The 57,671-nt window shown below is 38.0% G+C and carries 56 protein-coding genes and 1 pseudogene (1 of these 57 cut by a window edge); 10 read left to right on the forward strand and 47 right to left on the reverse strand.

All coding sequences use genetic code 11. From position 1 onward, the window contains the following. Positions 1-186: 186 nt before the first annotated feature. The 4 genes from V7097_RS02310 to V7097_RS02325 all read right to left on the reverse strand — a co-directional run bounded on the left by V7097_RS02310 (position 187) and on the right by V7097_RS02325 (position 5,275). A complete protein-coding gene (locus tag V7097_RS02310) occupies positions 187-831 on the reverse strand; it encodes an SDR family oxidoreductase (RefSeq protein WP_335701966.1) in 645 nt (214 codons plus the stop codon). Between the two features lie 117 nt (positions 832-948). Further along, positions 949-2,685, reverse strand: coding sequence for an ABC transporter ATP-binding protein (locus V7097_RS02315; protein ID WP_335701967.1), 1,737 nt, complete (start codon positions 2,683-2,685; stop codon positions 949-951). Beyond that, entirely contained in the window at positions 2,682-4,424 is a 1,743-nt protein-coding gene (locus V7097_RS02320) for an ABC transporter ATP-binding protein (protein ID WP_335701968.1), read from the reverse strand. The genes V7097_RS02315 and V7097_RS02320 overlap by 4 nt, the downstream gene beginning before the upstream one ends. A 440-nt stretch (positions 4,425-4,864) precedes the next feature. Next, entirely contained in the window at positions 4,865-5,275 is a 411-nt protein-coding gene (locus V7097_RS02325) for an RrF2 family transcriptional regulator (protein ID WP_335701969.1), read from the reverse strand. Between the two features lie 170 nt (positions 5,276-5,445). On the opposite strand from V7097_RS02325, the gene V7097_RS02330 reads away from it, so the two are divergent. Continuing rightward, positions 5,446-6,333: a sulfite exporter TauE/SafE family protein gene (locus V7097_RS02330; RefSeq protein WP_335701970.1), complete on the forward strand. Its 888-nt coding sequence runs from the start codon at positions 5,446-5,448 to the stop codon at positions 6,331-6,333. A gap of 85 nt (positions 6,334-6,418) precedes the next feature. On the opposite strand, the gene V7097_RS02335 is transcribed toward V7097_RS02330, so the two are convergent. After that, positions 6,419-7,936, reverse strand: a complete 1,518-nt coding sequence (locus V7097_RS02335; RefSeq protein ID WP_335701971.1) for a PH domain-containing protein — start codon at positions 7,934-7,936, stop codon at positions 6,419-6,421. Continuing rightward, positions 7,936-8,424, reverse strand: coding sequence for a PH domain-containing protein (locus V7097_RS02340; protein ID WP_335701972.1), 489 nt, complete (start codon positions 8,422-8,424; stop codon positions 7,936-7,938). The genes V7097_RS02335 and V7097_RS02340 overlap by 1 nt, the downstream gene beginning before the upstream one ends. Before the next feature lie 219 nt (positions 8,425-8,643). Between V7097_RS02340 and V7097_RS02345 the strand changes: the two genes are divergently transcribed. Beyond that, a complete protein-coding gene (locus V7097_RS02345; RefSeq protein WP_335701973.1) occupies positions 8,644-9,084 on the forward strand; it encodes a cell wall hydrolase in 441 nt (146 codons plus the stop codon). A 129-nt stretch (positions 9,085-9,213) separates the two neighbouring features. Here the strand turns inward: V7097_RS02345 and V7097_RS02350 are convergent, their stop codons facing one another. From V7097_RS02350 to V7097_RS02365, 4 genes are all read right to left on the reverse strand, one after another. Then, entirely contained in the window at positions 9,214-9,423 is a 210-nt protein-coding gene (locus V7097_RS02350) for a glycerate kinase (protein ID WP_335701974.1), read from the reverse strand. Between the two features lie 119 nt (positions 9,424-9,542). Next, entirely contained in the window at positions 9,543-11,003 is a 1,461-nt protein-coding gene (panF, locus tag V7097_RS02355; protein WP_335701975.1) for a sodium/pantothenate symporter, read from the reverse strand. Continuing rightward, entirely contained in the window at positions 11,000-11,287 is a 288-nt protein-coding gene (locus V7097_RS02360; protein WP_335701976.1) for a YhdT family protein, read from the reverse strand. The genes panF and V7097_RS02360 overlap by 4 nt, the downstream gene beginning before the upstream one ends. A 124-nt stretch (positions 11,288-11,411) precedes the next feature. After that, positions 11,412-13,370: an LTA synthase family protein gene (locus V7097_RS02365; protein WP_335701977.1), complete on the reverse strand. Its 1,959-nt coding sequence runs from the start codon at positions 13,368-13,370 to the stop codon at positions 11,412-11,414. A 353-nt stretch (positions 13,371-13,723) separates the two neighbouring features. On the opposite strand from V7097_RS02365, the gene V7097_RS02370 reads away from it, so the two are divergent. Beyond that, complete coding sequence (locus V7097_RS02370; RefSeq protein WP_335701978.1) at positions 13,724-14,821, forward strand: metallophosphoesterase; 1,098 nt, start codon at positions 13,724-13,726, stop codon at positions 14,819-14,821. Positions 14,822-14,859: 38 nt separating this feature from the next. Here the strand turns inward: V7097_RS02370 and V7097_RS02375 are convergent, their stop codons facing one another. Both V7097_RS02375 and V7097_RS02380 read right to left on the reverse strand, forming a co-directional pair. Next, on the reverse strand, positions 14,860-15,267 hold the full coding sequence (locus V7097_RS02375) for a DoxX family protein (protein WP_335701979.1): 408 nt from the start codon (positions 15,265-15,267) through the stop codon (positions 14,860-14,862). Beyond that, complete coding sequence (locus V7097_RS02380) at positions 15,257-15,922, reverse strand: alpha/beta hydrolase (RefSeq protein ID WP_335701980.1); 666 nt, start codon at positions 15,920-15,922, stop codon at positions 15,257-15,259. The genes V7097_RS02375 and V7097_RS02380 overlap by 11 nt, the downstream gene beginning before the upstream one ends. Before the next feature lie 429 nt (positions 15,923-16,351). Between V7097_RS02380 and V7097_RS02385 the strand changes: the two genes are divergently transcribed. Both V7097_RS02385 and guaC read left to right on the forward strand, forming a co-directional pair. Then, entirely contained in the window at positions 16,352-16,891 is a 540-nt protein-coding gene (locus V7097_RS02385; RefSeq protein WP_335701981.1) for a helix-turn-helix domain-containing protein, read from the forward strand. 155 nt (positions 16,892-17,046) lie between these two features. Continuing rightward, a complete protein-coding gene (guaC, locus tag V7097_RS02390) occupies positions 17,047-18,030 on the forward strand; it encodes a GMP reductase (protein WP_335701982.1) in 984 nt (327 codons plus the stop codon). 140 nt (positions 18,031-18,170) lie between these two features. On the opposite strand, the gene V7097_RS02395 is transcribed toward guaC, so the two are convergent. Then, positions 18,171-18,590: a hypothetical protein gene (locus V7097_RS02395; protein ID WP_335701983.1), complete on the reverse strand. Its 420-nt coding sequence runs from the start codon at positions 18,588-18,590 to the stop codon at positions 18,171-18,173. A 38-nt stretch (positions 18,591-18,628) separates the two neighbouring features. Here V7097_RS02395 and V7097_RS02400 point away from each other — a divergent pair, with 38 nt between their 5' ends. Together V7097_RS02400 and V7097_RS02405 are read left to right on the forward strand one after the other, a co-directional pair. Next, the gene (locus tag V7097_RS02400; RefSeq protein WP_335701984.1) at positions 18,629-18,874 is read left to right on the forward strand and encodes a DUF2164 domain-containing protein; all 246 of its coding nucleotides are present in this window, start codon (positions 18,629-18,631) and stop codon (positions 18,872-18,874) included. Between the two features lie 50 nt (positions 18,875-18,924). Continuing rightward, a complete protein-coding gene (locus V7097_RS02405) occupies positions 18,925-19,089 on the forward strand; it encodes a hypothetical protein (protein ID WP_335701985.1) in 165 nt (54 codons plus the stop codon). A gap of 381 nt (positions 19,090-19,470) precedes the next feature. Here V7097_RS02405 and V7097_RS02410 read toward each other — a convergent pair whose 3' ends face one another. Further along, positions 19,471-20,826: an MFS transporter gene (locus V7097_RS02410; protein WP_335701986.1), complete on the reverse strand. Its 1,356-nt coding sequence runs from the start codon at positions 20,824-20,826 to the stop codon at positions 19,471-19,473. 144 nt (positions 20,827-20,970) lie between these two features. On the opposite strand from V7097_RS02410, the gene V7097_RS02415 reads away from it, so the two are divergent. Further along, positions 20,971-21,150: a hypothetical protein gene (locus tag V7097_RS02415; protein ID WP_335701987.1), complete on the forward strand. Its 180-nt coding sequence runs from the start codon at positions 20,971-20,973 to the stop codon at positions 21,148-21,150. A gap of 15 nt (positions 21,151-21,165) precedes the next feature. Here V7097_RS02415 and V7097_RS02420 read toward each other — a convergent pair whose 3' ends face one another. From V7097_RS02420 to V7097_RS02465, 10 genes and pseudogenes are all read right to left on the reverse strand, one after another. Continuing rightward, positions 21,166-21,363, reverse strand: a complete 198-nt coding sequence (locus tag V7097_RS02420; RefSeq protein ID WP_335701988.1) for a DNA-directed RNA polymerase subunit alpha C-terminal domain-containing protein — start codon at positions 21,361-21,363, stop codon at positions 21,166-21,168. A 16-nt stretch (positions 21,364-21,379) separates the two neighbouring features. Further along, positions 21,380-22,987, reverse strand: a complete 1,608-nt coding sequence (locus V7097_RS02425) for an ABC1 kinase family protein (RefSeq protein ID WP_335701989.1) — start codon at positions 22,985-22,987, stop codon at positions 21,380-21,382. Between the two features lie 93 nt (positions 22,988-23,080). After that, positions 23,081-24,289, reverse strand: coding sequence for a 4-hydroxybenzoate 3-monooxygenase (gene pobA, locus V7097_RS02430; protein ID WP_335701990.1), 1,209 nt, complete (start codon positions 24,287-24,289; stop codon positions 23,081-23,083). Positions 24,290-24,310: 21 nt separating this feature from the next. Further along, complete coding sequence (locus tag V7097_RS02435) at positions 24,311-25,159, reverse strand: extradiol ring-cleavage dioxygenase (protein WP_335701991.1); 849 nt, start codon at positions 25,157-25,159, stop codon at positions 24,311-24,313. Between the two features lie 251 nt (positions 25,160-25,410). After that, a pseudogene (locus V7097_RS02440) lies at positions 25,411-25,596 on the reverse strand (4-oxalocrotonate tautomerase); the annotation flags it as partial. A gap of 12 nt (positions 25,597-25,608) precedes the next feature. Continuing rightward, positions 25,609-26,391, reverse strand: a complete 783-nt coding sequence (locus V7097_RS02445) for a 2-keto-4-pentenoate hydratase (RefSeq protein WP_335701993.1) — start codon at positions 26,389-26,391, stop codon at positions 25,609-25,611. Between the two features lie 12 nt (positions 26,392-26,403). Then, a complete protein-coding gene (gene dmpG, locus V7097_RS02450; RefSeq protein ID WP_335701994.1) occupies positions 26,404-27,429 on the reverse strand; it encodes a 4-hydroxy-2-oxovalerate aldolase in 1,026 nt (341 codons plus the stop codon). A 180-nt stretch (positions 27,430-27,609) separates the two neighbouring features. Beyond that, positions 27,610-28,494 (reverse strand): acetaldehyde dehydrogenase (acetylating), encoded by an 885-nt coding sequence (locus V7097_RS02455; protein WP_335701995.1) that lies wholly within the window; start codon positions 28,492-28,494, stop codon positions 27,610-27,612. Between the two features lie 20 nt (positions 28,495-28,514). Beyond that, positions 28,515-29,291, reverse strand: a complete 777-nt coding sequence (locus tag V7097_RS02460) for a 2-keto-4-pentenoate hydratase (RefSeq protein ID WP_335701996.1) — start codon at positions 29,289-29,291, stop codon at positions 28,515-28,517. A gap of 18 nt (positions 29,292-29,309) precedes the next feature. Next, entirely contained in the window at positions 29,310-30,773 is a 1,464-nt protein-coding gene (locus V7097_RS02465) for an aldehyde dehydrogenase (RefSeq protein ID WP_335701997.1), read from the reverse strand. A 268-nt stretch (positions 30,774-31,041) separates the two neighbouring features. Here V7097_RS02465 and V7097_RS02470 point away from each other — a divergent pair, with 268 nt between their 5' ends. Beyond that, the gene (locus V7097_RS02470) at positions 31,042-31,977 is read left to right on the forward strand and encodes an amidohydrolase family protein (protein WP_335701998.1); all 936 of its coding nucleotides are present in this window, start codon (positions 31,042-31,044) and stop codon (positions 31,975-31,977) included. Between the two features lie 166 nt (positions 31,978-32,143). Here V7097_RS02470 and V7097_RS02475 read toward each other — a convergent pair whose 3' ends face one another. The 7 genes from V7097_RS02475 to V7097_RS02505 form a co-directional block, all read right to left on the reverse strand. Then, entirely contained in the window at positions 32,144-33,202 is a 1,059-nt protein-coding gene (locus V7097_RS02475; RefSeq protein ID WP_335701999.1) for an ABC transporter permease, read from the reverse strand. 1 nt (position 33,203) lies between these two features. Then, a complete protein-coding gene (locus V7097_RS02480; protein ID WP_335702000.1) occupies positions 33,204-34,706 on the reverse strand; it encodes a sugar ABC transporter ATP-binding protein in 1,503 nt (500 codons plus the stop codon). A gap of 106 nt (positions 34,707-34,812) precedes the next feature. Beyond that, a complete protein-coding gene (locus V7097_RS02485; RefSeq protein WP_335702001.1) occupies positions 34,813-35,796 on the reverse strand; it encodes an ABC transporter substrate-binding protein in 984 nt (327 codons plus the stop codon). A gap of 239 nt (positions 35,797-36,035) precedes the next feature. Next, positions 36,036-37,043: a Gfo/Idh/MocA family protein gene (locus V7097_RS02490; RefSeq protein ID WP_335702002.1), complete on the reverse strand. Its 1,008-nt coding sequence runs from the start codon at positions 37,041-37,043 to the stop codon at positions 36,036-36,038. Positions 37,044-37,093: 50 nt separating this feature from the next. Continuing rightward, complete coding sequence (locus V7097_RS02495) at positions 37,094-38,083, reverse strand: LacI family DNA-binding transcriptional regulator (RefSeq protein WP_335702003.1); 990 nt, start codon at positions 38,081-38,083, stop codon at positions 37,094-37,096. 314 nt (positions 38,084-38,397) lie between these two features. Then, positions 38,398-38,922 carry a CBO0543 family protein gene (locus V7097_RS02500; RefSeq protein WP_335702004.1) on the reverse strand — a complete coding sequence of 175 codons (525 nt, stop codon included), beginning with the start codon at positions 38,920-38,922 and terminating at the stop codon, positions 38,398-38,400. 131 nt (positions 38,923-39,053) lie between these two features. Beyond that, on the reverse strand, positions 39,054-40,220 hold the full coding sequence (locus V7097_RS02505) for an LL-diaminopimelate aminotransferase (RefSeq protein ID WP_335702005.1): 1,167 nt from the start codon (positions 40,218-40,220) through the stop codon (positions 39,054-39,056). Positions 40,221-40,414: 194 nt separating this feature from the next. On the opposite strand from V7097_RS02505, the gene V7097_RS02510 reads away from it, so the two are divergent. Further along, on the forward strand, positions 40,415-41,653 hold the full coding sequence (locus V7097_RS02510; protein WP_335702006.1) for an MFS transporter: 1,239 nt from the start codon (positions 40,415-40,417) through the stop codon (positions 41,651-41,653). A 39-nt stretch (positions 41,654-41,692) separates the two neighbouring features. Here the strand turns inward: V7097_RS02510 and V7097_RS02515 are convergent, their stop codons facing one another. The 16 genes from V7097_RS02515 to V7097_RS02590 form a co-directional block, all read right to left on the reverse strand. Next, positions 41,693-42,301, reverse strand: a complete 609-nt coding sequence (locus tag V7097_RS02515) for a class I SAM-dependent methyltransferase (protein WP_335702007.1) — start codon at positions 42,299-42,301, stop codon at positions 41,693-41,695. A 128-nt stretch (positions 42,302-42,429) separates the two neighbouring features. Beyond that, the gene (locus V7097_RS02520) at positions 42,430-42,678 is read right to left on the reverse strand and encodes a M15 family metallopeptidase (RefSeq protein ID WP_335702008.1); all 249 of its coding nucleotides are present in this window, start codon (positions 42,676-42,678) and stop codon (positions 42,430-42,432) included. A gap of 549 nt (positions 42,679-43,227) precedes the next feature. Then, entirely contained in the window at positions 43,228-44,778 is a 1,551-nt protein-coding gene (locus V7097_RS02525) for a long-chain-fatty-acid--CoA ligase (protein WP_335702009.1), read from the reverse strand. A 117-nt stretch (positions 44,779-44,895) separates the two neighbouring features. Then, on the reverse strand, positions 44,896-46,185 hold the full coding sequence (locus V7097_RS02530) for an MFS transporter (protein WP_335702010.1): 1,290 nt from the start codon (positions 46,183-46,185) through the stop codon (positions 44,896-44,898). Positions 46,186-46,203: 18 nt separating this feature from the next. Then, complete coding sequence (locus V7097_RS02535) at positions 46,204-47,898, reverse strand: thiamine pyrophosphate-binding protein (protein WP_335702011.1); 1,695 nt, start codon at positions 47,896-47,898, stop codon at positions 46,204-46,206. Between the two features lie 394 nt (positions 47,899-48,292). After that, complete coding sequence (locus tag V7097_RS02540) at positions 48,293-48,994, reverse strand: LrgB family protein (protein WP_335702012.1); 702 nt, start codon at positions 48,992-48,994, stop codon at positions 48,293-48,295. A 9-nt stretch (positions 48,995-49,003) separates the two neighbouring features. Then, the gene (locus V7097_RS02545) at positions 49,004-49,399 is read right to left on the reverse strand and encodes a CidA/LrgA family protein (RefSeq protein ID WP_335702013.1); all 396 of its coding nucleotides are present in this window, start codon (positions 49,397-49,399) and stop codon (positions 49,004-49,006) included. A gap of 164 nt (positions 49,400-49,563) precedes the next feature. Beyond that, positions 49,564-50,529 carry an MBL fold metallo-hydrolase gene (locus V7097_RS02550; protein ID WP_335702014.1) on the reverse strand — a complete coding sequence of 322 codons (966 nt, stop codon included), beginning with the start codon at positions 50,527-50,529 and terminating at the stop codon, positions 49,564-49,566. Positions 50,530-50,660: 131 nt separating this feature from the next. Continuing rightward, the gene (locus V7097_RS02555) at positions 50,661-51,419 is read right to left on the reverse strand and encodes an SDR family NAD(P)-dependent oxidoreductase (RefSeq protein WP_335702015.1); all 759 of its coding nucleotides are present in this window, start codon (positions 51,417-51,419) and stop codon (positions 50,661-50,663) included. A gap of 206 nt (positions 51,420-51,625) precedes the next feature. Beyond that, positions 51,626-51,817: a ferredoxin gene (locus V7097_RS02560; protein WP_335702016.1), complete on the reverse strand. Its 192-nt coding sequence runs from the start codon at positions 51,815-51,817 to the stop codon at positions 51,626-51,628. A gap of 49 nt (positions 51,818-51,866) precedes the next feature. Continuing rightward, positions 51,867-53,075, reverse strand: a complete 1,209-nt coding sequence (locus tag V7097_RS02565; RefSeq protein WP_335702017.1) for a cytochrome P450 — start codon at positions 53,073-53,075, stop codon at positions 51,867-51,869. 29 nt (positions 53,076-53,104) lie between these two features. Beyond that, the gene (locus V7097_RS02570) at positions 53,105-54,265 is read right to left on the reverse strand and encodes a thiolase family protein (protein WP_335702018.1); all 1,161 of its coding nucleotides are present in this window, start codon (positions 54,263-54,265) and stop codon (positions 53,105-53,107) included. 12 nt (positions 54,266-54,277) lie between these two features. Continuing rightward, the gene (locus V7097_RS02575; RefSeq protein WP_335702019.1) at positions 54,278-54,658 is read right to left on the reverse strand and encodes a Zn-ribbon domain-containing OB-fold protein; all 381 of its coding nucleotides are present in this window, start codon (positions 54,656-54,658) and stop codon (positions 54,278-54,280) included. A 73-nt stretch (positions 54,659-54,731) separates the two neighbouring features. Beyond that, on the reverse strand, positions 54,732-55,568 hold the full coding sequence (locus V7097_RS02580) for a 3-hydroxyacyl-CoA dehydrogenase family protein (protein WP_335702020.1): 837 nt from the start codon (positions 55,566-55,568) through the stop codon (positions 54,732-54,734). Positions 55,569-56,414: 846 nt separating this feature from the next. Beyond that, positions 56,415-57,134: a LutC/YkgG family protein gene (locus V7097_RS02585; RefSeq protein ID WP_335702021.1), complete on the reverse strand. Its 720-nt coding sequence runs from the start codon at positions 57,132-57,134 to the stop codon at positions 56,415-56,417. Then, positions 57,131-57,671, reverse strand: the 3' end of a protein-coding gene (locus V7097_RS02590; RefSeq protein ID WP_335702022.1) for a LutB/LldF family L-lactate oxidation iron-sulfur protein. Its footprint extends 893 nt past the window's final position; the window shows 541 of its 1,434 coding nt (coding positions 894-1,434); its start codon lies beyond the right edge, outside the window — the gene reads right to left on this strand; it ends in the stop codon at positions 57,131-57,133. The genes V7097_RS02585 and V7097_RS02590 overlap by 4 nt, the downstream gene beginning before the upstream one ends.

The raw sequence follows: 57,671 nt of genomic DNA on the forward strand, positions 1-57,671 counted from the left end.
CTTGTGTCAGAATCATCAGGGCTTTCGGACTCGAGCTGGCGTTTTCACCTGACTTGTGTCAAAATAATCGGTTCACTCAGACTTAAGGTTTCAATTCCACTTGACTAATGCCAGCAATTTAATAGTTTCCTATATTGTGATGATAAAAAACGCTTGCGACTATTAAGCCGCAAGCGAAATTTTACCCTATAAATTTTTCAATGCATCTGCTACTGGTTCATCGCCACTTACAAGGTCAAAGGATTGATGATAAGTACGTTCCTCTGTTAAGGAAGCGACAATCACTTTTGCGACATCCGCACGTGGGATTGAATTTCTCGTTAAATTCTCCCCAATCGCAACCTTCCCAGTACCTTCTTCATTCAATAAGCCACCAGGTCGAACGATGGTATAGGTTAAATCACTCTGTACGAGAATTCGATCAGCATAGTGCTTTGCCACATAATATGGACGGATAGCATCATTCCATCTATCACGCTGGTTTGCACCTAGCGCACTTACCAAGATAAAGCGCTTGACTCCTGTTTGTTCTGCCGCTTCAATTGTTTTCACAGCACCATCGAGGTCGATTAATAACGTTTGATCAGGACCTGTGTGACCACCAGACCCTGCAGTAAATACAATCGAGTCACAGCCCGAAATCGCTTCTACAATTTTATCAACGCTATCCGCAATACTTGCAAAAACTGTTTCGACACCCAAGTTTTCAAAATAGGCTACTTGCTCTTGTTTACGTACCATTGCAATGGGTGTATGCTCGCTACTTTCCTTCAAAAGCTCCACCACTTGTTTACCGATTTGTCCATTTGCTCCAACTACACAAACCTTCATTAATCTAACCCCTTTCATCTGTGTATTTCTACTATTATCACAAGTTATGAAAGAGATATCAAACGAAAGGGCTTATAAAAAAAGACCACCGAGCTTTGACTCGTGTGGTCATAAAAGTTACGCATATAGTGATTGTGCTTGCATGCGGTACATATTAGCATAAATGCCACCATGAGCCAATAATTCATCATGGGTACCTTGTTCTTTAATGACTCCTCGTTCTAATACGAGAATGCGGTCTGCATTTTTGATTGTTGATAGACGATGGGCAATTATGAACGTGGTACGACCTTTTTTCAGAACTTCCATCGCGTGTTGAATAATCTCTTCTGTCTCCGTATCAATATTTGAAGTGGCTTCATCTAGGATTAAAATCGCAGGGTCAAAAGCTAGTGCTCGAGCAAATGAGATGAGCTGACGTTGGCCTGATGAAAGTGTACTACCCTTCTCAATAACAGGTTCATCAATTCCTTTTTCAAGATTCTTAAGAACTCGTTCTGCCCCAACTGCTTGTAATGCCTCCTCAACTTTCTCTCGCGTAATCTTCGGGTCATTCAAGCTTACGTTCGAGGCGATAGTCCCTGTGAACAAATAAGGATCCTGTAGAACGATTCCCATATGCTCTCGGATCGTCTGTCTGGGCAATGTCGTGATGTCGATTCCATCGATATATATTTTGCCTATTGATGGATCATAGAATCGGAAAAGTAAGTTCATGATTGAACTTTTTCCAGAACCGGTATGACCAACTAGGGCAATCGTTTCACCACGCTTTGCTTCAAACGATAGATGCTTTAAAACATATTCATCGTCTGTATAGGCAAAAGTGACATCTTCGAATACAACATGGCCATCATATCTTGGCATTGTTTCCTCTGATACCTTTTCCCCTTTCAAATCTAACACATCAAACACTCGTTTTCCTGCAACAAGTGAGCGTTCTAATTGTGAAAACTGATTCACAACATTCGTAATTGGGTTAAATAGCCTCGTTAAATAATCAACAAAGGCATACAACGTACCCGCTGATACAATCTCAGCACCCGATAGTGATTGTGTTCCAAAATAAAGAATGAAGATCGTGAACATAATGAGTCGCAATGTATTGACTAGGTTAAAGGAAGTGGCAGAATCTAAAATCAATAATTTACGCCCATATGCATAATGCTCATCATTCATATCATCAAATTCCTTCGTCATTTGCTTTTCACGACGAAAGGCTTGTATAATCGTCATTCCTTGAATGGATTCATTAATCATTGCGTTGATGTCCGCAATTTTTTTACGAATTACCTTATTATACTGTGATGCGTGTTTTCGGTATAAAATTGCCCATACATAAATAAGCGGAATCATAAGCAATGCAAGCATCGCCATTTTCCAATTTAGGATGAAAAGCGCAATATATACACCTGCAATTGAAATAAAGCTTGTCGCAAAGTTTGAAAGGACCTGCACGTATAAATTTCGAACTGCTTCTGTATCGTTTGTAACTCGTGCGACAATTTTTCCAGCAGGACGTTGGTCAAAAAATTGAATCGGTAATGTATGGATATGACCAAATACATCCTTACGCAATTTTTGGATCACTCGATTGGCCCCTACTTGTAAATAAATATACATAAAATATCGTAAAACCGCAGTTGCGATTGCTAAAATAAAATACAAGCAAAGCAACCAAGCAATCGGCTGAATTTCAATATTTCCGATAACCATGTACTCATCGATAATGTATTTTGCGATAAATGGAGCTGCAAGATCTGTAAAGACTGCAATCGTTAAGAAAAATAATCCAAGAAAAATGGGTCCTTTATAATACATTGCATATTTTGTTAATCGTTTACCTGTACTCATGCCCCGCCCTCCTCTAACTGCTGACGGTCAAATTGTTCCTTGTACCAGCCATTTTGTAGTAGAAGCTCTTCGTGAGTCCCTTGTTCTGTAATTTGCCCTTCATCCAGCACGATAATCTGATCGGCATGTTGAACACCGGATAAACGATGCGTCGTAATAATGGTTGTTTTATCGCTTCGCTCGTTCTGAATGTTTTCGATAATTCGTGCCTCTGTTTTCGCATCAACCGCAGATAAAGAATCATCTAGGATTAAAATTTCGGGATCTTTGATAAGCGCACGTGCAATGGACACGCGTTGCTTTTGTCCTCCAGAAAGGGATACTCCTTTTTCACCTACAAGTGTTTCAAGCCCTCTTGGTAAGATTTCCAAGTCTTTTTTGAAGTATGCTAAGTGGATGGCCTTCTCTATTTCAGCATCTGTAGCATCTTCTTTACCAAACAAAATGTTTTCTCGAATCGTACGTGAAAATAACACATGATCCTGTGGAACATATCCAATCCAATCAAGTATTTGTTCCTTTGTTTGTGACGCAATGTCAATTCCAGCAATACTGAGTTGACCCTCTTGTAATGGATATTCACGTAGTAATTGTCGTAAAAATGTTGTTTTTCCCGCACCTGTTTTCCCTACAATACCAAGTGTTTCTCCCTTTCTTAGTGAGAGGGTTATCTTCTGTAGGTTTTTCACCTGACTCGTTGGATACTGGAACATTAAATCATCAAATCCAATGTTACTCGGTGTTGAAATGGCAACAGGGGTATTAGTACTTTTTACATCTGCTTCATAATTAAGTGTTTCTTGTACACGATCAAGTGAAGCATTTCCTTGCTGCATCACGTTTATAAGCTCACCAATCGCAAAAATTGGCCAAACCGCAAGACCTAGATAAACATTAAATGTAACTAACTGACCAACTGTCATTTCGCCATTTGCTACAAGAAATGAACCATACCCGAGTGCTACAACATAGCTAATACCAGTTCCAACTTTGGTAATTGGTCCGAATAAAGCATTTATCTTCGCTGTGTGGATATTTTTCTGGTAAACTTCTTCACTTTTATCAGCAAAGACTTGTTCATCTTTCTTTTCCTGAACATAAGCGCGAATGACTCTCACACCTGCAACAGACTCAAGTACATTATCATTTAATTCTCCAAATACATCCTGTGCTTTCATATATCGTTCATGTACAATTTTTCCTAAATACTGAATGAGCACAGCCATAATCGGAACTGGTAACATTGAAAAGAATGTTAATTTCCATGAAATCATGAAGCCCATTGCAAAAATAATCGTGCCCAAAAACAAAGTTGAGTCGATTAAGGTCATAATTCCAAAACCCGCTGTTAGCGATACGGCATTCAAATCATTCGTTGCACGTGCCATTAAGTCACCTGTACGGTTCTTCTCATAAAATGTAGGTGTCATTTTTAAAAACTGCAGCATCAGCTTTCGTCGCATTAGTTTTTCAAGATTTAACGAACCTTCAAATAATCGATACTGCCATAAGTAATTCAAAAAATAACCAGCAACAATAATGGCTACGAATATTAGAATATATTGAACCAATACTGTCTTTGTCATATCACCAGCTGTTAAAATATCGATAATGGAGCCAAGTAAATATGGTGGAATGACCTCCAACACCGTAGCAATCATTAACAGGACTATGGCAATCGTATATTGCAACCAATATTTTTTAAAAAACCAGCCAAGCTTTCCTAATACTTCAAACATTTCTCATACCTTCTTTCTCTTTCACGGCTGTTAGACCCGAACTACCCACTATCTAGCAACTCCTGATTGAAAATCAATACTCTTCGTTTTTTCCACATTGTCTCTTCTCCCTTTCATGGGTATTCACTAAAAAATCCCACACAAAAAAGATGCATACCCTAAAAAGAGCATGCATCTCTGTGAAAGGTACAGTAGGCGTACCATACCTTTTATTGCATTAGGAATCTATAATCCTACAAATATAAGGTATGGACAATGTATATACTTGTTAGTTAGGTTACGCGTCTTTAAATCTCTCATTGTCCTTTCCCTCCTTTGTAAAATTTTATTAGTGCTCTTGAAGATTACCATTTTTTTCATACAATTGTCAACTATCTAATTACTGTTTTCAACGTTTTTTTCACAAAAACGTCATTTATTTGTTAAATATGTTATTGACTCTATATATTCCCCTCTAATAAGTCATTAAGCGTTGTATGGTCTAATAATTCTGCAATTTTATCGCGAATTAGTGCCCATAATGGTTTTAGTAAACACCCTGCTTCTAATGGACAACTTTCATAGGAGGTAATGCTTACACATCCCATAGGTGCTAGTGGTCCTTCTAAGTTTCTAATGACTTCTCCAATGATAATGTCATTCGGGTTTCTACTCAATTTGTAACCTCCGTTAACACCCCTTTTGCTTTGGACATATCCATTTCTTTTTAATTGCAGGAGAATCTGTTCTAAGTAAGAAACCGGTACAAGGGTTTTCTCTGCAATTTCCTCTATATTTATTAACTGATTTCCTTTTGCTCCCAGACAAATTAACGCTCGCAATGCATACTCTCCCCTACTTGAAACCTTCATTTACGATCTCCCCTTTTAATAAAATCAGGCAATATTTTTTTGGATAAAGTACCCACCTAGAGAATACATCATATCTTAGGTTAGAAACTTGATTAGATTAGTCAACTATTCGAAATTATTTATATTCATTTCTAGTCTATTCAGGATTGTTAGAAAAAGGAGAGATTTATGTGAAAAGGTTGATTTTACTTGCTTTTATAGGGTTAGTCGCACAGTTAGTTGATGGCTCTTTAGGTATGGCATATGGGGTTACATCTACTTCATTATTACTGATGTTTGGAATTGCACCAGCTGTTGCATCTGCATCCGTTCATATGGCTGAGGTTGTAACAACAGCAGCCTCTGGTGTATCTCACATTAAATTTGGTAATGTAGATAAACAAGTTGTGTACAAATTAATTATACCTGGCTCAATTGGTGCTTTTTTAGGAGCATGTTTCTTAAGTAGTATTCCTGGCGATATTATAAAGCCATACGTATCCATATTCTTATTAATATTAGGTGTTTTTGTCATTTATAAATTCCTCTTTAAGTTTAACTCCAATAGAAAAGCCTCAAATAAGAAATGGTCCAAAAAACAGTTTGTTCCGCTCGGCTTTATTGCTGGTTTTTTCGATGCAACAGGAGGTGGTGGATGGGGCCCAATTGCTACTCCCGTATTATTGACGGGTAATAAAATGGAGCCAAGAAAAGTAATCGGCTCAGTTGATACAAGTGAATTTGCCATAGCGGTTTCATCTACACTTGGTTTTCTTTTAACATTAGGCTGGTCGAATATTAATTTCCAATGGGTGCTTGCGCTAATGATCGGTGGGATCATCGCCGCTCCAATTGCAGCGTGGTTAGTCAAAATTATTCCGACCAACTTATTAGGAACACTTGTGGGTGGAATTATTATTTTGACGAATATCAGGACTCTATTAGGAGCATTAGATGTTTCACAAATCGCAAGCCTTTACACGTATATCATTCTTGGAGCCCTATGGCTTATTGCAGTAGTTAGCGTCGTTTGGAAGATAAAAAAAAGGAACTATAATGATAACCAGGTATTAGATTAATAGAATAATAAAAACCTACTTGCTTCGTATAAGAATCCATTCCTTTTACTCGAATGTAAAAAAGGGGGCTATCCCCACCGTGCAATTATTTTGGCACAGTGGGATTGGCCCCGTTGCTTTCCACCACTTCCACTTCCTCCTGACGCTTCAAATACCATTTTTCAAAGGTAAGAGCAAATGATAATGGAATATCTTGAATGGTTTCCATATGTGTCGGCGTTGAACGATTCATCGTTGTAATGGATGCTACCTCGAACAGCCTTTGTAATCTTGTTTGTGAATAAGACATTTCAATTACTTGTCTTCGTTTTGTGATAAACATCCGACTCGTTAGACCACCATGCCACCATTGTACTTGGTCTTCCTTCACAGCATATCGTGTGTGAAGAAAGTCAAGTATTCGGAGATAGATAATCAAACATAGTAAAACAACGGACAAGACCCACCATATCTTGCTAATACCAAAAAGCTCAGGTTTAAAATAGAATAAGCCAATCGTTGCCAGTAGCCAGAACCAGCTTGGTTTCAATAATTTTACCCATAAGGATTTGCGCGGTAGCCTTTCTAATTTGATCTCATTCAACTGATAGATTGGGAGCATTTCCTCAATTAACTCAAATGCCTTATGGACTGGTAAAAATGGATATAGGGAGTTCACATTGATAGATCCATCCCCTTTATTCGGATTGGCTGAACTGATTAATTTCACTTCTGCTAACCCAAAAATTCGTTTCATCCATGTTTGCTTCATTTCTAAGCCCTGAATTTTCATCTTTTCAATCGCAAAATAACTTTCATCGAGTACTCCTCGATCAATATAGATATAACTTTCATCAGATGAAATTTCATATTTGCCATAACGAATGAATGTCCTTGCAACACCAAAAATAATAGCAATGATTACTGCCAAAATAATGAGTATGACAAAAAGCCATTTACTTGCCAATAACACTTTAAAGATGCCCTCGAACTGATCGGAATCAGGTAAAAATGGTTCCAAATAATCTAGCCCACCAAAAACGATCGGAATAATTGCGAGGAAACTTAAAGATGTAAAGCTTGCCTTCCACAAATCTTTCTTCTCTGGTATAAAATGAACCTTACGACTCATTACTTGAACGGTTTCCTGTTCTGAATCTTCGTTTTCATGTTCTTGAGTGACTTCCGGATGCTTATTAGGCTGAATTAAATCAATCAAATAATCGGCATGTTCCTTCGTTAATACCTCGAATTGGATGGAATCATCCTCCCCATCCATTGCCGTTTCAAAGGTCAGGGAAGTTAGTCCAAAGATTTTATGAAAGACGGATGTTTTTCTCGTTATATTTTGGATTTTTGAAAACGGGATGGTACTCGTCCGTCTCACAAAAATTCCTTTATGAATGTGGAATGTACGATCCTTCCACTCATATTTCTCTACAAACCAACTTGCCACAATGTGAAACAGCCCCAATACAACAAATAACAGAAAAGCATATCGTCCATATACAAAAAACCAAGAATCCGAATCCCTTTTTAAGACAAATAGAAACAATATTACTAGAAAACTACTTTTTATGAATTGATAGATTCGAAAACCAATACTGAGTGGATGATAGCGCATTATTCATCCACTTCCTTTAGCTTTGCATATTCTGCTAATCTCTCTCTTAGCTCCAGAGCTACATGCTCTTCCAGAGCAGGAATGGTATGGGAAGAACCCATTGTCTCTACTTTAATTGAGCGGGTATGATACTTTTTCATAATGGGACCTTGACTTGTTGAAACCGACTGTATTTTCGTCATCGGAACGGTGACCCATTCTTTTGTTAAAACACCATAACGAAGTTGAAGGTATTCATCGTTAAATTGATAACTCCAGTTTCGATAAAGTAACGTCGGTTCGATAAATGACCATATCGTACCAAGTACGGCGATCACAAGTAAAGCAACCAAAATCCAAAACGCCCATGTAGGCCATGAAAAATAATGATTCAACCAAAAAAATACTCCTAGGATGAATAATCCTATAATGTTGGTTATGGTTTCAGTGATCAATCGTATTATTGGGAATGCGGGAGATAATTGTTTTTCTAATTTTAAAACACTCAATTCAGCAACTCCTTATGACAATATTCTATTAAGCACTTACATTCTTACTGATTTAGTCTTTTTTCACAGTCATTGACATATTTACGATTACTATCGGATAAAAGTTTCACTTTTTCCAGTTGCCTTAAATAATCTAAATTAGAAAATCAAGATAAAATTTATTTAAAAGCGACATTTTTTGAGGTGGTTTTCATACAATGCTTTTAGAGGTGATGATAAATGGCAAGAGTTAAATATACAGAAAACGACGTCAATTTAGTGGCGAGGATGATGAGGGCTGAAGCAGAAGCTGAAGGTCGACAAGGGATGCTGATGGTTGGTAATGTTATAGTAAATCGAGCAGTAGCAGATTGTTTAGATTTTAAAGATGTAAGGTCAATCAGGGATGTGATTTTTCAGACGCAAGGAGGAAATTTTTCGTTTGAGGCCGTACAAAAAGGGAATTTATTTTATAATCCAGCAAGAGAAGTTGAAAAAAAATTAGCTAGACAAACATTAATCCATTGGAGACAACATCCCTCCAAGTATTCTCTTTGGTATTTTAACCCTTATGCACCGTGTCCGCCTACATGGTATGGTCAACCATTTGCAGGACAATTTAAAAATCATTGTTATTATGAACCAGAGGCTAATACATGTGATAGTGTTTATAGAGGATAACCCCCACAATTTGTGGGGGTTTTGTATTTTACATTCATCCCCTAACTGCCTTTATTAATCGAAAAATTTGGCTGGATGCTGATTTTAAGCTTTCAAACGTTTATTTAGTATCCATTGCTTCCTCTAATGTCATTGAGCAGCTCCTAGACCACCTGCCCCTGCTCCTGGAAAGGAATGAATATCAATACCCATCGCCTGTTGGACAATGTTGGAAAAATGGTTTAACCCGTCATCTAATTCTGCCACCATAGCTTCTTTTATCCCTAAAGCGATAGCTTTGCTACCTTCAAGCGAAGATATGCTTCCTTTAAAAGAATCTATTGCGATTAAAATCTTCACAGGGGAACTCCTTTTCATTAAATATGGTAAATCTTACAAGCCCCTTTTGTTAACATAGTATCATTGCAATATTCTATTCGGCTATCATAAAAAAAAGACAAGCGCTGGGCACTTGTCGTTTATGAAAATTTCGCATCAATATTACGTAAATGTTCTAGATTTTTTTCCTTCACCAGTAAGCTTACGACGATATAAGTAATAAGCGAGAAAAATACTGGCAAGACAACAGAATGCATGCCAAAAGGTTCCGGATTCGTTGTATGGATGAGAATATAGCTACCCACTCCAACAAGGATGGATGAGATGGCTCCGTACTTATTTCCTCTCCTCCAATATAACCCAAGTACAACCGGCCATATAAACGCTGCCTCAAGTCCACCGAATGCAAAGAGATTTAACCAGATCAATAAATCTGGGGGATTGATGGCAAGGACAAACACAAGAAGACCTACAAGTCCTGTAACACTCATACTTATTCTTTTTACAGCATGTTCTGTTGCATCCGGTTTTATGTAATTCAAATACACATCCTTTACAATTGAAGAGCCTACTATTAATAATAAAGAGTTAACAGTAGACATAATCGCCGCCATCGGTGCAGACAGAACAATTCCAGCTAACCAGGGCGGTAATACCTCCATTGCAAGCAATGGCATAACCGTGTCAGGGACTTCAATCCCTGGAATGATCACTCTTGCAAATACACCTGATAAATGCATGCCTAGCATGATAAATCCAACGACAATGGTTCCGATAATCATCGCTTGGTGCATGGCTTTTGCATGCCTATAAGACATCGCTCGTACAGCAATCTGTGGCAATCCAACAACTCCTACCCCTACAAGAATCCAAAATGAAGATAAATAGATTGGAGTAAGGGAACCATCATGTCCAAACGGTGATACGAGATTTGGATTTACCGCTATAAGTTCATCCATAATTGCTGGGATCCCGCCACCAGCAATTATTGTCCCGATTAGGATAATTAAGGTACCAACAAACATGATAATCCCTTGAATAGTCTCTGTTAGAGCAACAGCCCTGAATCCACCAATTGTCACATAAACTAAAATAGAAACAGCAAAGATAAACAATGAACTTGTATAAGACAAACCTGTTAAGGACTCAATCAGCCTACCTCCCCCGACCCATTGGGCAATCATTGAGGCAAATAAAAAGACGATAATACTGCCCGCTGAAAGTAAAACAACCCACTTCGAGTTATAACGGACCTTTAAAAAATCAATAAGTGTGACTGCATTTATTTTACGCGCAACAATCGCAAATTTTTTCCCTAGAACCGCTAAAACAAAATAGCCTGTGACCACTTGAATCATGGACAAAAGAACCCACCCAAGACCAATTGTGTAGGCAGCACCAGGGCCACCTATGAAGCTACTAGCACTTCCATAGGTAGCAACCATTGTCATCGCAAGAACAAAACCACCTAGTTCACGGCTTCCCAAAAAATAATCTTGAAGAAATCCGGAGCTATTCTTCAGATGGCGGGCTGCATAAATTCCGACAAAAAAGATAATGACCAATAAACCTAGGAACGGAATCATAACTTCCCAATTCATAATGAATCCTCTTCCTCATCCACATCAAACGGTACCTCTTTAAAGACCGTTTTTACTAGTATAATTAATAAAAAGACAACAACTAGAAAACCAACACAACAGCTATAAAAAAACCAACTTGGCATTCCAGCAATATATGTATATTCGGAAACAGGCTTTGAACCTAATCCATATGCAAAGCCATACCACCATAGGAAATTAAAAACAGCTAAACCTATTCCAATCATTGCTTCTCTTTTGGCAACCTTGTATCTCCAGTCACCTGTATGTTTACTCTTATCCATTAATACTTCTCCTTACTTCTATTGCAAATACGTAAGAACCTGTCCATATTCTCTATCTTGCCCAAAAATCTGCACTCCCACCAAAAAAGCTACCTAAGAACATCCTTAGCTAGCTTTCCTCTAATTATTGAGCTGAATCCTCATCATCAATCAAATAATTGTAATTTGAACGAATAACTGGCTCAAATCCTTCTGGCGTGTAGAATCGTAACAAGTCACCATTTACAACCTTATCAGAAGTTCCTAATTTTTCTTCAACAATGTCCTGAAGCTTTTTCGCAGTTTCTAGCTGGTCTTCTGAAATTTCTGCACCTGTTACTGAATCATAAAACTTACCATCGACTTGAGTAATCGTTGGACTTACAAAATCACCATTACGGAATGGAATTACTTGATCATGTTGCTCAGACAGTAAATCTGATCCGAATTGTACATAATCTTTTGTCTCAATTCCAAGCAAGTGTAAGAGTGTTGGAAGAAGGTCAATTTGTCCACCATATTGGTGCTGTACTCCACCTTCCATACCGGGAACACGAATAAACAATGGCACACGTTGAAGGGAAGTATTATCAAATGCTGTAATTTCTTCTTTATCTAAGACTTGCTTCATGGCCTTATTATGGTTTTCAGAAATACCATAATGGTCACCATACATAATGATAATCGAATTATCGTACAATCCTTTTTCTTTTAAATCATTAAAGAATTGCTCTAATGCTTCATCAGCATATCGCGCAGTTTGGAAATATCGATCAACGGAACGATCACCAGTTGTATGAGGTGCTATCGTTGCATCCTCATCAGAAATCCGATATGGATAGTGATGCGTTACTGTAATAAATTTTGTATAAAACGGCTGTGGTAAAGTATCTAATAAATCTGCTGATTGCTCGTAAAATGGTTTATCCATTAATCCATATTCAGCTAAATCTTCTGTATTCATTTGATAAAAGCTTGAATCAAAGAAGTGATTATAACCAAATGATTTATATATTTCATTACGGTTCCAGAAGCTACCTGAGTTACCATGGAATACTGCAGAAGTATAACCCTGCTGTCCAAGGATGGCTGGTGCCGCTTGATATGTGTTCAAGCCTTTTGTTGTAAAAGCAGATCCTTGTGGAAGACCATATAATGAGTTTTCAAGAATAAACTCCGCATCAGCTGTCTTACCTTGAGCTGTTTGATGGAAGAAATTATCAAAATACAGTGTATTTTGATCCCTTGTTAATGAGTTAAGGAATGGTGTTACTTCTTCACCATGCAACTTGTAGTCGATTAAGAAGTTTTGGATAGACTCAAGATGAAGATAAATAACGTTCATCCCTTTAGCTGCTCCAAAATACTCAGGATTTGGCTCGGCATAGTTTGCCTTCGTATAGTTAATAACTTCAATGCTGTCGTTACTATCCGCTAGTGCTCTTTGAGTTGAAGCCTTTGTACTTTGCACAGCATCATAAATTGTATAGTTGTACATACCTAAATATTTCACAATATAATGGCGGTCAAACCCACGTGTTAAAAGCTGTGGACGATCAGCCTCAGCAAGTGTAAGGTTAACTGCTGAAATTAGGATCGAAAACGCAAATAATGCAGCTACTTTTAAACCTTTCAAGCTAGTTGTCGTTTCAACTTTTACGACTTTAAATAGCACAAGTGCTACTAATACGAAAAAGTCAACAAAGAACAAGAAGTCATATGGTTTTAAAAGTGAAACAACACTTCCACTTACATCACCAAAGTTTTGTGTTTGGAACAATGTTGGCAATGTAATAAAGTCGCTAAAGAAACGGTAATATAAAATATTCGCGTATAAAAGGAAAGACATTAGAAAATAGATAATAAGAAGTCGTCTATATCTCTTTTTTCCTTTACCTAAAAATGCAAGTCCTAAAAAGAATAAAGCCGATCCGAGTGGATTCAAAAATAATAAAAATGTCTGTAATGAATTATCAATACTTAAGTTAAACTCTGTTATTTGCGCAATATATGTTTTCATCCACAGGAATAACACTGCTAACAAGAAAAAGCCAAAAAAACTAGAGAAGATATTTTGACCACGTTTCAGAATGTTCTTTTTCATGATTGCACCTACCTTCAATCTAAACAAAAATTATTTCAATATCCAAAAGCCTAATAAACATTGTATCAACGAATTATGAACAAATTATTAACAAATGTAATTAAATTTACAATCGGAGTACATTTACATACTTTACTACGTTTCTCTAAAATGTCAACAGTTCTAGAAAACCCCGAAATTTTCTTACAACTTATGTATCCCCTTACACATCAGCCTGTACACCGTTTTTACAAACTCTTATAAAATACGTAACATCCTTCTAAATTATGACCACATTATATTTACAAAAGTAAGCAAAATTAAAGACGTAAGGATTAGTTTCAATTATACTACTATAATAGGAATTACTTTTAATGGAAAGGGCTATTCGAACTATGTTTATTATTGCGATACTCCTATTTCTTTTGCTTTATTGTGGTATGAGCTTCTTTTTTGGGTATATGGGATGGGTATGGCTCAAACACGCATTTTTATTTCGACATAAAAAGACATACATATTAGTCATTCTGATATTATCATTATCTATTTTTGTTGGTTATTCTACATCATCTGCAATTCTACAGACTGTTGGATACTACTGGCTTATCCTAGCAGGATTTGGACTTATCCTTTTACCAATTGCAGCCCTATTATTCTACTTATTTAAAAAGAAAGGAATGAGGGCGATTGGGTTTGGGGTGATTACGGTGTATATCCTAATCTTCAGTTTCGGAACTTTCTACGCATGGAATCCCGTTGTTCAAACCTATAATATCTCGATCGAAGAAAATGTCGAACGGGATGATTTGAAAGTATTAATGGCGTCTGATTTTCATCTTGGTAGTATTGTTGGTAAAAACCATCTTCAAAAATTCGTCCATTTAGTAGAAGAAACTCGTCCAGATATTGTGTTGCTCCCCGGTGATCTCATCGATGATCACATTGAGCCTTTTTTAAAGGAAAACATGGGTGAAGTGATGAAAAAAATTGATGCACCACTTGGCGTTTATGCTACCCTTGGAAATCATGATTACTACGGAAGCGATAACGAAAAAATTGTCGAAGAAATGGAGAAGCTTGGGATTGAGATTTTAACAGATGAAGTGACCATGATTGAAAATGAGATCTATATAATAGGAAGAAATGATGATACAGATAAAAATCGTGTCGACATTGAGAGGCTTGTTTCATCGCTTGATTCAACAAAACCGATGATTATGCTAGACCATCAACCGAATGAACTAGATGATGCGGCGGCTAACGGAATCGACTTAATATTGTCGGGACATACGCATCGAGGTCAAGTGTTTCCTGGAAATCTGATTACTGGCATGTTGTATGAAAATGATTATGGCTTGTTGAAAAAAGGTGACATGCATTCGATCGTATCGTCTGGGTTTAGTACATGGGGACCTCCGCTTAGACTTGGAACAAGATCCGAAGTTGTCATTATTAATGTGGAATTCAAATAAAAAAGCATTACCTGACAAGGTAATGCTTTTTTACTTAATTATTTATCTTTCCCTTTAAAAATCAATTGATCTAGTGCAAATGCCTTTGAACCAGTGATAGCAAGCATCACAGCCATAGCAAGAAATGCTAAATCTAATTCAGAGCCTGCCATTTGACCATTACCTAAAAAACCTACTTCAAGCTTTACTGTAAAAATTGCCCCAACCATTACGATAGCAATTAAAATTGATACGATTCGACTAAATAATCCAAGGACTAACATAATGCCACCAACAAGCTCAATAATTGCTACTCCATATGCTAAAACACCTGGAAGTCCAATGCTCTCAAACCATCCAACAGTGTTTTCAATTCCATCTTGAAACTTCACAAGTCCATGAATAAAAAATGTAATACCTAATACCACTCTAATAATTAAACTTCCTAATTCAAATTTATTTTCCATTTCTATTTCCTCCATTTTTTAGATCGTTCGTGATCCATTCCATAAAATCACGATAATTTTGTAATGAAACGGTATGTCCTTCCGGATAAGAATGAAAGTACACATTCGCTCCATGTTTTTCGAAAAACTCCTTGCTTTCTACACCCCATTGATACGGCAACACAGGATCATGTTCCCCATGCGAAATGAAGATTGAAAGATTTTTGACTGATTGGATTTCATATTCCTCTTTTACGAAATTAGGAATATACCCGCTCAATGCAACAATGCCCTTAATTCTTTCTCCTAATGAAAGCCCTAAAGTCATCGAAACGATAGCTCCCTGGCTGAATCCTAGTAAATAGATGTTTTCTTGATCAATCGGATAGTTGTGCGAAGCATAATCAAGAAAATTTGTAAGTTGACCAATGCTTTGGTCGAATACTTCTCTGTGCGGTTTGCCATAACCTTCTATCGTAAAAAAGGCATACCCTGGTGGCTGTGCTATTGGACCACGAATACTAAAAATATAAAATATATCCTCTAAGCCTTTTACTAATGAGAGAAGATCTTGTTCATTGCTCCCCATTCCATGCATTAAAAACAAAGCAGGATATTTTTTATCAGGATCAATTGTTGAAGGTTTACGTAGCTCAAAAACAAAAGGTGAATTCAATTCAATCATCCCTTCTTCATGTTATTTACTTAAAGTATCCCCACAGCAAAGTATTTGTAAAAAAATAAAATATTCTTATAAAGAAACACAAGGGCAAAAAAAGAAAACCATTAAGGTTTTGTTTCTTAATATGAATATTTGTTGTCTATAAGATAACAAGACACATGGTATATTGTCAACAGTTTTTTTTGCTATTATAATCAAATATGACTTGGCATATTTGCGCCCGATTTTTAGGCCCACAGGAAGTGGGTCATAAAGACGTTGCCACAGGATGTGGAGTACTTAGTCTTTGAACTTACGTCTCGAAAAATTTCCTTTTAAAAATCGTGGCATCCGCCGGAGGCTTTCACTTTATTCAGTTGGGATTTGAACCCCGACTGAATAAAGTGAATAAGTTTCATACTAGAAAACATGTGAGGTACAAATATGGATATTGGTACTAAAATTCGCGCGATTCGAAATCGAAAAAAAATAACCATCGCCCAAATGTGTGAAGGTACGGGCCTATCAAAAGGTTTTATCAGCAATGTTGAAAACAATAATACATCCCCATCGATTAACACTTTAAAAGCAATATCTGATTTTCTAGAGGTTCCGCTTCCCTACTTATTATTAGAAAAGAAAGAACATATGCGAGTCGTTCGTAAGGATGCACGCACAAAAACGTCTTTTAATAATTTACAAGTGGAACATCTCACCTCAAAAGGTGGCTTGCGCATGATGATTGTCGAATGTCCACCTGGTGCTTCAATGGGAGAACCGAACGCACATGAAGGCGAAGAATGCCATTTAGTTTTAAAAGGAAAAATCCTTGCAGAACAAGGTGATGATTCTGTTGTTGTAGAAGAAGGAGACTCCTTCAGCTGGAATGCAAGCGTTCCCCACTTTGTAAAAAATATCGGAGAAACAACAGCAGTGATTTTGATCTCCGTTTATTCAGATTCAGAATTAAATGATATTTTATAGGTTTAAGCTTGCGTAATCGCAGGCTTTTTTCTTGGTTATCAATGTCAGGATGCAAAAAAGCTTTGACATCATCTAAAAAATCATGTACATTATCTAATGTACGAACATTATTAAATTGCATAGAAAATAATATTCGGTTTTAGGAGTGTTTTTAAATGGAAAACGTATTTGATTATGAAGATATTCAGTTAATCCCTGCAAAATGTATTGTAAACAGTCGTTCGGAGTGTGACACAACAGTTGAATTTGGTGGACATACATTTAAACTTCCGGTTGTCCCTGCAAACATGCAGACAATTATAGATGAGAAAATCGCATTATTTTTAGCTGAAAATGGCTATTTCTATATTATGCACCGTTTCAATCCAGAAAAACGTGTTGATTTTATTAAAGATATGCATTCTCGCGGCTTAATTGCTTCGATCAGTGTTGGTGTTAAGTCTGAGGAATACACATTCATCGAACAGCTTGCTGAAGAGAACCTTGTACCAGATTTCATCACAATTGATATCGCTCATGGTCATTCAAACTCAGTAATTGAAATGATTAAGCATATTAAGGCGCATTTACCAAAAAGCTTTGTTATTGCTGGTAACGTTGGGACTCCAGAAGCAGTAAGAGAATTAGAAAATGCTGGTGCAGACGCAACAAAGGTTGGAATTGGACCTGGTAAAGTTTGTATCACAAAAATTAAAACTGGCTTCGGTACTGGCGGCTGGCAGCTTGCTGCACTTCGTTGGTGCGCAAAGGCTGCAACAAAGCCTGTCATTGCAGACGGTGGTATCCGTACTCACGGTGATATCGCGAAATCAGTTCGCTTTGGTGCGAAAATGGTCATGATTGGTTCCCTCTTCGCTGGACATGAAGAGTCACCTGGTGAAACAAAAGAAGTAGAGGGTAAACTCGTTAAAGAATACTTCGGATCAGCTTCTGAATTCCAAAAAGGTGAAAAGAAGAACGTTGAAGGTAAGAAAATCTACGTTGAGCACAAAGGCTCATTAAAAGACACACTTAAAGAAATGGAACAAGACCTCCAGTCTGCCATCTCTTACTCAGGAGGAAACAAATTAGATTCCATCCGCCATGTCGATTATGTAGTCGTTAAAAACTCAATCTTTAACGGCGATCGCATTTATTAATAGGATAGGGACCACGGGGACGGTTCTCCTGGTTTCAAGTGGTTACGCTTCGCGACCACATTTATGGTTCTTTTTGCAAAAGGGCGCAACTCCCATTCGGGTTTAGTTGCGCCCTTTTGTTCTAATTTCTCAAAAATACCCTAAGGGGATCCAATAGAACCGTCCCTCTGGTTCCTTAATTCATCGATATACTCATATTCAAGCGAAATTTCTGTTGATGTATAGAAAAAACCTTTATAGCGAATTGTGTCAACAGAATTAATGATTAGCTCTTTTATCTTCTTGCCTTCTTTATCATAAATCGTGGTGTCAAAACGATATCCCATATAGCCTACTGAGGACTTCCCCTTTTTAAACGTAACCTCGTTTAAATTCTTAATGATTCGATCAATCTCTCCCTCGTCAGTAATATCAAACCTATATCCCGAATTCCCATCAACAATATGTATTTTCGAAACTTTGTCTGGCTCAATGTTAAATAGCTTGTGAGGAACGTATGTAAAACTGTATAGTAGTACGAGGAGCAGCGGAATGACGATCAAAATGGTTTTCAATTTCATTGCTATATCCACCTTTCAAATGTAAGGAGTGTTTTCAATTGTTTTTAAAGCTAACGAAAGAACAACAGCAAATGATGATTTCTGACATTCAGGAATTTTTCTCACTCGAACGAGATGAAGATATGAGTGAGTTTGCTGCAGAACAAGTATTGCATTTTGTGAAAGAAAAACTAGCACCACATTTCTACAATGCTGCCGTCCACGATGTAAAAGCAGTGGTCGATCAGCAATTCGCCTCTCTAGACGACGAAATTTTAACACTCGAAAGACCCATCAGAAGCTAGAGTATATTTTGGCATAGTTGCTTACACTACCCCTAAAGGAGTGAATGCAGATGCCAAAAGACAAACACAATCTTTTTGATCCAGATGATACATATGGTGTGTTTAAATCTGAGATGGAAGTTGATTCAGATGTCAACGAAGACATGAATCGCGAAGGATTACTTGATGATTCGGTTGAAGCTTTTGTTAAATCGAAAAAAAATCTACCTAAATAGTTCTAGGGAAGTTGATGGGAATCCTTCTTAACCTAGTAATATTTTGTTTATAAAGGGGCGAAGGTGTTGCTCACGGACATTCCGCACAGCATTTGAGTTGGGTCTGTCTTCGAGAAGACTTCTCACGGACAATTCATCCAGCTATTTAATCAAGCTTGTCCCCGAGATCCCGTCTCAGAGACACTTCACTTCACATATGAGCTTAATTTGTCCTTGAGACTGCTTATCAGAGACATTTTACACAGCATTTGAGCTTGATTTGTCTTCGAGACCTCGTCTCAGAGACAATTCGCACATCAAATCAATGCCGTTTGTCTTTGATATACTATTCTCCCCCCAAAAAAACAAGCCATAATGCCCTAAAGCATTATGACTTGTTCTTTACCATTGATTCGTCTTCATTTTTTGATTCGTTACGTAATACATTCCCGGAATGATAACCAGTGAAACAGCCAACAAAACGATTGTCATAGAGTTTTTACTCATATCATTTAACCCAATGGCAAAAACAACACCATATATGCTTGATGCTAGGATGTTTCCAATAAATCTTGAAGTCATCAACAACCCCGACGCAATTCCAGTCTGGGCCACACTAATAAAGGTGTATAACAGGTTTTGCAGACTGATATTCATCAGACCATTACTAATCCCAAACACCGCCAATACCATGACAATCCACAGCAATGAGGAGTTTTTTGTCGTGGTATAAAGGAATGCAACTCCTACAATTCCAATCCCTGTCCCAACAAGTAATGGAATCCGGTACCCCACTCTTTCCGCCCATCTTGTCGCAATTGGTGTTGTGATCATTGCAAATATGGATAATGCCAACATCATCAATCCTGTATAATTTGGACCTAACTCGATAACCTCCTGTAAATAGATTGGCGTAAACAAAAGGATCGAGAAGAATATCAGAGTTGATAAGATGTACTGTGCGTAAATAACAGATATCGTAGGATTCTTTCGCAAAAAGACAACATTGATCAAGGGATCTGTCTTCTTTTTTTCGTATGAATAAAAAAGAATGGACAAACCAATCGAAAGAATTAAAGACCAAACATCAAAACCGCCTTCCATTGATAGCAAAAAGACCATCCAACTTGTGATAAAAGCACTGAATAAGATCATTCCGACCACATCCCATTTAAATGCGGTTCCCCTAGTTGGCTCATCTTTCGGGATATAGAACCATGTTAAAAGTGCGGACAGTAAGATGACTGGAAGATTGACATAAAAGATAACCGGCCAGCCTCCATATTGAATCAGTAAACCACTTATCGTTGGTCCAAACGCTGCGGAAGTAGTTGCAAATACCGCCAATGTACCAATCACTCGATTTTGATTTTGTTTAATATATAACCGGACCATTCCTATCCCTGCTGGATATAGTGCTGAAGTGCCAAGCGCTTGAATCAATCTCATGCAAAGAAGCATCATCATGCTATTCGACATTGGCGCAAGCACGGATGAAATCAAAACTAACAACAGTCCGATGAGAAAAATTCGCTTCCTACCATAATAATCGCTAAGTCTTCCGATGATTGGTAAAAAAATAGCACTTACAATAAAGTAAGAGGCAATTAACCATGAAATATCAGTTGATGAAAGCTCGAAATCCTGTTGAATCGATGATAATGCTACAGTGATCATCGTTGTATTGAGTGGATTTAAAATGGCCCCCAATGCAATCGCGATGATTAATAATGTTGGATTTTTGATAGTAACAGACATTGTGTATTCCCCTTTTACTCGATTTAAACAGTGTATCACACAAACCTTTTCCCCGGTTGTAAAATACATTTCTAAGAAAAATGAATGGATAATCTCACCTAAGTCGTTAAAAATAAAAATAGACTGAAAAATTGGGGGATTGATATGTTGTTTAGTATAAAAACGAAAATCACAACACTGTTTTGGATTGCAATTCTTGGGGGGATTCTAACAACAATCTATACAATTGTGATTATGATCCAAGGTAGTAGAACCATGAAGATGATCCGTTATATTTATAATCAAATTAAAAAGCGGGGTGAACATGAAAATCGCGGGGTATAACCCTCGCGATTTCGTTTATTCCTCAATTTTAAAAGCTAGCCCCTTTTCATCGAGAGCTTTGCGGAGCTCTCTAATTGCGGTTGGACCTACTCCATGCAAGGCCAACACTTCTTTTTCGGTAAGCTTAGTGAACTGCTCGAGTGTGATGTACCCCTCTCCATGCAAGGCACGTAAAGCTGGTTTGCTTAATTTTAACTCATCTATTTCGGCCATATGGATTCCTCCTTTTTCATCTCCGTTTTTCATGCATGTACTTCATCCATTTTATCTGTTTATGAGCTATTATAAAATACCCTAATCCGGATAAAGCTGTAAGCCCGGCAGAGAGGTATAGCAACATTGAATGAGAGGCAAAAGTGCCAGCCGCAATTCCAGCACTACCAAATAGAGAAAGCAGGAATAAATGCTTTTTATGATTTTCATATATCGTAAATTGAAATTCTCTTCTTTGTTCTACTTCCTTTAAATCCTCTAATTTATTTGGCAGCTTTAAGAATTCCTGGACTGAATGAAAAATTTTAAACACTGGCAAAGCTTGAATCCAATTCAAAACAAATGACCATTTCTGATTGCCTGCTTTATTTAACCACTTCATAAATACTGGCTTAACACAATCTAATACCTCTTCCTCAGGAATTAAATGGAGTATAATTCCTTCAATTGCTACAAAAGACCGGCCTAAAAAAATAAAACGTGTTGGGACCTGAATCGGGAGTGCTTGAACGATGTCATTCATTTCACGTTTAAAGGCAACTAGATCTAGTTCCTTTAATTGGGACAAATCAAATGACATCAATTCCCCTAAGAGTTTCTCCATCGTTCTATGGTCAGATTCAGGTAATAAAAAGCCTAACTGCGTCAAACAATCGACTGCCTTTGAATAATTCTTTGTAAGTAAGCTTTCAACCAAGCTTTGAAAGTTCATAGCATCCTTTTTCGAGATTTCCCCAACCATACCGAAATCAAGTAATATGATTTTACCTTCCTTTGATAGAAGTACATTCCCTGGATGTGGGTCTGCGTGAAACAATCCAGGCTCGAGCCATTGAGGAAGGAAGAGTTCAATCAGATTTTCAGCGAGTCTTTTTCGGTCAATGGAATCCTCCATTTCTGAAATCTTGATTCCGTCTACCCATTCCATAACAAGAATCTTTGATGTACTATACTCAGGGTAAACCTTAGGGATTATAATACCGTCATGATGATTGAAACGGTCTTTAAAAAAATCAAGAGTTTGTAACTCCATTGTATAATCGAGTTCACGCTCAATCACTTGTTTAATTTCCTTATACAAAACCTTAAAATTGATAAACCCCTTTGGAACTGGGACAAAATGATCAGCAAACCAGATGATAATGGCCAATGTTCGGAAATCTGTTTTAAGTATTGATTGGATATGTGGTCTTTGGACTTTAACGGCAACTTTTTCTCCGTTCTTTAACATTCCCTTGTATACTTCGCCAATTGACGCTGAAGCAATTGCTTCTTTTTCGATTGATTGAAAAATTCCATGAATGGAGCTCCCCCACTCCTCATTAAGTATTTCCTCAATCTCATTCCATTCAGACGAGGGAACTTTATCGGTTAGGTCTTGGATTTGCTTAATGAAAGGTTTAGGTAGCAAATCAGCTCTGGTGCTTAAGATTTGTCCCACCTTAATCAGTAAACCCTCCAATTCAAAAAGTGTCTTACGAAACCTCGCACCGATTTCCTCCCAAAGTTTATCCCATTCGACTTGTGGTTTTTTGCGGAACTTATACCAGTAGATTTTAATAAAAATCACAAAAGCCATCGAAAGTACTTTTGACATTCGCACAATCTTATTTTTCGTCTTCAATTAGAAATCACTCATTTCCAAAACGTTTCCTAATAGAAATACTTCAATATAAAAAGCATTTCTCCTTTAAAAAAGAAATGCTTTTAGGTGTTTTTATATTTCTAGTTTTTCAAAGGTAGCCTGAAATTCCATGGGTAATCCAACATAGTTTTCCGCTAGACTTGTCATGGCTGCCCTGGATGAAGTCAGATATTCTAATTCTGCTAGCTGTATCCCATGTTCAAAGCTACTATGTTCTAAGTTTCGATGCAGCATTGTCGTCATCCAATATGAGAATCGTTGCGCTTTCCAAACCCTCCGTAGACAAGTTTCAGAATAATTGTCAAGAGTTTCTTCTTTACCCTCTTTATAGAATTCACTAATCCCCTTAGCCAAAACTAGAATGTCAGCTACTGCCAGATTCAGTCCTTTTGCACCAGTTGGCGGAACAATATGTGCTGAATCTCCAGCTAAGAACAATCGTCCATATCTCATTGTTTCACAAACAAAGCTTCTCATCGAAACAATGTTTTTTTGAATAATTGGACCATCTTTTAAACGCCAACCATCCATATCTACCCTTGCATGAAGTTCTGTCCAAATACGGTCATCAGACCAGTTTTTTATATCGTCTTTTGGATCTACTTGTAAATAAAAGCGTTGGATTTCAGGAGACCTCGTACTAATTAATGCAAAGCCTCGTTCATGGTTTGAATAGATAAGTTCCGGGTTTGCAGGTGGTGCCTCCGCTAAAATCCCAAGCCATCCAAACGGATAAACCTTTTGCTTTTCGACTTTTATGCTGTCAGGTAATGCTTTTCGACTTGGGCCGTGAAAGCCGTCACACCCCGCAATAAAATCGCATTCAATCTCCTCAAGCTCGCTTCCAGCCTCACTACGGAACTTTATTTTCGGTTTGGCCGTTTCAAGCTGATGCAAACTTACATCGCTAACATTGAAAAAAATTTGTCCACCAGCTTCTAATCGTGCAGCTACTAAGTCTTTTATTACTTCGTGCTGTGCATACACCATTATCTTCTTTCCGCCTGTAAGCTCTTTGAAATCAATGCGATGCCTATTTCCGTTAAATTGTAATTCAATTCCCTCGTGGACATGTCCTTCCCTCATCATCCGCTCTCCGACGCCAGTCGCATTCAAGAGATCAATGGTACCTTGCTCCAACACCCCAGCACGAACGGTTCCTTCAATATCCTTACGGGACCGTGACTCTAGAATAATCGAATCGATTCCTTGTAAATGTAGTAAATGGGACAGAATTAGTCCTGCGGGTCCTGCCCCTATGATCCCCACTTTTGTCTTCATAATCTCCTCCCACGTATATTTTTACTTTACATATTCGCTCTCTTCTAAATTAGCTACGCCAGATAATTTTCTTTGACCAAAAGTAATTAGAGCATTCCAGCTACCAGATGATTGGCCATCTGCTAGATAAGTAGGCTCTGCATTTTCTTCAAGGATGCTTAAGAGCATTGCAAGATGACGCCCTCCAGATTCAACCCTTGCAAACCTTGCATACTCGGGAAGCATGTCATAAGCTGATTTGTAATCTTTATTCATGATAAATTCAATAAATTGTTTATCCATCGCATGTTCTGTAACCGTTGGCTTATTATGTCTACCCCTTACTAAATTATGAGATAATGCACCGCTTGAAATAAAGACTATCTTTTTCTCGCTTTCTCGTAAAATCTTCGAAATGACTTGCCCCCATTTATACGTTTCTTCTAGAGATGCTGCCAATGTGACTGATAAATTAATTACTGGAATATCTTCGTCTGGAACTAAGTAACGTAACGGGACTACACTGCCGTAATCCCAAACATAATATGGGTCATTTACGCCTTGAACCTGAAGACCTGCCTCTTCACCTGCACTTACCAATTCCTTCGCCAAATCTTCATCACCAGGATAATGGTAAGGAATATCCTTAATCAAATCAGGTGCTTCAATAGCAGTAAGAATACCTTTATGAACTGGCGTACAATCTACGTAATGAAAGAATGTCGATGGCCAATGACAAGAAACTAATACAAGGACATCTGGTTTGATCTCCTTTAATTTCTTCCCGATTTCTTTCATAGCAGAGGCCATATCCTTTTGGAACTCAGGCACTTGATCTTCATGACACATACTTGGAACATGTGGTGCTAGCATGCTAAATTCGATTGTCATACTAATCTCCTCCTAAAAAAAGTTTTTCCTAAACTAGCAAGCTACCCAGAAAACGTTTTCATTTTTATGCGAATATGGGGAAGCAAGCTATCAATCTTGCATCCCCTTTTATCAAATGCGCCTTGGCGTATTTGCGCTCGATTTTTTTTCGAGCAGGCTCGAAAATTTTCCTCTGAAAAATCGTGGCATCCGCCGGAGGCTTTAACTTTATTCAGTCGGGGTTTAACCCCCGACTGAATAAAGTTAAGATCCTATTTTCCAACCGGTTCTCCGGCTTTACCCCAATGGGTTTTTGGAATTTCAGTTACGAGTACTCGAATCGTTTCCTTATCTGAACCCAAAGTTTCTGAAACCGTGTTTGTTACATTGCGTATTAACTCCGCTACTTTCTCTTTCGGTCTGCCTTCCATCATTTGTACGTTTATTATTGGCATGAAACTCTTCCTCTCTTAATCAGTCACAGTGAAACTTACTTCACCAAAGCCATCAAATTTGCCACTCACAACATCACCATGCTGCAACTTCACTGCACTTGTAATCCCGCCTGATAAAATGATGTCACCTTTCTGAATCTTTCCACCTTTAGCTGCGAGCATATTTGCAAGCATGGCGATTGAATTTGCCGGGTGTCCAAGGACAGCAGCACCTGCACCTAGTTCTTTTATTTCACCATTAATAGACAGGGTTGCGCCGACAAGATCAAGCTCAAATTGGTCTGGCTTTTTCAATGTAGTTCCAAACACAACTCGTGACGTAGAAGCATTATCGGCAATAACATCAGGTAATGTAAAATGGAAATTTTCATAACGGCTATCGATAATTTCGAGTGCCGGTAGTACATATGCCGTTTTTGCTAAAACCTGTGCCCCTGTTATACCAGGACCTTCTATATCCTCGCCAATAACAAACGCAATTTCCGCCTCAACTTTCGGATGAATTTGGTCGCTTAACCGAGCCTTACCACCGTTTTCAACCAGCATATAATCAAACACATATCCGAAAATCGGATCTTTAATTCCCATCTGCTTCATTTTTGCTGGACTTGTTAAACCCATCTTAGGACCAACAATTCGTTTTCCTTCACTTAACTTAATGTTGACGATTTCTTCTTGAACAAGATAGGCTTCTTCAAGCGTTAAATCCGGTTTTAAATTCGTTGTAACCTTTGGAACCGCTCGTCTTTCAACTTCTGCAGAAACGAGGTATTGGGCAATTTCTTTATATTGACTCATTCGATTTCCTCCTTAAACAAGGGACCCTTGCTTTTTTGCTGCCAATTCTGCTGCTACATCCATGATCATGTCTTCCTGACCACCGACGACATGTCTTTTTCCTAGTTCGATCAAAATATCGCGCGAGTCAATATTGAATTTTTTCGCGGCCCGCTGAGCAAAAAGCAAGAAACTTGAATAGACACCTGCATAGCCTAGGACAAGACTGTCTCTAGTAATTTCCTGTGGCTTTTCTAAAATTGGAGCAACCAATTCTTCGGCAATATCCATCATTTTAAAAATATCGACTCCCGTTTTAATCCCCATTTTATCAAGGACTGAAACAAGTACTTCCGTTTGTGTATTTCCTGCCCCTGCACCTAGGCAGCGAATACTACCATCAATTCTTGTTGCCCCTTCCTGAATCGCCGCAAGTGAATTAGCCATCGCTAAGGAAAGATTATTGTGAGCATGGAAACCAACATTAACCGTTAAAGTATCTTTAAGAGCACGAATTCTTTCCGATACTTGATGCGGCAAGAGGGCTCCAGCAGAATCAACGACATAGACTGTATCTGCTCCATAGCTTTCCATTAACTTAGCTTGCTCGACTAATTTTGCGGTCGGTGCCATATGGGACATCATTAAAAACCCGACTGTTTCAAGTCCAAGGTCCTTTGCTAAAGCAATATGCTGTGGTGCAACATCAGCCTCGGTTACATGGGTTGCAATTCGTGCCATTTTCGCTCCTAGCTGTGCCGCCTGCTTTAACTCAGGCATAGTTCCAATCCCAGGTAGTAGAAGGACAGCAATTTTCGCATTTTTTACAACGGATGCAGCCGCTTCAATTAATTCCAATTCGTTTGTTAATGATTGTCCGTATTGCAAGGACGAGCCACCTAGCCCATCCCCATGCGAAACTTCTATATAAGGAACATTTGCTTCATCTAATGCCTTGGCTACATTCGTTACTTGATCAACTGTAAATTGATGCCTGATCGCATGACTGCCATCTCTCAATGCTACTTCGGTAATTAACACATCTCTATCATGGGTCATCTCTTATTTCGCTCCTTTCCTTTTTGAGGATGTTCAAAAAATCGGCTTAAAATGACACATCGAATTTCTGCGTTGGCTTGCTTCTCCGTTCCTCACGTATTAACTGCATACGCTCCGGTACTCAAAGCTGCACCGCCTTGAAATTCTCGGTCCTTTTCACCCTCATTTTTGAACACATACTTATATAGTTACTTTCGAAATTTTATGCTGTGCCAATTCTTCTGCAACTTTCACTGCGGCTGCAGTCATAATATCTAAGTTTCCGGAATACTTCGGTAAATAATCGCCAGCCCCTTCTACTTCAATAATGACTGTTATGCGATTGTCATCAAAAATAGGCTCTTGTCTTACTCGATAACCCGGCACATAAGCTTGAACCTGCTTTTCCATTTCCTTAATGGAAGCTGTGATTTCTTCATGATTAACCGATTCACCCTCAACAATGACATGAATCGTATCTCGCATAATAATTGGAGGTTCAGCTGGATTTAAAATGATAATCGCTTTTCCTCTTCTTGCCCCGCCAATTTTTTCAATTCCGCGGGCAGTTGTTTGCGTAAATTCGTCAATATTGGCTCTCGTTCCAGGTCCTGCACTTTTACTTGAGATAGTTGCGACAATTTCAGCATATTCAACCTGTTGTACACGATTAATCGCATGAACCATCGGAATAGTTGCTTGGCCTCCGCAGGTAATCAAGTTAATATTTCCAGCTTCCACATGCTCTCCAAGATTAACAGGAGGTACGACAAATGGACCTACTGCAGCTGGCGTTAAATCTAGCACCTGCTTTCCGGCTTCTTTTAATAGTTTGGCATGACGGATATGAGCTTTCGCGCTGGTTGCATCAAACACAATATCCGCCAGTTCTGGTCTTTCTAAAAATCCTGTTATTCCGGTATCAATGGTTTCATACCCTAGTTCTCTGGCCTTTCTTAAACCATCTGATTCTGGCTCAATTCCAATAACTGTCGTTAATTCAAGTAGGTTAGACCTACGAAGCTTTAGCATAAGGTCTGTGCCAATGTTTCCTGAACCAAGAATGGCAACTTTTACTTTTGACATACGTACTCCCCCTCCCTTTTTTAGAAACGAACGCTTACCTGTCCGATGTGGGCAAATCTTGCAGTGAATGAATCACCTTCACGTGCTTCTATTGCTGCCGATAATGCACCAGATAAAATAACTTCTCCTGCCCGTAGCGGTATATCAAATTCAGAAAGTTTATTGGCTAGCCATGCAACACAGTTTGCCGGATTTCCTAATGCTGCCGCACCGACACCTGTGTTCGCTAACTCTCCATTTTTTGAAAGAATCATACCGATTAACTCAAGGTCAATATCTTCTATCTTAGTTGGCTTTCCACCTAACACATAAAAACCGGAGGATGCATTATCTGCAACCGTATCAGCGAGCTTAATCTTCCAATCTTTTACTCTACTATCTACGATTTCTAATGCAGGAACGATATACTCCGTTGCTTGAAGAACATCAAGCGCAGTCACATTCGGCCCACGTAAATCCTTCTTTAAAATAAATGCAATTTCCGCTTCCACCTTAGGCTGCAGTACTTTTTCAATCGAAATTTTTCCACCATTTTCAACCACCATGCTATCCAATAAGTGGCCGTAATCCGGTTCGTCCACCCCTAATAGATTTTGCATCGCTAAAGAGGTTAAACCGATTTTTTTCCCAACAATCTTCTGTCCTTCAGCTACCTTTTTTGTAATATTTTCAAGCTGAATATAATAAGCTTCTTTTACTGTTAGCTCTGAATCTACTGACGTTGGCGGTTCAATTCCAACGCGAGTAGATTCTGCTTCAGCCAATTGCGAGGCTAATTGTTCGATTTTATTTGTCAACGGTCTTACTCCCCTTTCTTAAAGTTTAATTGTGATATTTGACAGTTCTGAGTAAAAATCAAGACTGTGCATTCCGCCTGTTCTGCCGATACCACTTTGTTTCATACCTCCAAATGGTGTGCGAAGGTCGCGCAAGAACCACGTATTTACCCAAATAATTCCGGCTTCGATTTCGTGAGCAACACGGTGAGCACGTCTTAGATCATTCGTCCAAATGGTTGCACTTAATCCATAATGAGTATCATTTGCTTGCATGATGACTTCTTCTTCCATATCAAAAGGTGTAACAGTTACAACAGGTCCGAAAATTTCTTCTTTAACACAACGAGAATTTCGATCCAACCCAGTTATAATCGTAGGCTCTAAATAATAGCCTTTGTCAAAGCCTTCAGGACGATTTCCTCCTGTTACGAAAGTCGCTCCATCATTGCGTGCAATTTCAAGATAGCTATTCACACGGTCATAATGTTCTTTGCTGATTAAAGCTCCAACATTCGTATCTTCGTTTTCTGGCTTACCTACTTTCAATGTCTTCACTTTCTCAGAAAACTTGTTTAAGAATTCTTCATAGATTGGACGTTCTACATAAATTCTCGAACCACAAAGACAAACTTCACCTTGGTTGATAAAGCTTGATTTAATGGTCGTTTCAATAACCTCATCAAGATTGGAATCCGCAAAAATAATATTTGGATTTTTACCACCAAGCTCGAAAGATAATTTTTTCAATGAACTAGATGATGCTCTCATAATCGCCGAGCCTGTTCCCGGTTCACCGATAAAAGAAATCGCATCAACATCTGGATGCTCAGATATTGCACTTCCTGCAGAATTGGTACCGAATCCATGAACCAAGTTAACGACCCCGTCCGGAACTCCAGCTTCTTTACAAATTTCCATCAGGACTGTTGCAGTCATCGGTGTCCATTCAGCTGGTTTGATAACCGCGGTATTCCCCATTGCTAGACATGGCGCTAATTTCCAAGTAAGCAGTAATAACGGTAGATTCCATGGCTTGATAATTCCTACCACCCCCACAGGACGACGGTGAGTATAGTGCAAAGCTTTATCATCCTGTAGATTCGCATCCGTATTAACTGAAATCATATAATCAGCAAAGAAATGGAAATTATATGCTGCACGTGGAATATCAACGCTATTTGCTAACCAGAATGGTTTTCCAGTATCTAAAGATTCAAGGCGTGCTAGCTCCTCTTTTCTTTCAAGGATTAAATCCCCAATTCGACGAAGAATTTTTGAACGCTCTTCAACGGTGGTGGTTTTCCACTTTCCTTTTAAAGCTCTTCTGGCAGCAGATACTGCAAAATCGACCTCTTCCTTACCTCCCTCTGCAACAGTTCCCAAAATTTCTTCTGTGGCTGGATTGATGTTATTAAATGTTTTTTGATTTTGTGACCCAACAAATTGTCCGTTGATAAAATGCAAACAATTTATCGCTTTAACTCTTGTTTCTACTTGCATGCTATAATTCCTCCCTTTATTTAACAAAATTTTATGATAATTTATGACTGTATCGTAACCTCTATCAATTTCTTAAACAACACTGCAGTTTCTCTATGTGGAACAACTTTAAAATTAATTTCATTTTTTTGCAAAAATATTTTTCTAATAACTCTAAATATTTCTATTTTTACCTTTTCAAGCAATCACTTCTTTGCTATATTACGTACTATGGACAACGTTTACCATAGAGGAACAATCTCTAGAGCTTAATAAGGAGGAGTAGACAATGTACGATTTCCACACACATTTTATCCCGCCTGATGTCATCACATGGCTAAAGGATAATCAAAAAACAGTAAATGCAAAATGGATTCGAAAAGAAGCAAACAAAGATGAATTTTTAGTGGTAAATGAAAAATGGGGTTTTGAGCTTAAACAAGCCTTCATTGATAGTCAGCTCTATTTAAACGAACAGGAGAACGCAGGAGTATCCCATTCTGTTGTTTCACCAATTCCACAGCTTTTCTTATATGATTTTCCTGACGATATTTCATCAGAAATCTCTAACGTATATAATCGTTCTTTAGCCGATTGGACAAAAACAGCACCTCAGAAAATCTCAGCTCTTGGAACTGTCCCCCTTACGAACCCAGACAAAGCAGCACAAATTTTATACGACGGAATGAACCTAGGGCTTAAAGGCGTAATCATCGGTCCAGGCTTACCGGGTCAGATGCTATCTGATGAATTTTTCACTCCATTTTTTGAAGAAGCAAACCGGCTGAATGCCATCATTTTTATCCACCCACTTTTAGCAGAAGACCCACGTCTTAATAGAAGAATGATGCCAAACCTAATTGGAGTTCCGTGGGAAACAACGGTTTGTGCGACAGATTTCTTGTTAAGCGGAATGATTGATCGCTATCCAAATGTAAAAGTGTTATTTGCCCATGGGGGTGGCTTTCTTCCTTATCAAATTGGGAGATTGGATAAAGGATATGAGCAGTGGAAGCTTGTATCAACAAATCTTCAAGCACCTCCATCCGAGTACTTAAAACGCTTTTGGTATGATACAGTCTTATGGAATCAAGAAAGCCTCGAATTCCTATGTAAAACTGTTGGACACGACAGAATCGTTCCAGGTTCAGATTATCCATTTGATCTTTCTGTATGGCCACCAGAGGAAAAGTATCAACAGGGCGCAGTTTCTTTACTTGGATAAAATCAAAAAGACTGTAGACGAGTTTGTCTACAGTCTGAGGTACAGCATTAATATGTAAGTGATGTGCTAATATTCATGTGTACATTAAACACAGTTTTTTCGTAATTAATTTATAAAATCATACATTGTCTTGTTCTTGATTTTAATAGTAGTAAAATCTAGTACGCTACGAAGCTCTCTCTTTTTTCTGCAATAAGACAGCTGCGATTACAATAACACCTTTAAAGGCTTCCCTTAAAAACGGGGGCACACCGAAAAGATTAAGTAAATTATTCATAACGGCAATAATTAGCATACCGTAAACAGTTCCCAGGATGAAACCTCTTCCTCCCATCATATTGGTTCCACCAACAACTGCTGCAGCGATTGCATCCATTTCCATTCCTCTTCCTGCATTAGAATAATCCATGGATCCAATTCGTGAAATCTGGATAATGGCTGCAATCGAAACAAGCAGTCCCATTAGTGCGTATACACGGAGCTTAACTTTTTCGACATTAATACCGGATAGCTTTGCAGCCCTTTCATTTGATCCCACCGCAATGATGTGTCTTCCAAAGGTTGTTCTTTTTGATACATAGTAAAGTATATAGGCAATGACCGCCCAATAGACAATTGGCATAATCATGTAATTTCCAATTTTAAAGCTAGCAATCTGTAAAAATTCTACGGGAACAGTAGGATTATACCCTTGCATAAAATGCTGTGTAACACTTCTAAAGATCATCATTGCGCCTAATGTAGCAATAAATGGAGGAACATTCCCCTTTGTTATACTAACTCCAATAAGTGAACCTAAAAGGTACCCTGCTAGTAATACGAATAGAATCGTGATGATAATTGCAGGTACACCTGTTATTCCCATTAATCCTAAGAATCCTTTGGTACCCGTATCTAGGAGCATCATCGAGAATGCACCTGTAACAACCAAGGTAGATCCTACCGCTAAATCAATACCACCTGTCATAATAACAAACGTCATCCCTAAAGCAACGATAGCTGTACCTGCATTATTTCGCAAAATATTAATCCAGTTGTTGATCCATGATTGAAACCATTCCCCAAAAGAATCGTAATCAAAACCCAAAACCAACGTTTGTAAAATAATCATAATGATTAATGCAATTGCGATACTGAATAGTGGATCGTTTGACCATTTATATTTAAACCATCCAAAGAAATTTTTCTTATTTTTTATTGTTGTTTGTTCTATACTTGGCTTCATATTAACTTACCTCTCCCTCACTTAAGTCCCCACCCGTAGCAAGACTCATGATGGAATGCTCATTCATATCTTCACCAGCGACTTCTCCTTGAATGGTTCCATGGTACATGACGATTGCTCGGTCACAGACGCGAATAATTTCCTGAGCTTCACTGGAAAGAACAACAACTGCAATGTTTTCTTCAGCAAGTTTCAAGATAATGTCATAAATATCCTCTTTTGCACCTACATCAACGCCTTGGGTAGGATTGTCTAGGATAAGAAGTTTTGGTTTAGCTGCTAACCATTTTGCTAGGACAACCTTTTGTTGGTTACCTCCTGAGAGACTCGTGATGCCATCAGTAAGCTCTCCCATTTTTAATCTTAATGCTTTCCTCTGCTCATCAAAAATCTCCTGATGCTTTTTAGTATTAATCGTGCCCCGTTTTGAAAATGTAGGCCATGTAACAATTGAAGCATTTTCTAAAATGTTCATATCCTTGATAATTGCATTTTCTTTACGATTTCGTGGCAGATACGCAATTCCTTCCTTGATCGCTTTTGTAGCACTCCTTATGTTAACCTCTTTCCCATTTAGAATCATATTTCCAGATGAAATCTGACCTGCTCCAAAAATAGATTGGAAAAGCTCACTTCGACCATCTCCTAAAAGTCCTGTGAAACCTACAATTTCACCCGCTTTAATCGAAAAGCAAATATCCCTAAAGATATGACCTGACGTTAATCCTTCTACACGAAGAATCTCGGTTCCAAGCTTCTTTTTCCGAATTAATTGCTCTGTTCTTACATCATGTCCCACCATATATCTCGCAAGATCATTTGTCGTCACTTCACTTACATTTCCTTCAGACACCAAGTTCCCATCACGAAGCACGAGATAACGATTACAAATTTCCATCACTTCATTTAATTTATGTGAGATAAAAATAATACCGACATTATGCTCCTTTAATGTCCTCATCATCGCAAAGACTCTCTCAATTTCCTGGTCAGTTAAGGATGTGGTCGGTTCGTCCATAATGATGAACGCTGCATTTGCCATCATCGCCCGACATATTTCAATGATTTGTTTATAGGAAGCATCTAGGTCACGCACCAATTTATTCGGATCTAGGTCTACGTTCATTTTTTCAAACATTTCTTTTGTTTCTTGATACATTTTTTCTAAATCCAGGATACCTCTTTTGGTCTTTAGCTCACGACCAAGGAACATATTTTCATAGATTGGTAAATCATTGATTAAGTTCAGTTCCTGATGAATGAAGGCAATTCCTGCATCCTGAGACTGTGCTGGTTTGGCAAATTCCACTTGGTTCCCATCAATATGGATTGAACCAGAATCCATTTGCAATACTCCACCCAATATGTTCATTAGCGTGGACTTTCCAGCCCCATTTTCTCCAAGCAATGCGCAGATTTCACCGCCTCTTAAGGTAAAAGAAACATCCTTAAGTACATCATTGCTTCCAAAGGATTTTCGAATATGTTTCATCTCAATTATCATGTCATCACTTCCAAACCGTTAAAATCAATACAACACTCAAAAAAAAATAAAAGAGATAGGCTATAGCAGGATAGCCATAGCCTCATGATTAACGAGCTCTATTTTTTTAATAAGGTGAACCCTCGTCAAGGAATTCTTTATTATTCTCTCTGTCAACAATTGTTGTAGGAATAATGGTTTCCTTTTCAACATCTTCACCCTTTAAAACTTTAAGTGCCACATCAACAGCATCCTTAACCATAGCTGGACTGTATAGTGCAGATTGAATCCAAATATCTTCATTCTCTGGCATCATCTTAAAATATTCCTGCATTCCACCGCCACCGGTTACTACTTTTATATCTTTTCTCCCTGCTTCATTGATTGCCTGTAATACACCAATAGAGGTTTCATCATCCATGGAATAGACAGCATCAATTTTATCAAGGCTTGTTAAAATATCCGCAAAATCCTTCAAACCATCCTCTCTTGTAAACTGAGTTGCATAAGTGTGAAGTTTAATGTCTGGAGCGATATCTTCGATTGTTTCAACAAATCCCTTTTTACGCAGCTCTGAAACTGAGCCTGCAGTTGGAACCTCTAAAATAACGACATTACCTTCTTTACCGACTTTTTCAACGACGTATTTTGCACCTTGAACGCCCATATCCTCGTTGTCTCCTGCTACACGATAAACATCTTCAGCATCAATGACAATGTCAAAGTTAACAATTTTGATTCCTTCATCTAATGCACGTTGAATAGGTACTTCCATACCTTCCCATTGTGGGAACGCTACAATAGCTTCTGCACCCCAGGTCATTAAATCATCTAATTGTGAGGTCATCTCAGCTGCATTACTACTTGTTTGAATTTGGTACTCAATCTCACCGGAAAGTTCCTTAGCACGAGCTTCCGCATGGTAAGCAACTGCAGCAACCCATCCATGCGTTACAGCTGGAGCTAAAATACCAACCTTGTACTTTTTACCTGAACCTTCTCCAGAATCACCATTTGTTTTGTCTCCTGTTTGTTCAGAATCACTACACGCACTCAGGACAGGAATTAAAAGTAAAACCAATAACGATAATAAACGTAAAGCTTTTTTCATAAAAAATAACCCCCTCGTTTTTAACTAGTTATCTATTACAAAATAGAATTGAAACCAAATAACCATAAAAATTTCCTACTAGTATATAAGCGCTTTCATCTAGGAGTTTAGTAAATGTAATCCGTTACATTTATAGTATAAGATAAACAATATTCAGTCAATTGATTTTAGGTATTAATTATCATTTTCTCCAAAATTGGTATAATCTAAATTTCTCACACATTTTACATATATGAAACTTATGAGCCAAGTATTTTCTCGATTACTCTAAGAGTAGCAATTGCCTGCTCACCTGTAACAGGGGGCATTACGTCTTGAATGATTGAATCAATAAATGCATCGATCACTCCCGTATTTGTTTGGTTATCATTGGTCTGAATAGCCCCCAACTTATACTTCTTAATAGAGCCATCTTTCTTTTCCACCACCAGCGGTACATCAGGGTCATGATGGATTTTCAAGATTCCTTTTTGACAATAGATGATCGTTGAATTATCTTCCGATCCGTAATATGTCCACGAAAACGAGGCCGTTCCTAAACGCCCTTTCCTCGTCTTTAGTGCACATACAACGTTGTCGCAAACCTCAATTGGCACTCCGTTTTCATCAACTTTATCCAAAGCGCCATAGAAGGAATGAACGTCTTCAATTTCGTCATCTAATAGGTAATGGATTAAATCAATTTTATGAATTCCTAAATCACCAGCAACACCTGAGTGAGAACGTTCTTTTTTAAAAAACCAAGTAGACCTTGATTTGTTTACACCCCAGCTCTCGGGTCCTTGATGACCAAAGGTTGTTTTGAAGGTTAAAACCTCACCTAATTCTTTCTTATCTAAAATTTCTTTCGCTTTTTGGTGGGCTTTAGTAAATCGTTGGTTATGATCAACCATTAATTTCATTCCAGATTTACGTTCAGCTTCAAGGATTTTCTCAGCATATTTTACACTAATAGCTAATGGTTTTTCGCATAATACATGCTTCCCACTTAATAATGCTTTAGATGTGTGAATATGATGGGCATCGTTAGAAGAACAATCGCTAATTGCGACAATGGATGGATCATTGAGTAGTTCCTCAATCGTTTTAACAGCCCGCCCACCAAATTCATTGGCTAGGCTTTCAGCTCTTTCAAGGTTACGGTCAAAAAAGATGATTTCCTCAACATGTGGATTAGCTTGATACTCTGGGGCATGTCTGAATCTAGCGATCGAACCACAACCAATAATCCCTACTTTCATACCCACGAATGAAACCTCCCCTTTCCGTTTTTTATTTTCACTTCATTTGAAAAAAACTACCCCATCGTTGACTCGCGGATGATCAATTCATGATCTAATACAACACTTTCTACTTTCTCCCCCTGAATATGATTAATCAGCATATCTACTGCAATGCAACCCATTTTATACATTGGCTGTGAAATCGTAGTTAATGTTGGATTGGTCATGTTTGAAAAGCTAATATTGTCAAAACCAACGATTGCGACATCATTTGGCACATGTAAGCCACACCCATTAATTCCTTTTAGCGCCCCAATCGCCAATGTGTCAGAAACCGCAAAAACCGCTGACGGCTTTTCCTCTAGTTGAAACATGATCCTCATTGCTTGAACACCATTTTGAAATTCAAGTTCTTTTGATTGGTAGATCCATTCATCATTAATAGGTATATCAAATTCCTTTAAAGCTCGTTCATATCCATCTCGACGCTGTCTAGCATATAAATACTTTTCATCTGAATTAATGAGTGCGATTTTTCGATGACCTAATTTAATCAAATGCTTCACGGCCTGGTAAGCTGCTAATTCATTATTGATGGTGACATATGGGATACTTCCCCCCACTTCGTACTCACTACAAAGGATGACTGAGTAATTCTCTGCTAATTCATTCAGTTTTTGCATATTAACTGTTGGATCCATCGAAATGACTCCATCAGCCAATTTGTTCTTAACCATATTAAAATAGATGTTTTCTCGTTGTGGATTTGAATCCGTTTCACAAAGAAGAATATTGTAGTTATTGGAAATTGCGGTATTTTGAATCCCGTTTATGATTTCTGTGTAAAAGGGATTCGATATACTCGGAAGTAACACTAATAACAGTCGGCTTTCAGAGTTTCGAAGATTTCTTCCTAGCATACTAGGTTCATAATTAAGATCTTTAATCGCATTTTCAACTTTAAGTCTTGTTTTTGGACTAACAGACGTAGCATTATTAAGGACCCTTGAAACCGTTGCAACGGATACACCTGCTTTTTGAGCTACCTGCTGAATATTCGCCATTGTCGGTCCCCACTTTCAATTCTAAGATAAATTTTGTAATCGATTACAATTATTATTGTAAGTATTCTGAATATTTATGTCAAGATTTAACTACATATCTGTAATTTAACAATGTTCAATATTAATTAAGTATTATTTTTTTCAATAATAAGATGTAACGGATTACAAAATACATTTTGAGGAGAAAACTTCAACTATCACGGTAAAGGAATGTGGTGGACGTAAACATTTTAAAGGGAGAAGCTAATGAACGCCTCTCCCTTGTTGTATTATTCTTAAACGTGCACTGATGCCCTGCCTTCTCAAATGCTTTACTACCTGATAAATTTCAATGGAATTGGAAACATATTTAATAGAAAAATGATCCATATAATTGATAGCCCCCACGCTATAAGGGGTTTTTTCTGATGAAGTCTAAGCATCGGAAACATGACAAGATTAAAAAGAAGCGACCAACCCAGAGTCCATCCATGGTGATGTTCAATTAAATGGAGGTATTTCAAATTAATGAATTCCACCATTGTGAAAAGAAACACCCAAATACCAATCCAAAGCACCTTCTTCCATCTTTCTTCGGGAAAACGACCAAGATAGATAAGAACTGTTGCAGGATAGCAAACAAACATGATTAATAATGTAATAAATGTATGATTGATGAGGATATTTTTTGCAAAAATCGTTTCTTGATAGGTCCAAATCCGGTAATCATGGAATAAAAAGTTTTTTAAAAGGTCCCCTACAAAAAAGAACAAAATGGTTGGGTAATATTCTCGCCACCTTCTCCAATCGCCCCATTTTACAGCGGCCAAAAGGAATATGGCATTATAGACTAGGTGCATCTAATACACTCCTGAACATTTAGTACTTTTATTTTACCCAGTTTTTTACAATTAAATAAGACGAATCTTAAGTTCGATTCGCCTTTTTTGTTGTAGGTATTTAGGATGTGATCCATTTTATGTGCCCAAATTTATTTTAGTAGTGGGATATCCTTTAACCGTTGAACAGCCTTTTTAAGAGTACCTTCATTTTGAACAAGACCAATGCGTACAAAGCCCTCACCACTAGGACCAAAGGCATTTCCCGGAGTGACAACAATTCCCGCTTCATCGATTAAACGGTATGTAAATTCCGTTGAGCTAAACCCAGCTGGAACCTTGGCCCAAACAAACATTGATGCCTTCGGAGAGTCCACTTGCCAGCCTACTTCAGAAAGCCCGTTCACTAAAAGATCACGACGTTTCTTATATGTTGCTCGTAGGTCCTCACTAAAACTCGTGGTATCATGCAATGCAGCAATCGCTGCATTTTGAATCGGCAAAAACACTCCGTAATCAAGATTTGATTTAAGGCGGTTCACTGCTGCAATGATGTCCGGGTTCCCAACTATATATCCAATCCGACAGCCCGCCATATTAAAGCTTTTTGAAAGTGAGTTGAATTCGATTCCAACTTCCTTTGCACCTTCTACTGATAAAAAGCTAATCGGTTTTTCTTCAAAATACAACTCCGAATATGCAAAATCATGGAGTACAATAATCTGATATTTTTTCGCAAACTGGATGACCTTTTTGAAAAAGGATTCTGTTGCAAGTGCCGGTACTGGGTTACCTGGAAAGTTTAAAATCATTATTTTAGCCTTTTCTCGGACATCTTCAGGAATTGCATCCAAATCCGGTAAAAATTGAGTCTTCTCTGTTAGTGGCATGCCATAAGGAGTTGCTCCGGCAAGAGCAATGCCTGCTGCATAAGCCGTGTAACCAGGGTCTGGGACAAGGATAAGGTCTCCCGGGTTTGCAAATACCATCGGAAAATGAACAAGTCCATCCTGGGAACCCATAACCATTAAGACTTCGTTTTCCTTTTTAACGGAAACATCAAAACTTCTTGAATAGTAATCAGAAATTGCATCATGTAACTCGTCAATTCCAGTTAAAGAATATCCATATAATGAAGGATCTTGTGCATGGTTAGCTATGGCTTCGATGACAGAAGGAGGTGGAGGTAAATCCGGGCTGCCCACGCTCAAGTCAATGATATCATGTCCCGCACGAATTCTTTGCTTCTTATAGTTTGCTAGTTCATTAAAAATCGATTCCCCAAACTCGTTCATTTTTTGTGATAGTGCGATTTCCAATGCTGACACCTCATTTTTTTGAATTTCTACTATTATAACAAGATTTTGAAAGTTTGGGTTAGACTTTTACCGAAGAAAGCATTATCTCATAGACATCCTTCATATTACATGCAATAAAAAATACTATTGAAGACTGGCGTATTTATAACTGATATAATCAATACAGCATCACTTTAATGAAAAGAGGATATCATTTGGAAGAAACAAAGAACAACAATTCAGAAAAATTATGGACGAAATCATATTTTCTAACGTTTTTTTATGCCATGTCCACACAAATTTCCAATAATATGTTAATGACTGGACTCCCATTATACGCAATCCATCTAGGTGGAGATAATTCGATTTCAGGGATGCTTTTTGGTTTCTTCATGTTTGTAGCAATCCTTTTTAGACCCTATTTTGGAAAATTAATAGATGAAAAGAGTCGTAGAATTGTTCTCATTATTGGTGCAGTAGTAACGGCATTTATTACTCTTTCATACGTAGTTGCATTTTCTATTAGTCTCCTGCTAGTGATGAGAAGTTTACATGGAATAGGATTTAGTGCAACCACCAATGCTTCCGGATCCGTTATTTCGGATATTGTTCCGAAAAGTCGCTTGGCAGAAGGTGTTGGCTATTTTGGATTATCCAATACACTTGCTACTGCAATTGGACCTGCTCTAAGCATCTATCTAATTCAACAGTTTAATTATCAAACTCTCTTCATTGTGGCTGGTTTGATTGGCTTAATTTCGATTCTTTGTAGTCTTATGATTACGTATGAAAAAGACAATCAAAAAGATATCATTCAATCTTCAAAAAGGAAAAGAAAAATCTCAGAATTGCTTTATGAAAAAACAGCTCTTCCAACAGCATTAGTAACTGCCTTTGTTTATGTTGGGATGGGTGTAGCGCTAACCTTCATTCCAACATTCGCTCTTTCTTTAGGGATTAAAGATATCGGTTTATATTATACGGTATATTCTGTTGCACTCTTATTCACAAGAATTGTTGGTGGGAAATTGGCAGATAAATATGGAAGTTCATTGGTCATTATCCCTGGATTAGTCTGTATGACGTTCTCTTTTGTGGTCTTAGCCTATGCCAATTCACTAGGAGATTTCATCTTTTCAGGCGTCCTTTTTGGATTAGGATTAGGTTTCGTAGAGCCAGCTTTAAATGCTGTGATGATTAAGCTTTGTCCACCTGATCGAAGAGGTGCAGGGAACTCGACTTTTTTTACTGCCAAAGATCTAGGTGGTGGAGTCGGAGCCATTTGCTTAGGTTTTATATCCCTTCAGGCTGGATTCAAAGCGGTCTTTTTATACAGTGCTTTAAGTATTATCGTCGCGTTTTTTGCATATGTATTCATCTTGCGAAGACAATTGAAAAATGTGAAGAGAGCAGAAAGCTCACAAATCCAGGCCAGTATGAGTATAGAATCGTAGATGGAATGATTGTACGTAAAAAATCCCCCTGCAATTCTTCTACTTCACTGGCTTAGCCCAAATTAAATGAACAGCATTTAACATGTAATGCTCTGATTTAACGATGGATAGCGGAGATTCTTGCACTAACTTCAAAATATCACGATTCATATGACATCCAACTTTTTTCATATAAATAGAGTTTGTTTTATTTTGAAGCCAAGCTAAAAATGAGTTTGTGCTGATTCCATGCTCATAAAGAAGTATCTTCCCATCCTCCTTACACCAGGAAGCCATTCGCTTAAGTACCTTTTCAGGATGAGGGTATGAGCAAAGCGATAATGTGGAGATAACAGTATCATAGTTTTTTTCAGGCAGAACTATCTCTTCAACATTCCCAATCCGAAAATCAACTTCCCGACGTTGTTCCGTTGCCACGATTTTTGCTCGGTCAATCATCAAAGGACTAAAATCGACCGCGGTAACTCTTGATCGTTTCGGATAAAATTGAAAGTTCATTCCCGCTCCAACAGATAATTCCAAGATATCTCCTGTAACAGACTGTAGAAGCTTACTCCTTAGGCGAAAGTCCATATTTTTTTGTTTGGCTCTATGATAATACTTACCCGCTTGCTTATTAAATATCTCAACTTGACGTTCAATGTTCATTTTTAAACACCGCCATTTATTAGATATTAATGGATCAAACTTTTTCCGATTACAATAATTGTAAGTAATGTAAGTATTAAAAACAATGCACAAAGTAAAAAAGAGCCCTTTTTAGGAGCTCTTCAAATCTATTTTTCTACAACGCCAAGATATTCTTCTAATGTAAGTCCATGTTCTGTCATATATTTGGCATGTTCGACACCGACATAGCGAAGATGCCATGGCTCGTACATATAGCCAGTGATATCCTCTTTACCTAGTTGAAAGCGTACGATAAATCCAAACTCTGCTGCTTTCTCGGCAACCCATTGGCCTTCCACGGTTTCTCCAAATTCTTGAACAAGTTGGTTACCTACACTATCGCTTGTAACATCCATCGCTTTCTTTACTTAAGGCTATTTTTCCAATTACGACTTCCTTAATCGTAAACTTACTGAAATCACGAATGGTCCAATAAAATAAATTTGAAAGGGAGCAGCTCAATGGCTGCTCCTTTTCAATTATTTCGTATTAGCAAAAAAACCTCTGTCTTGGAATTTTTTTTGTTTGATAAACAATAAAAAATGATGAAAAATACAGTTTCCGTTTTGGCTGATCATTCTAGTTAGGTATTCTAAAAGATAGTAAGAGCTGTATAATAACAAAAGTTAAGATGAAATTTTATGACCTGTATTGTTTAATTTATGTTCCTCCGCCTAAAAGCCATTCATGAACTGATTACTGAGATATTCTCCAAAGAAACCCCAAATGTTTTCCCGTCATCTCCAGTTTCTTTATGATATTTCTTATTTACATATTAGCCTTTTTGGGACTTGCTAAGTCTGTCATTTTATAAATGGAATGAAAAAGGCAACGGATTTACCGCTACCCTATTCAGTATTGCATCCCGGAAGTTGAAGAAATGCAGCTTTTACTGTCATTAAGGTTCAATAGTTTACCATCTTCTCGGAATACTGTTCTTTTATAGTACGACGAACAATTTTCCCTGTCGGATTTTTTGGTAGCTTTTCGATAAAGTCTACCGACTTAGGTATTTTATATCCAGCCAATTTATCACGACAATAATTAATAATTTCTTGCTCTTCTACTACTTCTCCCGATTTCAACTCAACCACCGCATGCACTTTTTCACCCCAAAGTTCGTCAAATAACCCAATTACTGCAACTTCGAACACTTTTGGATGCCTTGCAATTACGTTCTCCACTTCTGAAGGATAGACATTTTCCCCTCCGCTGATTATAAGGTCTTTTTTTCTGTCTTCCAGGTAGACAAAGCCTTCCTCATCCATTCTTGCCATATCCCCTAGTGTCAACCAATCTTCTCGGTGCGCTTCGATAGTCGCTTCAGGGTTCTCCCAATACTCATCTAATAATACGTTGATACCTCTAACATAAAGCTCTCCAATCTCACCTACCGGAACTTTTTTTCCACTTTCATCCAAAAGACGAACTTCCTGACCTACAACAACTTGACCGACTGAACGTGCTTTTCTCGTCTGATCCCCCGGTCGTAAAAGGGTTACAATACCAGCTTCAGTAGCACCGTAAAATTCATATACATCTATCCCTGGGAAAAATTTAAGGGTCTCTTCTTTGGTTTTTGACATAATTGGGGCTGAACTACTCAAAAGCATCCGAAGAGAAGACATATCATACTTATTTTTAATTTTTTCAGGTAAATTCAATATCATGGTTAGCATTGTAGGAACCAACGAAGTAAAAGTAATTTTCTCTTTATGAATAATACTTAATAACTCTTCTGGATTAAAGCCTGTAGAAGGAAAGACGACACTTGTTCCACCGTTCAAAGCCATCATTTGTAAGAACCAAGTGGAATTCCCATGAAACATTGGCATAATTAACAGCACTTTATCTGTACAATTTATTCCCCCAAATTCCTTTGCGAACACAAGATGATTTGTTACCAGGTTCCGGTGAGTAATCACCGCTCCCTTCGGAAATCCCGTTGTACCAGAAGTATATCCTATTAACAGAGGATCATTTTCCCTAACATCAACTGCAGGATGATTTGATGATGAGGATTTTAACCACTCTTCATAATTAATGGCATTATCCTTTATACCTAAACCAACATATTGTGCAAGACTAGGTGTATCTTCTTTAATCTCCTCAACTAATTCAGAGAAGGATGCTTCGTATATAATCGCCTTAGCTTTAGAGTTATTAAGTACATACTTAGCTTCCGAGGCAGTAAAACGAAAATTTATCGGAACCATAATAATACCTGCCTTGGCCAAACCGTGGTGTATCTCAAGCCATTCTGCACGATTGTAAAACAAAACTGCACAACAATCCCCTTTTTTAAGTCCCATTTTCATCAAGGCATTAGCTATTCGATTAGCTCTTTCTTCTACTTCAGCATAGGTATATCTGGTTTCACCAAAAATTATTGCCGTTTTGCTAGAGTATTTTGCAGCAGTAATAGACAGTAATTTTCCAAGTGTGAATTCCATCATGATCCCCTCCTAACATTTATACTCTATCGGAAACCCGAAAACCTTTATGATTCAAGGTTTTCGGATTTTTCCCCTTACTGATAATTCAGAATTAAAAATTCACCAAGATGCTGCCTACTATGAAGGCAGTTTCATATCACTTTGCTCCAAACCTTTTCCTTTATTTGTAGAAATACTTAATAATACGGATAATAAGGCTGCAAGAAGCATTCCAAAACCAAGAATATAAAACCCAGACCCAACATTTGAACCTACACTAGCTAAGGCTACAATCGGTGGACCAATAACCCCACCAAAATTCCCAAATGTATTTATGAAACCGTTATGCGAACCCGTGTGTTCTGGGGGAATATTTTCTAAACACCAAGCCCACCACGCGCCAAATGGTTGATAAATCCCAATCGCACTTACGCACAGCAAAAAGTAACTCAAAATCGGATCATGGATAAAATAACTCATTAACAGCGCTATTCCACCTAGTGAAAGTGGCAAAATTACATATCTTCCACGTGTCATTTTTTTATCAGAAATGCGTGAATTCAAAAACATCGCAATTGCACCCAGTAGTGGCGGGATGGCACTTAACCATCCAACGGTTGTTAGTGTACCGCCGTTTATTGACTTTACCACCGTTGGAAGCCATAACCCAAATGCATATAATCCGGTCAGCCAAAATAGGTAAATTAAACCGAGAACCCACAGTCGTAATGACAGTATCGATTTTACAAAGGGTTGCTTTTTGGTAGCACCATCGTTTACTTGAATACCCCTATTGTTAAGAATGTACTCCCGTTCTTTCTCGGAAAGCCTTTTATCTTTCATGGGGTCATCGGTTAATAGGAAAATTGCAGCTACCGCCATGATTATTGGGGGTACGGCTTGTAGGAAAAACATCATTTTCCAATCCCAAGTATCTATCATCCAGCCTGCGAACGGGGACAAAATAACACTGGATAAAGGAACGGCTAATAGAAATAATCCAGAAATTTGTGCACGTTCATTGACCGGAAACCATTTAATTGTCAAAACCATGAATGAGGGCCACATAGCACCTTCTGCCAATCCTAGCAAAAACCTTACTGTTACTAAACTTTCCATTGACTGTAGGAATCCAGTCAAACCACTAAAAACCGCAAATAGCGTCGTTGCAAAAATAATGACCCACTTTGCACTAAATCGCTGAGCGATCCACCCTCCCGGCATTTGCGTAAGGATATAACCCCAAAAGAACGCCGACAACAATAAGCCCATTTCTCTAGAGGAAAGACCTAAGTCATTAGTCATGCTTGGTGCGGCCATTCCGATGTTCGAGCGATCTATAAAGGCAAATAAATATACTAGGAACAAGAACAATCCTATACGGTACCATCTCGTTTTTGGTATTTGGTTTCCTAATTTTGATTGCATACTACTCCCCCATAATAGTTATTTAGTAGCAGTTTTATAGTTTATAGCTTGCTCCTCTGGAATTGTGGCAAGACCCCTTGCCAAGTCGGGAGAAACGACAGTACTATCCGTTTCTACATTAACCAGTGCTGGGACCCCGGCTTGGATGGATCTTTGTAGAGCAGCTGGTAGTTGCGACAGCTCTGTTACCCATTCTCCATGTCCCCCAAATGCTTCCATGATTAAGTCGTAGCGTGTCGAATTTAACGTAGTTCCAACTGTGTATTCTGGACCATAGTCTAATTCCATTGCTTTTCTTTCAATATTCCAGCCGGCATTGTTGCTAACAACGATCACGATTGGAATTTGGTGTCTTATCGCAGTATCTAATTCCGCTAAGGTAAACCCTAATGAGCCATCACCCGTTACCAATATGACTGGTGATTCGGGACGGGCAATTTTGGCTGCAATAGCTGCGGGAACGCCAATACCAATTGTGCCTAATGCTCCTGGATCTACATAATGTCCTGGCAAGTCACGACCAAATGCAAGTCTGCTATAGGAAAGAATATCTCCTCCATCAGCAACAATGGTTGTATCCTTCGTCACAAACTTATTTACTTCGTAACAAAGACGAAGTGGATGAATTGGCGAATTTGTCAATTCAGCTGTTTGCTTTTCCAATTTTTCCCTGTTACTCTGATCCTTTGTTTGCAGCTTCTGAACCCATGAAGTAAACTGTTGAGATACATCAGGTCCATCTTGTAATGCCGTATCCAGCTCCATGACGAATTTTCGAACATCACTAAATACAGGCACATCAATTGGACGAGTTCTGGCGATTTCAGTTGGATCCGTATCTACCTGAACGAATATAGAATCCTTTGAGAACCTTGGCTCTAAACCATAACCTAAAATAAAGTTAAGTCGTGCACCAAGAATAATAACAACATCTGCATTTGCCATTGCAAGTGATCGAGCTGCTCCTATATGTAATGAGTGTGTATCTGGAAATACACCTTTGTTTAGAGATGTCGTCAAAACCGGTACTCCATGACGCTCTGCAAAATCAATCAATGCTTGGTGAGCACCAGAAAAGAACGTACCACCTCCGGCAATGATTAAAGGTCTTTCTGCATTCTGTAGAATGGATGCAACTTTTTGGACAGACGACAGTTCAGGAGCTGGAGGGTCGACAACTAAAGTTTCGCTTACCTGTTCCAACCACTCTGGGTCTGCCTCTGCTTTAAACACACTTGTCGGAAAATCTAAAAATACAGGACCTGGCTTCCCACTACTAGTTGTTTGAAATGCTCTGTTTACCCACATAGGGATTTTCTTCGAATCCAAAATAAGCTCTGCAAATTTTGTGATTGGTTTCATGATGCCTACTTGATCAACTTCCTGCATGGCCCCCATTCCCATTTGAGGAATAGGTGAATGTGCTCCAATTACAATCATTGGTGTGGCGGCCTGAAAAGCTGTAGCGACGCCGGTTGTTGTGTTTGTTACCCCAGGACCAGCCGTAGCTAATATAACAGCAGGCTGCCCAGTAAGACGGGCCCATGAATAGGCCATATAAGCGGCAGCTTCTTCATGCCGTACATCGACAATACGGATTCCATAGTCAATCAACGCCTTGTATACGAAACTAATGTGTCCACCATTTAGCGAAAAGACCTGTCGTACTCCCTTTTTATAGAGAGCCGCAACAAGTAGCTCAGCTCCATTCATTCGTTTTCCCTCCAAAGTTTATAATTAATATTACATTGATAACAAATTCTGGTTCGATTTATAAACACTTTTCAATTTTCAATACCTACGTTTTTATCAATTGTGACTTACATGAAGATTCACCTCCCTACAAGTAAATACCTGCTTATCCAAGCATTCTTTTTTACCCTTAACTAACAGTAAAATTAAACTTGATTTTCTTACCTCTTATATATACTTGTAAATTTAGGTCCGCTATTTTTTGTGAATTTCGAGTTTTCCGATAATTTACGCCATAAAAATACTTTGATGTGTGAGTAAGTTTCTCATCGTTGCGGTTTACTCCTTTGTAAACGTTTTCAGCATCCCTGAAACATCTGGACCATTGTTTTCGATTTCGAGTAGATTTGAGCAATTATACAATTGTCTTAAACCATATTGATAGAATTGGAGTTAAGAAGCTTGTAATAGTCCCAGTAATAATAAATGCAATACTGCTAATTGCTCCGGTTAATTCCCCCTCTTCCATGGCACGTGCTGCTCCCATTCCATGATATGAAACACCTGTAACTAACCCTCTTGAAATAGGATCTTTAATTGAGAAACGATCCATAAAATATCCGACAGTTATAAATCCAAAAATTCCAGTGAAATAGGTTGCTCCGACAGTAATGGAGGGGTCTCCTCCCATAATCTTAGATAGTTCCATCGCTATAGGGGTCGTGACATGCTTCGGTACGATCGAGTACACCAAACTTGAAGGAAATCCTGCAGCGAAAAATAGCAAAAAATTACTTAAGATAGCGGTAATGGAACCAACGAAAGTGCCTAAGAAGATTGCTTTCTTAAATTTTATTAAAATAGCTATATTTTTCTTGATAGGTACTGCTAGTGAAATGACAGCTGGACCTAAAAACCAAGATATGAGTTTTCCTCCCTCATAATAGTCTTCATATGGAAAATTAAATCCTATTAAAACAAAGCCTACCATCAAAATGCTTAATAGCATTGGACTCGTCAATAAACTAGTGAACTTTCCATGTACCCAAACAGAAATGCAATACACACTTACTGTTAATATCAATCCAAAACCAATAGTGTAAGGATGTATATCCATTCTTTACAGTCACCCTTCCACTTTTGGGTTATTATTTAGTTGTTTTCTATCCTTCTGCATGTAAATGGATGTAATAGCTGTTAATGACATGACCATAATAGTAGAAATTAAAAACATTAATAGCAACATAACCCCGTTATTTTTTAAAATATCTCCAGAATAAAACAAGGCTACTCCATCAGGTACGAACATAATGGGCATTAACTTAATTAAACATTGAGATCCATCTTCAATAAAATGTAGTGGAATAATATCTGTTATTAATAAAATTGCTAGAAGTACCATTCCCAATACACTTGCAGGGATCGGAATATGAAACCAAGCAACTATTTGCTGCACCAGCGAATAAAAAATACAAAGCACCGAGATTTGCAAGGGGATTAGCAAAAATTTAAGTATTCTCATACACTTTTCCTTCCAATTAAAGTGACTTATTATATTCCGATGAGCTAGTCATCAGATGACTAGTATAATGTGAATATAAAATTTTTCAAAATTAAATCAAAGGAAAAAACAAGCTTTTATTGAATTCCTGCTCAATCAGAAGAAATTCGTTTTCCTAGTCATAATTAAACCCTTAGATCTGGTTTTTCGATTTTTTTGCCAAGATAATCGACAATACCCATTGCACTAATAGGCAATTCGATTTTCAAGTAATCGTAAATTTGATGTGATTCAGGTACTCCTAGCTTCGTTAATTCACCTTTAATAAGATTAAATATTTGTTCACCAATCCATGTGTAGTCCTTATTTAGTTGGACTGCTTTTTCCCCAATTTCTACATAAAGCGGTACCCATGACTTTATTTGTTTATACACTTCTTCTACATCTGAGGTAGCACCAAAATGTCCAAAATAAATGCGGTCTACATTCATATTCTTTATTCTTTCAAGAGAATGAAGTGTCGCATCTGGTTTAAATTGATTCGGAGAAGTTAATGGGATATAAAGTTTAATCCCTATGTCTGCTAGAACTTCTTCACAGTTCATTCCAATTGTATCACCCGTAAATATTCCATTACTAACGGAATCTAAAATACAAAAATGATGATCACAGTGCCCCTGAGTATCAAAGAAAGTCAATGTGCGATTCCTCCCGATCTGCAATGTTTCACCATCTTCTTTAATGATGATTTTCTCTTCTGGCACGGGCAGAATTGGTTCAAAAAGGCGGTCAAAATCATCGCCATAAACTGCTTTTGCCCCTAATTTTAGCCTAGAGGGGTCCATTAAGTGACGAGCACCTTTAGGATGTACAAAAACGGTTGCATTTGGACAATCTTGCAACAATATACCCACTCCTCCTGAATGGTCAAGGTGAATATGAGTGACAATAATATTCTTCACATTTTGTGGATCAATTTCTAATTCTTTTAATCCATTTAATATATGAGGCAAGGACATGCTAGAACCCGTCTCCACTAGTGTAATGTCATCCTCATTAATTACATATGTACCTGACCGATTTGATAATCCTAGGTCATAAACATCGATTAGATGAATACGATCGCCAAGATCATGTATTTTATTTGTCATATTTATCTCCATTCCCTCTGCTTCGCCCAAGGTATAGATGCAATAAAATACGTTTTCCCCTCAGTGAATTTTTATTACTCTACTGTCACTACCCATTCGGCTAATACGTCACTTTTGGGGTGGAAGTATTTTTATAGATGTGGCCAAATGCCACCTGAAACCGGTATGATATGCCCAGTAATAAAAGCTGACTCATCACTGGCTAAAAATAGAGCTGTATTGGCGACATCCATTGGTTTACCTAGCCTCCGCAATAATGTATTATTCCGATATTCTTCAAGGGTTTCACTGTCCATTCTCTCTACGACTGAAGTTTGAATTAATCCCGGAGCTATACAATTAACATTAATAGCAGGACTTAGTTCCTTAGCAGCCGTTTTCGTAAATGAAGCCACTCCTGCCTTCGCAGCACCATAATCTGCGTATCCTTTGTCCCCTGCAAAATGAATAGTAGAGATATTGACGATTTTTCCATACCCATTTTGCAGCATGTTTGGCGCGATTAATTTTGTACAATTAAAAGTTCCCTTTAAATTGAGTTCCATCGTATTATCCCAGCGTTCGCCATCAATTTCAAAAATCGATTTATTCATAATTGAATCACGGATTCCACCAACGACATTCACTAGAATATCTAGTTTCGGAAATCTATTAATTGCCTCTTCCACTACTTGCTTAACTTCCTCAAAATCAAGGACATTTGCCCTTATCGCCAGAACCTGGTCGGCATCCAGCCATTCAAGTAATTTTTCTCTTGTTTGATTTAACCTATTCTGAGAAATATCGGTAATCACTAATTGTGCGCCCTCTTCGGCAAATCGTAAAGCGATTGCTTCCCCCATTGGGCCACCAGCACCAGTTATGAACGCAACTTTATCATTAAGTCTCAATTGAATCTCCCCATAATAAGTAGTCTTTGATATTGGCTCTTCCTTGTTATTTTCCAAATACAACAAAGTAACGAACTTAAAACGAGGACCAGCGCCAGATAAATTTTGATGGTTATTTTTTGTGTTGCTGACTGATCCACAACTTTTTAGTGCATTGTAATAAATGCCCAGAGTAACCGATCATTTCACTGGTCCTCATATATAAATTACTCGTCTTCCTCGATTATTATTGCACCAACAGGGCAATTCTCTTCAGCCTCGCGGATTGAATCGAGTAATTTGGGATCTGGATTATAGGCTTGTGACTTACCATCTTCTCCAAATTTGAAAGCTTCTGATACGATTCCGATACACATTCCATTACCTATGCAGGCGTCTTTATTAACTGTAACCTTCATGAAGAATTCCCCCCATTCTAATAAGAATTAAAACTATTTTCATAGAAATCTAGTCTACTTTTATATGAACATCAAGTGATTTTAAAAGGCGTCCTACAATTGTCGATTCCCAGCTTAATTGTTCTTCATTTGCTAATTCCAAATGAGTGATTCTTTGCAATAAGGAGTTGACAGCAACTTTTACTTCTAATCGTGCTAATTGATTTCCTAGACAATAGTGAGATCCAGTACCAAATCCAAGATGCGGATTCGGTTGCCTAGTGATATCCAATTGATCTGGATTATCAAATTTTTCCTCATCCCGATTAGCAGCTCCATTTACAAGTAGTAGTCTTTCACCTTTTTTAATGATTTTATTTCGAATTTCGATGTCTTCTTTTGCAACGCGAACTACTGCTTTAGCAGCCCCATCATAACGAATAAACTCCTCTACAGCTGAGTCAATTAATGATGGGTTCTCTTTTAGCAATTGCAATTGAGAAGGGTTTTTAAGAAGAGCTAGTACACTACTCGCAATCATACCTGTTGTTGTTTCATGTCCAGCCTGAAACAAAAGAATAGCCTGAGCAATTAATTCTTCATCACTTAAAATTCCTCCCTCATTTGCTTCAATAAGGGAACTAATCAGATCTGATCCTGGTTCTCTCTTTCTTTCTTCGAATTTTTCTTCAAAGTAAGCCGACATCTCTTTAACAGCGTGATACGCAATGATGTGTCGATCTTTTACTGATAAATCAATGAAAACTAAAGTATTCAGATCATGTGTCCAGGTTTTGATTTTGTCAAAATCCTCCGTTGGTAACCCCATCATAGAAGAAAGAACATTTGACGGAATTGAGAATGCATAGTCAGAAACAACATCTATATTTTGTCTATCTTTAATTTCATCGATTGCTTGATCGACTATTTTTTGTATTGTTTCCCTCATTGCCCCGATCACTCGAGGAGAAAATGCCTTTTGTAATACCCTGCGAACACGAGTATGATTTGGGGGATCAATTAACGGCATCCATTTTTTCATTACCTCAGCAACGTATTGTCCCTCAGTTGGCATTTTATCCATTATTTGTTTGCTAATACGATCCGCGGAAATTCGAGGATCTTGTAACAATGCATACACATCATCATATTTTGTGATGATCCACCCTTTCCAACGATCGTTCCAATATACAGGATCATCATCACGGATTTGTTTAAAATATGAATATGGATCATTAACTGCTTGTGGATCTAATAGGTCATTAGTAATTGTAATCATTAAAAATTCCTCCTTAAAATAATCTAATTTTATTTTCCTAAAATAATGATGGAGCAAATGTTACCACTTAAGTTCGAAATACCTCCACCGCCCATCGTCTCTGCGACACCGACAAGAGGAAGTCTTCCGTTTTTCTCTATTTGTCTTTTTTCTGCTCTACCGTGAAGCTGCAAATAGATCTCATACAGCTGTGCTATGCCTGTTGCTGCTAATGGGTGACCTTTGGATAACAATCCTCCACTTGTATTCACTGGTTTAGCTCCAGTTAATTCGGTTACTCCATCACTAAGCAATTTCCCACTTTCACCAGGCTTGCAAAATTGTAGACCCTCATAAGCTAAAAGCTCAGCTATCGGATAAGCATCATGCACCTCAGCAAAATCAATGTCATCAGGTCCTAACCCTGCTGCTTCATAGGCTTTAGAAACAGTCTTATTAATTAGCTTTTGACTCCAAACGCTTTCTTCAGGTTCGTAAACGGCATCTCCACTTATCAACACTGAACTCTTTATAGTAACAGGATTTAAAATTCCTAGTTTTTTTGCATAATCCTTTGACACTATTATTGCAGCTGCTGCACCATCACCAATAGGACAGCATTCTAATAGTTTAATAGGGTCTGCGATTGGTCTTGATGACATAATTTCTTCAAGGGTCATGCTCTTACGATATTGAGATTTTGGATTTAATGTTCCATTATAGTGATTCTTGACCGATACTTGAGCAAGTTGTTCTTCAGTTATGCCATAAAGATCCATATATCTACGACTCATTAATGCATACTGTGCTGGTAAAATTAAACCCTGACTAACTTCATAATCTTCGTAATTTAAGGGTAGCGGCCCGCTAATACTTGTTGATAATTGTTCAATACCAACAGCTAGAGCAACGTCTATGACTCCCATTGACACTTGCAGCCATGCTTCCCGAAAAGCTGTCGAACCACTAGCGCAAGCGTTTTCAACATTTGTTACAGGGATTCCTGTTAAACCAATTTCCATTAATATTTTTTGACCAATCCCCATCTCTCCGTAAACGCTTCCGATAAATGCAGCTTCAATTCCTTGTTTTTCGATCCCGCTATCTTTCAAAGCTTCAATTATTGCAGTGTACCCCAGTTTACTAATAGGCGTTTCTGGGAATTTTCCAAATGGTGTCATTCCCATTCCAATTACCGCAACTTCTCTCATTTGTTTCACCTCCTAGATTAATTTAAATTCAAATGAGTTTATTGTTTCTCCACTTTTTGTAGTGAAGGTAGTTCGAACTGCTTTCACACGTTGGTCGCTGCTAAGTTGTTGGTTCTCGTCATTTACCCTAGCTAAAAGACGGACGCCATCATCTAAGTCAACAAAGGCTAGTGTATATGGTGCTTTATATAACGGTGAATCTGTTTGAATCGTAGTATAGGAAAATATGCGTCCATATGAACTAATCTCAATATTCGTCAATGACTCCAAGCAATCCGCGCAAATTTCTTTTAATGGAAAATATTTTCTTTCGCATTTAGGACATTGAGAACAGTTCAACTTAAGGTGATCGTCTTGGGAATCAGCGACAATCAGCTTTTCTAAGTTATACATTCAAATCACTCCATTTCATAAATTTCTGTTTAGTAGCCCATAAATCATTTTTTAGAGTATGTAGACTAGAAGATTATGAGTATTTATAAAAACCTTCTCCTGTTTTCTTGCCTAGCATTCCTGCCTCCACATATTGCTTTAATGTACGAGAGATTCGGAAACGGTCCCCATAAGCTTCAAACATACCAGAGCTTAACATTAAAAATACATCTAGACCGATATGGTCGACCAACTCCAGGGGACCCATGGGATGATGTAAACCTGTTTTTACAATTCCATCGAGGGTTTCTTTATCACATACGCCTTCTTCTAAAATTTTTATTCCTTCTGAAATGACAGCTGCCGCAATTCGGCTTACTACAAATCCTTGGACATCGTTCACTACATAAGGCTTTTTCCTAATTTGCTTTGTAATATCTACTATGTATTCAACAGTTTTCTCATCCGTTTTTAAACCGCGAATAATTTCCACTAATTCCATACGGTGTGGTGGATTGGAAAAATGCATCCCTATAAACCTTTCAGCATTTTCACAAGCACTCGCAATGGAAGTAACACTTATTTGCGAAGTATTCGTTGCGAGAATAGTATCTGCTGGTACCAATGGTTCAATTTCACTAAAAATACGTTTCTTCAAATCGAGATTCTCTGGAACCGCTTCCACAATTAATGGATATTCCGAAATTTGACGATCGATTTGCTCATTTGTTGAGATACGTGCGATAATTTGTTCAATTTCAGCATTGTCATAGCTGTAAGACAAATATTTTCTAATAACTTGAAATGCTGCCATAAGTTGCTCTTTACTTTTATCAATCAACAGAACATCCCATTCTGCTTCCGCAAAAACTTGAGCAATTCCGCGTCCCATCGTTCCGGCACCAACAACACATACCTTTAATTTATTCACTTAAATCCCCCCAAATTTTAAGGTTGTTACGACCTGCCTCCAATCCATGTTGCATCGTAGTTATCGAACACAACCGGATGAAATCAGATTTCAATTTGTTAAAAGCAGTTTCAACTTTTTTAAATCAATTATTGTTACTTCTTTAAGCATCGAGTGCTAGCCACCCCCTTTATAGAATTACAAACATTTCAGATTTGTAATATTTCGTGACCTTTTTATTGAATTACCCAGAAACTTACTGCTCATAAGATAAATCAATAAGGTAAGCAGGTGACCTGGTCACTTTGTCGAAACGTAAATTAGATAGTTCCTGTTTTAAAGCGGATCATACGGGACAACATCTTTATATAAGTTGCTGGCAGGATTTCGTGTCTGTGTGATTCTTCTATTTTCACAGATCATATATTGTTAATTGTGCAAAAAAATACTTTTAACATTTTGTTTTAATTCCAATGTTCCTTTGACTATGATTTACCAATAAGCAACATGATTATGAGGTGACCTGGTCACTATAGGCAAAAAAATTTATTTTATATTTATCGATCCGATAATGATGTTAAGAAGGCATTTGAGATAGTTAAAAATATAAATACTACAATATCATCGTATGCAAATTTCAATAAATTAATGCGATTACTAGGTGATCTGATCACTATAATTTTTAAAAATATAATACTTGACTCTGTTAATTTTCTCTATTTGATCGAGTTGCACAATCATTTTTGTTAGGCTTTTCTAATTATTATAATTATAATAACATATATAATTTTCTGTCAATAATGAAAATACTTTCTATTATTAAATTTTTATTCCCCTGCAACTTTCTAATTTAATAGATTGTTCCATTTATATGTCATTAATCACAATATACGTTGCTTTTATTGGACCGTGGACTCCAACGACAAGGTTTAATTCAATATCCGCTGAGTTACTTGGACCCGTGATAAAATTTATACAGGAAGGGACATGCCCTGTATTTTGGTACATTTCCCTCATTTTCACCGCTGCTTGAGTCATTCTTGGAACAAGCGAACTTTTGGGAATCAGCATGATGGAGGTCGCCGGCAAAAAACTGACAGTTCTTCCCCTGTCTTTGTCAGAAAACAAAACGACCGTTCCAGACTCAGCAAGCGTAATTTCACTAATTGTGATCCCGACATTTGCCTGCTCAGCCTGATGGACATTCTCTTCCCCTAATGTATAATCCCATTCAAAAACATCAATATTTTCAGATGCCCACTTTTCTTTCATCAGGGAATCGAGATCCCATTTGGAGAACCGTTCATCCTTCCATGTCACAACTGGACCGCCGCCATATTCAGCCACCACATCATTTAAAACCGTGGAGAGTCCGGCCAAATCAACAGTAAAAATTTTCGTATGGATCTTTTTACAATGCTCTTTTAAAACCTCCAGCAGTTCATCCTGCGAAGCTTCCTTATAGATTTCATGCTGAGGCTGATATTTCCATCTCGGCCTTTCCATCGGTCTGGAAATCCGCGGACGGTTTAACTGGCTGGCAATTTGATTTAAAAATTTTTCTCGATTATGGATTGTGCCAATCATGGTTCCTTGTCTCCCTTCTCTCTATTTTTAAACCAATCTCTAAATCTCTCTTTTTTTGGTGCCGGAAATTCCCGAATTTCCGTCCATGCCTTTAATGGTCCCGGTCCTTTAGAAATTTTATCACCTGAGACAAATGGAGACATAGCAGCAGGTGCGAATTTCGTACCAATTTTATAAAGAGTTGGTGATGCAGCTCCTAGCCCGAATGCCTTCATCAATAATTTTTCGGAAACAGGTGCATTTCCTTCTTTTTCCACAATGACTTCCCGATGTTTATGAAGCAAGTTGTGAAGCGGAATTTTCACTGGACATACTTCTGTACAGGCACCGCAAAGGGTGGATGCATATGGCAGCTCCTTGTATTCATCATACCCCCCAAGCAGTGGTGTCAGAACGGCACCGATTGGTCCAGGATAAATGGAACCGTAAGAATGGCCGCCGATATGACGATATACCGGGCATACATTGATACACGCTGCACAGCGGATACATTGCAAGACTGACTGGAATTCACCACCAAGAATGTTAGATCTGCCA

Source organism: Bacillus sp. JJ1562, assembly GCF_036962705.1.
GTDB lineage: Bacteria > Bacillota > Bacilli > Bacillales > Bacillaceae_L > Ferdinandcohnia.

Excerpts from the sequence above, each read along its gene's own strand:
- V7097_RS02310 (WP_335701966.1), bottom strand. The coding sequence starts at position 831 with ATGAAGGTTTGTGTAGTTGGAGCAAATGGACAAATCGGTAAACAAGTG.
- V7097_RS02315 (WP_335701967.1), bottom strand. The coding sequence starts at position 2,685 with ATGAGTACAGGTAAACGATTAACAAAATATGCAATGTATTATAAAGGA.
- V7097_RS02320 (WP_335701968.1), bottom strand. The coding sequence starts at position 4,424 with ATGTTTGAAGTATTAGGAAAGCTTGGCTGGTTTTTTAAAAAATATTGG.
- V7097_RS02325 (WP_335701969.1), bottom strand. The coding sequence starts at position 5,275 with ATGAAGGTTTCAAGTAGGGGAGAGTATGCATTGCGAGCGTTAATTTGT.
- V7097_RS02335 (WP_335701971.1), bottom strand. The coding sequence starts at position 7,936 with ATGCGCTATCATCCACTCAGTATTGGTTTTCGAATCTATCAATTCATA.
- V7097_RS02345 (WP_335701973.1), top strand. The coding sequence starts at position 8,644 with ATGGCAAGAGTTAAATATACAGAAAACGACGTCAATTTAGTGGCGAGG.
- panF (WP_335701975.1), bottom strand. The coding sequence starts at position 11,003 with ATGAATTGGGAAGTTATGATTCCGTTCCTAGGTTTATTGGTCATTATC.
- V7097_RS02360 (WP_335701976.1), bottom strand. The coding sequence starts at position 11,287 with ATGGATAAGAGTAAACATACAGGTGACTGGAGATACAAGGTTGCCAAA.
- V7097_RS02365 (WP_335701977.1), bottom strand. The coding sequence starts at position 13,370 with ATGAAAAAGAACATTCTGAAACGTGGTCAAAATATCTTCTCTAGTTTT.
- V7097_RS02370 (WP_335701978.1), top strand. The coding sequence starts at position 13,724 with ATGGAAAGGGCTATTCGAACTATGTTTATTATTGCGATACTCCTATTT.
- V7097_RS02375 (WP_335701979.1), bottom strand. The coding sequence starts at position 15,267 with ATGGAAAATAAATTTGAATTAGGAAGTTTAATTATTAGAGTGGTATTA.
- V7097_RS02385 (WP_335701981.1), top strand. The coding sequence starts at position 16,352 with ATGGATATTGGTACTAAAATTCGCGCGATTCGAAATCGAAAAAAAATA.
- guaC (WP_335701982.1), top strand. The coding sequence starts at position 17,047 with ATGGAAAACGTATTTGATTATGAAGATATTCAGTTAATCCCTGCAAAA.
- V7097_RS02395 (WP_335701983.1), bottom strand. The coding sequence starts at position 18,590 with ATGAAATTGAAAACCATTTTGATCGTCATTCCGCTGCTCCTCGTACTA.
- V7097_RS02405 (WP_335701985.1), top strand. The coding sequence starts at position 18,925 with ATGCCAAAAGACAAACACAATCTTTTTGATCCAGATGATACATATGGT.
- V7097_RS02410 (WP_335701986.1), bottom strand. The coding sequence starts at position 20,826 with ATGTCTGTTACTATCAAAAATCCAACATTATTAATCATCGCGATTGCA.
- V7097_RS02415 (WP_335701987.1), top strand. The coding sequence starts at position 20,971 with ATGTTGTTTAGTATAAAAACGAAAATCACAACACTGTTTTGGATTGCA.
- V7097_RS02420 (WP_335701988.1), bottom strand. The coding sequence starts at position 21,363 with ATGGCCGAAATAGATGAGTTAAAATTAAGCAAACCAGCTTTACGTGCC.
- pobA (WP_335701990.1), bottom strand. The coding sequence starts at position 24,289 with ATGAAGACAAAAGTGGGGATCATAGGGGCAGGACCCGCAGGACTAATT.
- V7097_RS02435 (WP_335701991.1), bottom strand. The coding sequence starts at position 25,159 with ATGACAATCGAATTTAGCATGCTAGCACCACATGTTCCAAGTATGTGT.
- V7097_RS02445 (WP_335701993.1), bottom strand. The coding sequence starts at position 26,391 with ATGAGTCAATATAAAGAAATTGCCCAATACCTCGTTTCTGCAGAAGTT.
- dmpG (WP_335701994.1), bottom strand. The coding sequence starts at position 27,429 with ATGACCCATGATAGAGATGTGTTAATTACCGAAGTAGCATTGAGAGAT.
- V7097_RS02455 (WP_335701995.1), bottom strand. The coding sequence starts at position 28,494 with ATGTCAAAAGTAAAAGTTGCCATTCTTGGTTCAGGAAACATTGGCACA.
- V7097_RS02465 (WP_335701997.1), bottom strand. The coding sequence starts at position 30,773 with ATGCAAGTAGAAACAAGAGTTAAAGCGATAAATTGTTTGCATTTTATC.
- V7097_RS02470 (WP_335701998.1), top strand. The coding sequence starts at position 31,042 with ATGTACGATTTCCACACACATTTTATCCCGCCTGATGTCATCACATGG.
- V7097_RS02475 (WP_335701999.1), bottom strand. The coding sequence starts at position 33,202 with ATGAAGCCAAGTATAGAACAAACAACAATAAAAAATAAGAAAAATTTC.
- V7097_RS02480 (WP_335702000.1), bottom strand. The coding sequence starts at position 34,706 with ATGATAATTGAGATGAAACATATTCGAAAATCCTTTGGAAGCAATGAT.
- V7097_RS02485 (WP_335702001.1), bottom strand. The coding sequence starts at position 35,796 with ATGAAAAAAGCTTTACGTTTATTATCGTTATTGGTTTTACTTTTAATT.
- V7097_RS02495 (WP_335702003.1), bottom strand. The coding sequence starts at position 38,083 with ATGGCGAATATTCAGCAGGTAGCTCAAAAAGCAGGTGTATCCGTTGCA.
- V7097_RS02500 (WP_335702004.1), bottom strand. The coding sequence starts at position 38,922 with ATGCACCTAGTCTATAATGCCATATTCCTTTTGGCCGCTGTAAAATGG.
- V7097_RS02515 (WP_335702007.1), bottom strand. The coding sequence starts at position 42,301 with ATGAACATTGAACGTCAAGTTGAGATATTTAATAAGCAAGCGGGTAAG.
- V7097_RS02520 (WP_335702008.1), bottom strand. The coding sequence starts at position 42,678 with ATGGATGTTACAAGCGATAGTGTAGGTAACCAACTTGTTCAAGAATTT.
- V7097_RS02525 (WP_335702009.1), bottom strand. The coding sequence starts at position 44,778 with ATGATGGAATTCACACTTGGAAAATTACTGTCTATTACTGCTGCAAAA.
- V7097_RS02530 (WP_335702010.1), bottom strand. The coding sequence starts at position 46,185 with ATGCAATCAAAATTAGGAAACCAAATACCAAAAACGAGATGGTACCGT.
- V7097_RS02535 (WP_335702011.1), bottom strand. The coding sequence starts at position 47,898 with ATGAATGGAGCTGAGCTACTTGTTGCGGCTCTCTATAAAAAGGGAGTA.
- V7097_RS02540 (WP_335702012.1), bottom strand. The coding sequence starts at position 48,994 with ATGGATATACATCCTTACACTATTGGTTTTGGATTGATATTAACAGTA.
- V7097_RS02545 (WP_335702013.1), bottom strand. The coding sequence starts at position 49,399 with ATGAGAATACTTAAATTTTTGCTAATCCCCTTGCAAATCTCGGTGCTT.
- V7097_RS02550 (WP_335702014.1), bottom strand. The coding sequence starts at position 50,529 with ATGACAAATAAAATACATGATCTTGGCGATCGTATTCATCTAATCGAT.
- V7097_RS02560 (WP_335702016.1), bottom strand. The coding sequence starts at position 51,817 with ATGAAGGTTACAGTTAATAAAGACGCCTGCATAGGTAATGGAATGTGT.
- V7097_RS02565 (WP_335702017.1), bottom strand. The coding sequence starts at position 53,075 with ATGATTACAATTACTAATGACCTATTAGATCCACAAGCAGTTAATGAT.
- V7097_RS02570 (WP_335702018.1), bottom strand. The coding sequence starts at position 54,265 with ATGAGAGAAGTTGCGGTAATTGGAATGGGAATGACACCATTTGGAAAA.
- V7097_RS02575 (WP_335702019.1), bottom strand. The coding sequence starts at position 54,658 with ATGTATAACTTAGAAAAGCTGATTGTCGCTGATTCCCAAGACGATCAC.
- V7097_RS02585 (WP_335702021.1), bottom strand. The coding sequence starts at position 57,134 with ATGATTGGCACAATCCATAATCGAGAAAAATTTTTAAATCAAATTGCC.